The following is a 57671-nucleotide window of genomic DNA, read 5'->3' as shown; positions in this document are numbered from 1 at the left end:
TGGAAACGCCTTCAGGTTCTTCTCAAACACATAGCGCAATTGCCGCTCGTCGGTCGGATCGGCGCCGATGCCGATCGCGAGCGAGTAGAGGATGGCGTCCGTGTCCGCATAAGCACAGCGAACATCCTTGAACGACCAGGCCAGGAGTCTTTCGGGATCGAACATGAGCGAGCTCAAATCGGTTCCCAGCTGAAGACGTCGAGATGATTCTCCATCTTCACGAAGGAGCTCTTCATTGCAGGCAGCATTTGTTCCTCCAGGCTTTGCAGCGACCAGCCACCATCGCGATGCACCGAGCGGATCGGGCGAGGCTGGCTCATCAGGAAAATCTCGTTGCCACGCGCCTTGAAGATCTGTCCCGAAATTCCCGCTGCCGCGTCAGTCGCGAGGAACACGCACAACGGCGCGATCTTCTCCGGCGACATCGACTTTTCGAGACGTGCGAAACGCTCTTCTTCCTCCTTGTTGCGCGCGGTGAGCCCCGACAACAGGCGCGTCCACGCAGACGGTGCAACGCAGTTGGAGCGCACGTTGAATCGCGCCATGTCGAACGCAATGCCCGTCGACAAACCAACGACACCCATCTTGGCGGCCGCGTAATTCGATTGGCCCATCGCGCCAATCAGTCCAGCCGGCGACGTGAAATGAACGAACGAGCCGGAGTTCTGCGATTTGAAGTGAGGCGCAGCCGCGCGCGACACATTGAAGTAGCCATTCAGATGGACGTCGATCACGTCACGCCATTCCTCGGGCGTCATGTTGTGGAACATGCGGTCCCGAAGAATCCCGGCGTTGTTGATCACGCAATCGACGCGCCCGAAGACATCGAGCGCGGTCTGAATGATTCGTTCGCCGCCGCCTGCCGCGGCGATGTTGTCGCCGTTTGCAACAGCCTCACCACCGGTTGCGCGAATCTCTGCGGCCACCTGCTCGGCAGGCGCGGCATCCGCACCACTGCCGTTGGGCGTGCCGCCAAGGTCGTTCACGACCACACGAGCGCCTTCATTCGCTCCCAGCAGCGCAATGGCCCGGCCAATGCCACGCCCCGCGCCGGTGATGACGATGACTTTGTCCTTGACACCTAGACTCATGTTGCTACTCCTGTTCGATGGACGTGTATTGATTGCTCGCAAGCCGAGTACCGCGAGCGATGATTTGCGTGTTGCGCGCGGACGCTGCTAGCCGGCTTTGACCGCGACCTCGTACTCGAGCACCAGACGCGATACGAGTTGTTCACAGCTTTCGATCGCCGAGACGGCACCGATGCCGTGGCCGGCGGACCATGCCACGCTTCGCCCCCAGCCCGTGACGTCAAGCTGTCTGGAATTCCTGCCCGTCACGCCCATGCGTTGGAGCGAAACCTTCATCACGTTCGCCGGCAGGCCGCTCAAAGCATTGCTCAGGACAATGTCGCTGAGCGCGCTCGCGGCGACCGCTTCCTTGTAGGCTTGCCCGGCGTCGCTTTCGGCTGTCGCGATGAATGGAGTGCCGATGTACGCGAGATCGGCACCCAGCGACTGGAGCGCGCGAACCTGCGCACCATCGGTGATGCCGCCGGCGACGGCGATCACGCCTTTGAAGAATGTGCGCACTTCCTTGAGGAACGCAAACGGATTGATCCAGCCCGTGTTGCCGCCCGCGCCCGCGCAGATCAGCACCAGGCCATCGACACCAGCCTGCGCGGCTTTGCGCGCGTGTTCGATGTGAATTACATCGCTGAAGACTGCGCCACCGTATTCATGCACTGCCGCCACGATGTCGCGCGGTGAACCGACGCTGGAAACCACGAGCGGCGCCTTGTGCGCGACGACAACCGCCAAGTCTTCGTTGAATCGCTTGTTGGTAGCGTGGCCGATGAGGTTGACGCCCCAAGCGCGCGTTGCAGTGGACCGTGTTTCGGCCAGTGACTTGCGAATCTCACCGAGCCACGCATCGAGCTGCTGCGTCGATTCGGCGTTGAGCGCCGGGATGACCGCAGCAATGCCCACGCGGCACGACGCCGTGACGATCGCAGGCGATGTCACGAGAAACATCGGCGCTGCCACCACGGGCGCGCGCAGCGACTCAAGCCAGGCAACGCGAGAGTTCCCGCCGCCTGCTGATTCCTGCGCGGCACTCATGCGGTCTGACCTTCCTTTCGGAGGATATGCTTGAGCACTTTTCCAGCCGAGTTACGCGGCAGTTCGTCACGCCAGATGATTTCCTTGGGCGCCTTCACCGAACCGAGCGCCGAGCGGCAATGCTCGATCAGTGTCGCATCGTCCCGCGCCATGCCGGGACGGGCGACGACGAATGCCGCCACGCGCTCGCCCCACTTTTCATCGGGCAGACCGACCACCGCTGAATCGGCCACATCGGCATGCCGTGACAGCACGGTTTCCACCTCTGCGGGGTACACGTTGAAGCCGCCAGACACGATCATGTCCTTCTTCCGATCGACGATGTACACGAAGCCTTCTTCGTCCATCACGCCGATGTCGCCCGTATGGTGCCATCCACCTGATCGCAGTTCATGGACAGCGCCGGGACTGTTGAAGAAGCTCAACATGCCGGACAGCGAGCGTGTGCAGATCTCGCCGCGCTCGCCGACGGGCACGTGCTGCATCTGGTCGTCCAGGATGCCCACGATGCAAGTGCGCGTGGGCTTGCCTGCGCTTCGCAGCAGCTTCTCTTCACCTGTAGCAATGCGTGCGTGATCTGCTTTCGACAGCGAGGTGATCGGATAGAGCACCTCCGTCTGCGAATACACGTTCACCAGGATGTTTCCAAAGACCTCGATCGCCTGTTGAAGTCTCGCGGGCGAAATCGAGGAGCCTGCATAGATCAGCGTCTTCAGCGATGAGAGATCCCGCCGCGACGATGGGCTGGAGAGCTGCTCATCGAGCAGTGCATAGATCAGTGTCGGCGGCACGAACAGCATGTCGATGTGGTCGCGCTCGATACGGTCCAAGATGTCCGAGGCGCGTGTCGAATGGCTGATGTACTGCGTAGCGCCAAGCCCCGTTGTCGCGTACACGATGCCGCCTGCGACGTGCGTCATACCGCCGACCACTAAGTGGCGCACGCCCGCCGAAATGTCGAGGACATTCCGGTAGCCCATCGACATCGACGCGAGGCCGGCATGCGTATGCACGACGCCTTTCGGCAAGCCAGTCGTTCCGCTGGTAGCGAAGATCGCTGCCGGTTCTTCAGCGCTGAAGTAGCGATCGGGGAAATGCGCCTCCTGTTTCTCGAGCCACGCCGCGTAGGGCTGCAGGTCCGACCACGCATCAAACGGTACGATGAGCCCGAGTTCGGGCGCCGCCCTCGTCAGTTCCGCCAGACCCACGACGTCTGGTTGCGCCAAGAGAACCTTGCAGCCGAAACGGCGGATAAGGTCGACGTTTTCTTCCGCCGCGTTGCGCGCGTTCAGCGGCACGACGACCGCACCGCAGCGCCACGCGCCGTAGATTGCTTGCAACATGCGCATGTCGTTGCGTGACCAGATCGCGACGCGATCGCCTTCTGCAACGCCGGCGGCACGCAGGCCGCAGGCAACGCGATGGGTCAGCTGCGCGAACTCCATGTAGCTGACGGTCACACCGTCCTGAACGGTGTGCGGCGATGCGCCGTGCCGCACGACCTGCGAGTCGAGTTCTGTGACGAGCGCTTGCATGTCAGTCGAGCTTGATGTTGTTCGTTTTGACGATGGCGCCGTAGAACCTATAGTCGTCGCGCACGAACAGGTCGAACTCTTCGGGCGTCGTGATGAACGGCGCGAAAGCTACGGAGTCGAAGTACTGTGTCACCTCGGTGTTGCGCAAGGCTGCGTTCACATCCCGCGAGATCTTTTGCACGACGTCGTTGGGCGTGCGTGCCGGCGCGAAGAGCCCCAGCCAGCTCGGACGCGCGAGTCCGGTCACACCGGACTCGTCGAACGTCGCGATCGCCGGAAGCAACTTGAAACGTTCGCGACCCATGGTGCCGATGAGGCGAATCTTGTCGGCGCCACTCTGCGCGGTGTTATAGGGCAGCAAAGCCGAGTCGATGTCGCCGCGCCCGAGCGCGATGACGATTTCGTTTGTACCCTTGTATGGGATGCGGCGCAGTTGAACACCCGCCTGGCGCTCCAGTGCGACCATCGACATGTCACCAGACCAGCCGGGACCGAGCGTGCCGAACGACACGTCGCGCTGCTTCGCCACATCGAGGTACTGCTTCAGATTGGTTGCGGGCGAACTTGCAGGTACAGCCAAGAAGAAGGAAGCGGTAGAGATGCCGGTGACCGAGCGCAAGTGCGCGAACATGTCGTAGTTCGCGGTGCGGCGCAGCAGCGGATTGGTCAGCACCTGCGAGATGGTCAACAGGATGGTGTGACCGTCCGGCTTCGACCTGATGACGTCTTGCGTGCCGATCAGCGAATCCGCACCCGGCTTGTTGTCGACCAGCACCGGCTGCTTCCATGTGTCGCCCAGGACGCGCGCGACATGACGCGCTGCCATGTCGGGGCTCGATCCCGCTGGAAATGGAACCACGATCCGAACGGGATGATTGGGGAAATCGTTGTCTGCTGCATGAGTGCTGATGCCCAACGCGAGCGCGCCCAGTCCGAGCACGGCCGCACGACGGTCAATCTTCATGTCTTTCTCCAATGGCTTTTGTTGTCCGCTGCTCCATCTGAAGTGATGGGGCATTAAAGTAAATCACCATTTACTTTTCCGCGCCGCGACGCTGTCCGGATTCCGAACATGACTCTTATGGCAGAAACCCTGTGCTTCCGGGCCAGGAGCTGGCCGAGAACCTCAGGGCCCGGTCTTCCAGCCGTTCAGGTGATGCCGCTGCATACGGCGCTCGGCCAGCGCACAGCCGTCCTTGAGCAGCTCGGCGATCCTGCGGACGCGTTCGCCCGTCATGCGGTGCGAAAGGGCCGCAACGCTCAGCGCGCCAACGGGCTGGCCTAGCGCGTCATAAAAGGCGTGTCCCACTGCGCTCACACCGAGGCTCAGCGTGTCGTGAATGACCGACGTGCCGTTCTTGCTGGTGCGCACACAGGCATTCTCGAGATCTTCGACCGTCATGCCGCCGAAGGCGCCTAGCTTCGGCCCCACACGCTCGATGATCTCGTGTCGTTCTTCCTCGCCAATCGCAGCCAGCAATGCGAGACCGCCCGCGCCGACGCCGAGCGGCCGCCGCCCCCCGATATCCAGGATCAGCGCGCGAATCGGGAAAGCACCTTCATGCCGATGCATGCAGACCGCCTCGAACCCGCTTCGCACGACGAGATACGACGTGTCGCCTGTTTCCTCCGACAGCTTGTCCATCGCCTCAGAACAAAGCTCGCGAAGATCGCCGTACATCGTGGAACAGGCAATTCCCAGTTCGAAAGCAAGCGGGCCCAGCCGGTAGCGCTTGATGTCGTCATTGCGGGAGACGAGCCTGTCGTCGAGTAGCTGTTTCAACACCCGATGCGCACTGGGGTGAGGCAAGCCAGCCCTCGCCGCAATTTCGGACAGGGCCAGGCCACGCGCACCGACGGTGGCCAGCAACTTCAAAATCTGGACACCCCGCTTGAGCGAGCCGGCATCGGCAGTCGCGGAGGGTGCTTCGTCACGTTCGGGCGGTTTTCTCATGGGGCTACTGTGCACGAGCAAGACGCCGTTGCAGATGCCCCTTGCGAAAAGCAATGTCCGTTTAATGGAAATCCGCTTCCTTCCACGCCGCAGCCACTTCTACAGTGCGAGCTGGCGGCATGCAGTCGCGATGGAATTAGAAACATATGAAGTCTCAAGTGCTGGAGGGCAAGGTCGCCGTGGTGAGCGGCGGAAGCAGCGGCATCGGGGCAGCCTGCGCGCGGTTGTTGGCGAGCGAAGGCGCGCGCGTCGTCATTGGCTACAACGGTGGCCGCGAACGTGCAGAGGCGCTGCTGTCGGAGATCGCGGGCGATGGACACACCTTCGCTCACATACCGCTCGAGGATTTTCCGGCGCATGACACGCTTGCAGCGGATCTTGAGAAGCGTTTCGGCAGCATCGATGTCCTCGTGAATTCGGCTGGACGCACCCAACGCGTCCCACACCAGGATCTGGACCGCATGACGCCATCGCTCTTCAGCGACATCCTGCTGGCCAATGCGGGCGGCACATTCTCCTTGACGCGTGCACTGATTCCGTTGCTGCGCAAGGGACGCGACAGCGTCGTCGTGAATGTGTCTTCGGTCTCGGCGATGACCGGCTCGGGCAGCAACATCGCTTACTGCGCAGCAAAGGCTGCGACTGAGACCATGGCGCTGTCGTTCGCGCGCGTCTTCGGACCCAATGTTCGTTTCATAAACGTTGCGCCGGCTTCGGTCGACACCGCCTTCGTCGCCGGCCGCACGCGCGCCGAACTCGAGAAGAAAGCCGCGACCACGCCTCTCGGCCGCGTCGTCACTCCCGAAGACGTCGCACAAGCCGTCTTCGCGTGCATCGCACACCTGCGAACTGCGACTGGATCGCGCGTCGTGATTGACGGAGGCTTCACGCTATGACAACAACACTCAATCACACCCACGACGTCAAGGCCCGTAGCTGGCTTGAATCGGCCAATGCGCCTGGCAGCGACTTCCCCATCCAGAACCTGCCGTTCTGCGTGTTCCGTCGCCAGGGCGCGGGTGATGTTCCGCGATGCGGCATCGCGATTGGCGATCGGATCGTCGACGTTGCAAAGGCAGCCGCCTCGTTCACGCGACCAGCGCTCGAAGCGGCGATGGCTTGCGGCAACACGACGCTGAACGAGCTGATGGGACTTGCGCCATCGACGTTGTCGGCGTTGCGCTCGCAGCTCTTCAACCTGCTGTCGCGCGGCACGACCACTGGCCGCGACCTCATCGAAGCCGCGATGGTGCCGATCCCTTACGCGGACTTGCTCATGCCGGTTCGCGTCGGCGGATACACGGACTTTTTCGCCTCGATTCATCACGCGACGAATGCCGGCAGACTCTTTCGGCCCGACCAGCCGCTGCTGCCCAACTACAAGTACGTTCCGGTCGGCTACAACGGCCGCGCGGCCAGCATCCAGATCGGCAAGACCCCTGTCAATCGACCCTACGGGCAGCTTCGCAAACCCGGCACGGATGCGCCGGGTTTTATGCCGTGCGAAAAACTCGATCACGAAGTCGAACTGGGCATCTTCATCGGCAAGGGATCCGTTCAAGGCGAGCCCATCTCAGTCGATGATGCGTGGGATCACATCTTCGGTGTGTGCCTGCTCAACGACTGGTCGGCGCGCGATGTGCAGGCATGGGAGGCGCAGCCACTCGGGCCATTTCTCGCCAAGAGCTTCGCGACCGGGATTTCGCCGTGGATCATCACTGCTGAAGCGCTCGTACCGTATCGCGTGCAACCCGCCGCGCGCCCGGATGGCGATCCAGCTCCCCTTCCGCATCTGGTGGGTGAGGCTGACCAAGCCCTCGGCGCGATGCACATCTTGATCGACGCCCATCTCGCGAGCCAGCGCATGCGCGCAAACGCACAGCAGGCCGCGCGCCTCTCAAGGTCGGACAGCGCGACGCTTTACTGGACGCCGGGCCAAATGATCGCGCACCACACGAGCAACGGATCGTTCCTGCAAACCGGCGACCTCCTCGGTTCGGGCACCATCTCCGGTCCGGACGACACGTCACTCGGAAGTCTGTTGGAGATCACGCGCGGTGGTTCGCAACCTTTCAAACTTCCGTCAGGAGAAGAACGCGGATTCCTGGAAGACGGCGACGAATTGACGCTTTCTGGCTTCTGCGAACGGCCTGGTTTCGCTCGCATCGGATTCGGGGAATGCCGCTCGACAATTCTTCCTGCGCTGCCAGTTAACAAGAACTCCCCATCATGACAACAGAATCCTCCCCTGCCCTGCAATACCAAAGCGGCTTCGGTAACGAATTCGCGAGCGAAACGCGTGCGGGCGCGTTGCCGGTTGGACGCAACTCGCCCCAGAGTGCGCCCTTCGGCCTCTATGCCGAGTTGCTTTCCGGTACAGCGTTTACGGCGCCGCGGTCTCACAATCGCCGCACATGGATGTATCGCATGCGCCCATCAGCCATGCATTCAAAAGCGGTGGAAGTGAAGGTGCCATTCTGGAAGACGGGCGCGTTCGTCGATGCCGCGACGCCGGCCAATCGCATGCGCTGGAATCCGTGGGCCGGGCCGAAGGGCGATGCCGATTTCATCGACGGTATGTTCACAATCGCCGGCAACGGCGATGCGCACGCGCAGCTCGGCGTCGCAGCGCATGTCTATCACGCCGACCGCTCCATGACGGACCGCTACCTGCTCAATAGCGACGGCGAAATGCTGATCGTGCCGCAGCATGGCAACTTGCTGATTCACACGGAGCTGGGCCGTCTGCTCGTCGCACCGGGCGAGTTCGCTGTGATGCCGCGCGGCATGAAGTGGCGCGTGGAAATCCCCGATGGCGTCGCATGCGGATACGTGTGCGAGAACTACGGCGCTGCCTTCCGTTTGCCGGAGTTGGGCCCCATTGGATCGAACGGCCTGGCCAACGCGCGCGACTTCCTCACGCCCGTCGCCGCGTTCGAGCCACCGGCGTCACGGCCGTGCCGCGTGGTCAACAAGTACCTCGGGTATTTCTGGGAGTCGCGCCAGGACCATTCGCCGCTGGACGTCGTCGCGTGGCACGGCAATCTCGTGCCCTACAAGTACGACATGGCCAACTTTATGGCGATCGGCACGGTGAGCTTCGATCACCCCGATCCCTCCATCAACACGGTGCTGACCTCAGGCACCGACACGCCGGGCATTGCGAATTGTGATTTCGTGATCTTCCCACCGCGCTGGCTCGTGGCGGATGACACGTTCCGGCCGCCGTGGTTCCACCGGAACATCATGAGCGAGTTGATGGGGCTCGTGCGCGGCGTTTATGACGCAAAGGCAGAAGGCTTCGTTCCCGGCGGCGTCAGCCTTCACAACAGCATGCTGCCGCACGGTCCGGACGCAACGACTTTCGAGAAGGCGAGCAGCGCCGCTCTGGCGCCGCATCGGCTCGATAACACGCTCGCCTTTATGTTCGAGAGCCGCCTTGTCTTTCGGCCCACCGCCCAGGCGCTGCAGGCGGCGCACATGCAGCCGGACTACGACTCGGTATGGAGCGGATTCAACGCTGCATCGCAAACCTGAACACTATTTGTTCGGAAGTCAGGCAACGCGTGATTTCCAATAGACCAAGAGCGAATCCAGGTGGCTCATGATCGTGACGCCCGCCTGGTTAATCTGAAGTTCCCAGCACTTCGTAGTCACTGCAATGACGCCAAGTAGTTGTCGTCATTCGAGAATCCCCTGTATCAGGGGATTTTTTTGATGTCAATATGTAGTCACTAAATATGTTGACAATGCTGGCTTGGTCGACTATCTGTAGACAGAAATCATCCTTGCAAATTCAGGCAAGTGCTTGAATCACAAGGAAATCTCGTCTGATCCATCGTGGAACTTCAGGTTAATCAGCGAATAGCGCACCGTCACGATGCCGCGGTCGGGCTTGGAGTTCGACGGGCGAGATCCATTCCTGCTTGACGTAAACGCTGTCGCCGGCGCGCATCGGCGCGCGAAAGCGGATTTCGTCGTAGCCAAACGAAGCGATGACAGAACGTGGGATCGATTGATGAATCTATCGAAGCTTGGTGGCGAGCACAAAGAGTCCCGGTGCGGTGATGCTTCCAAAAGCCTTCTTGCCCGCTTCTTCATCGACGTGAAACGGAAGCGGATCCCATACGCGAGCGAACGCCACCATCTCTTCGCGATCGATGACTACGATCGGACTCGTGAGCGCCGCGCCGGGTTCGATGTCTTCGTAGAACATCGTCGGCGATTTCGACTCCTGCGAGTCAGCCATCAGGACGCCTTTCCAAGCCGGCGCGCAAAGAGTGACAGCAATCGCTCCCAATGCAACTCGGCGGCAGCTTCGTCATACACCTTCGGGCGTTGCGGAAACACAAAGCCGTGCTGCGTCCCCGGATACCACTCGATGGAACTCGGCGCTTCGCATTCGTCGAGCGCTGCGCCCAGTGCCGCGATCGTTTTCTTGTCGGCCCACTTATCGTTCTCCGCGCAGCCGAAGTACATCTCGGCCTTCACGCTTCGCGCGAGGCGGTGAGGCGAATCCTGGCTCTCGGTCACGAGGTTGGTTCCGTGAAACGACGCCGCCGCCTTGACGCGATCGGGGTAGGTCGCTGCAGCCGCGATGGCGAAGGGACCGCTCATGCAATAACCGACAACGCCGATCGTGTCGGACATTGCCAGCGGTTCGGCATTCACAAAGCGCATCAGCGATTCCGTGTCCTCGACGACCAGCTTGTTCGACAACGTTCCAATCATCCGCAACATTTCTTGGATGCCCGATTCGTCCCACTTCATGTGAAATTCGCGCGTCGTCCGATAATACAGATTGGGCAGAACCACGAAGTAGCCTGCAGCCGCCATGCGCCGCGCCATCACCGTCAGCTCGTCTCGCCGCCCGATTGCATCCATGTAGAACAGCACCACCGAAAACGGACCTTCCAAGCCAGGATGAACGACGAGCGTGTTCATCCAGCCGCCGGCCGTGCTGAGGTCAATTTCTCTTTCGATGAATGGTGCGTTTGTCATGCGATCACTTGTCGATCTCGATGCCGCCTTTGGTGATCACGACACCCCAGCGGTCGTAGTCGCGACTCAAGTCGCCGACCAGGGTCTCCGGCGCTTGCACCGGATTGAATCCCGCGGCGAGCATGGCCGCGTGCACGTCAGGCTGCTTCAGCGCCTGCGCCAGTCGTTGCCTCAACCATTGCACAACCGGTTGTGGTGTGCCCTTCGGCGCCATCATCGCGAACCACGCCATCGACTCGAAGTCGCGCAGACCGAGTTCCTGCAGCGTCGGCACTTGCGGCAGCGACTTTTCACGCGTGCGGGTGGTGACGGCAAGCGCGACAAGCCTTCCCGAGTTCACCATCGGCACCGCGCCGCTGGGTGAGTCCACCATGAAGTCGAGATTGCCGCCGATAAGCGAGGTGTACACCGGCGCCGAGCCGTTGAACGGCACGTGCGTCGCTTTCAATCCCAATTGATCCAGCATGAGCTCGATGGTCAGGTGCAATGCGCTGCCGGTTCCAGGCGAGCCGTAATTCATCTTGCCAGGGTCGGCCTTGGCCTTCGCGACGAATTGTTCGAATTGATCCATTCCCGACCCCGGACGCGTCATGAGGATGAACGAGGCCGTGGCAACTTTTCCGATTGGCTCAAACGAGGTTCGTGGGTCATAGCGCACCTTGTGCAAGTGCGGCGCGATCACCAGCGCGCTCGAGCTGCCGAGAAGAATGGTGTAACCGTCCGGCGGCGCATCGGCAACGCGCGCCGTGCCGATGGTCGCGCCCGCTCCTCCGACGTTTTCGATGACGAACGCCTGGCCGCCCGCCTTTTCCATCGCATGGCCGATCGTGCGTGCGAGCAGGTCGGTCGATCCGCCGGCCGCAAAGGGTACGACCATCTTTACCGGACGGGTAGGATAGTCCGCCGCCATTGCCGGCGATGCCGCCGTGAGAACGCCGCTGCAAACGGCCAGAAGCAGGCCAATATATCTGGACTTCATGTCTATTCGCTCTGTTCCATTCTTTCAAACCGGAACTTCATCGACGTTGTATTCGAATAGCCATTGATAGCGCTGTCGCACCTTCTCGGGCGACCACTGCTCGTCGATGTATTTTGCCGCACCGACAGCATCGGCGAGCGCGGGATTGTGGAATCGGGCGATGTTGTCGTTGGATCCGCGCACGATGGCCGACGTGCGCTGCACGCGTGCCGCCTCGTAGCCGGCCAGCGCATCGCTGACGCTGTCCTTGTGTGCTGCCAGTGCGCGCGCCAGCACGTAGCCGTCTTCCAACGCCATGGCCGCACCCTGCGCAAGAAATGGAAGCGTCGGATGCGCGGAATCCCCAAGCAGAGTCACCCTGCCCGACGACCACGCTTCCAGTGGCTCGCGCACCATGAACGCCCACTTGTAATGCGTATCGATGGCACGAATCATGGACTGCACCTCTTCGTGCCAGCCTTCGAAATCTTTCAGGCAATCTTCGACGGACCCCTTCTGCGTCCACGACTCGAGCTGCCATCCCTGGCCTTCGACAATGCCGACGAAGTTGGTCAATTCGCCGCGACGCAGCGGGTACTGCACGACATGGCGGCCGGGCCCGACCCAGTTCGCACCGACCGGCGCGCGCAGATGTTCGGGCAGGCGCTCGGTCGGAATGACGCCGCGCCATGCATACAGGCCGGAGAACTTGGCCTTGTCGGGGCCGGCGATGGGCGTGCGCACGCGCGAATGAACGCCATCTGCGCCGACCACGAGATCGCATTCGACGCGCTCACCCGTCTGCAGGATGACAGCGGGCCGCGCGCCCGATGAGTCAATCGATTCGCATCGGCTGTCGAGCCGGATTACGGACGGCCCCATGCGGCGCACACCGCGCTCGAGCGCCTTGTGCAGGTCGGCGCGATGAAAGCAGCAAAAGGGGTGGCCGTATTTTTCGCGGGAGTCGCCCGCGAGATCGGCGACCTCCCAGGTCTGCCCGGTGCCCCAGTGACGAATCACTTTGCCGACGGGCTCGGAACCGAATTCCTCGACTGCGTCGTCTAGCCCCAGAAGACTCAACACCCGCGTCGCGTTGGCGCTCAGTTGAACGCCCGCGCCGACTTCGCCGAGCGCAGGCGCCTGTTCCAGGACGGTGACTTCGAAGCCATGGCGCATCAGGGCGAGGGCGGCCGTGAGACCACCCAGTCCTGCGCCGACCACGACTACATGCTTGACTTGACCTTCATTACTCATCGCGGAACTCCAATGCGTTACTCAAGGCTGATGCCACGATCCTTGATGAACTTGTGCCAGCGCACGATCTCGGTCTGCTGATAGGCTTTCAACTCGGCCGGCGTGCTAGTTTCAGGATCGATGCTCTTTTCTTCGAACAGCTTGCGCGAAACCGGCGTGGCCATGGCAGCCTTCAGCGCGACGCCGAGCTTGGCCTTGACGTCTTCAGGCGTCCCCGCGGGCACCACAAGTGCCTGCCATCCACCGAAGCTCGAAAAACCCAGTTCGCCCAACGTCGGAACGTCCGGCAATTGCGGGTTGCGCCTGGCGGTTGCGCTCGCGATTGCGACTAGCTTTCCGGCCTTGATGTAAGGCATTGCGGTGGAAACGTCAGCGATCATCATCTGCACCTCGCCCGCAAGAATTGCCTGCACGGCAGGCGCCATGCCTCGGTAGGGAACGTGATTGATCGTCAGGCCCGCTTCATGTTTGATCAACTCCATGCCGATATGAAAAGGTGAGCCCGCCCCGACCGACGAGTAGTTGAATTTCGTCGGCGCTGCGGCGACCTGCTTCTTGAGCTCAGCGAAGTCCTTTATGCCCGTCGACGGGTTTACCAGCACCACGAACTGGAAACGGCCAATCATCGAAATGGGCGCGAAGTCGGCGACGGGGTCGTAACTGAGTTTCTTGTACAGCGCGCCATTCGCAACGAGTGTTCCGTTGTCGGCGATGAGGATGGTGTAGCCGTCCGGCTGCGCCTTCGCCACGAAGTCCGCTGCAATCATCGTATTCGCACCGGGCTTGTTTTCCACGACGATGGGTTGGCCGAGCGTCTGGCTCATTTGCTCGGCAAGCACGCGGGCAATCATGTCCGTGCCCCCACCTGGCGAATATCCGACGATCCAGCGAATGGGCTTGGATGGCCATGCCTGGCTTTGCGCGGACATCGCGCACGCCAGCAGCATGGCGAACAGTGCGAGCTTGCGAATTCGATTGAGCAATGCGGTCTCCTCATAGGTGGTCACTCGTGTCTGCATGATCGCAACCACTGCAGGGACTTCCCACCTGTCTGTTCAATACGCGGACAGCACCTAACAAGGGGTTTACCCTTGCGCCGGCTCCAGCCACTGCGGCGTGAAGAAAGGTGCGGGCTTGAGAATCCGACTGTCCTGCTTCTGCAGCAGCGGAAGCATCTTCACGACGTATGCCTTGAAACCAGGGTCTCCGAGCAGCTTGCCCCGCCGCTCCGCGCGCTCGTTGAGATCGGTATAGACCCACAGATGGACGATCTGGTTCAGCTCGCCGATTTCAGTCGTGTAGTAGCCCGCCATCCGGCCCAGGATGCGATGCTGGATCTCAAGTCCTTCAGCCTCGAAAAGCGCGAGGTAGTCGCGCCATTTGCCGGGGTAGGTTGTGTAGGTTCGCTCTTCGACAATCATGCTGTTCATTTGTTGTGAACAAGAATTGTCCCGTTTGGGCTGCCTGCGGTTTCGATCGCGTTCCGGATATCGAACACAATTTCAGCCAAGCCGGCGCATCGCTTGGCACTTCCGCTCGCGCGGCCTGCCTGCGGCGGCGCGCCCCAATCTGCTGATCCCGGTTCCAGGAACTCGATGCGCGCGCCACCCTCGGGCTACTTTCCGGCAGCCACACACCCATCGTCGCGCGTCGAAGTGGGCCCGAACAATCATGCTCGATCTCGCTCCCGGCGACCGCTTGCCGGGCATGCCCACTCCATACACTCACGGAAGGGCCAATCCTGCGCAGACACCGACACTGCGAGCTTTGAAGCCAACCGTTTTCGCCTGCGCGATGCGCTACTGGTGCGCCTATGCCGCGCGCTATGGCCAGGCCTTGACGCTGCCGGTGCCGGTGCCGGTGCCCGTGGTGATCCAGTTCATCGTCGACCACGCCGCGCGCAAAGCGGACGCGGCCGCAGACGGCAAGCGCGGCAACCCCGGGACCAGCGCGGCCGCGCAAAAGTCGGCGACTTCGAGATCCGCCGCGCATGCGAAAGCCCGCCTGGTGAGCGAATTGCCCCCCGAGGTCGACCAGGCGCTGGTGGCCAACGGGTACAAGGGGCGGCTCGGGGTGCCCGCGCTCAACACGCCGGTGCACCGCATTGCCGTGCTCTCGAAAGCGCACCAGCTCGCCAAGGAAGCCAATCCGTGCGCGGACGCGCTCGTACGCGAACTCCCGGGCAGGACCCCTCGCGCCTATGCGCAGCGCGGCGCGCGTCCACGCAAGCAGCGCGCGCTGACGAAAGATCCCTTGCAGCAGGTGCTGGCCACCTGCGACGAGACGCTGCGCGGGCAACGCGACCGCGCCCTGCTGCTGTTCCTGGGCCAGCGGCGGGCGGCGTCGTTCTGAGGTGGCCGGAGCCACGCTGGAAAACCTGCGGAGTGTCGACGCGAAGTCGTATGTCTACACGTTGGCGCATTCCAAGACCAACCAGGCCGGCGCCGAGCGGCCGGAGGACGTCAAGCCGCTCGTGGGCAGCGCCGCACTGGCGACGCAGGACTGGCTGGCCGCCAGCGGCATCAAGGAAGGCGCCCTCCTCCGCCGCATCCACAAGGGAGGGCACCTGGGCGAGGCGCTCGCCCCGGCGGCCGTGCGCGACATCGTGAAGGAACGCTGCGCGCTCGCGGGGGTCGAGGGCGAGTTCTCTGCGCCTCGCTGCGGGCGGGATTCGTGACGGAGGTGGGCAAACAGCCATGTCGCTGCCCGAGACCATGGCGATGACCGGGCATCACAGCGTGACCACCGTGATGGGCTACTTCCGTGCAGAGAGCGCACTCGACAGCAAGGCCAGCCGGATGCTCGACGAGGAGTAATTCGACCAGGCATTCGTTCGAAGACGGGCGCTGTCGGTCGGTTCGGGCGAAACCATGTCACGGGACATGCCACGGCGATGCGACATCCCATGCCACGTTGTGGACAACCCCTACATCCTTCTTCTTCGTTGAATCGCCAATTCGGCATGGGGAGTGTGCCTGACGAAGTGTCGCTTCACTCACAAGCAGAGCAAAGTTTGTACCAGCCAGTTCACAGAAGGCAACCTTCAGTTGTCCCCGCATCCGGTGCATGACTTTGTGGATAACTGCGATGGAGACGCGTCAAGGCCGCGCCGCATCTCGCATCCAACAGGATTGCCCACCGAATGCGCAAGTCGGTCTCGCCGGTGCCTGCCGTGCGAAGGTTTTTTTAGAGGTTTGGAACGCGACGCTCGCCCGGGGCACGGCCATGATCGCGAAGATGTTCGCATAGGCCAGCCATACGTCGAGGTGGTCGAAAAGCGCTATGCATTATTTCCCCTGTCAACGCTTCGCGTTGCACCTCGCGGTGCACCACGCATGACTCGGGGACGACATGATTCGCTACTTCTTTGTCATCAGGGACTTCACCCTTCTACTCCTTGCCGGTCTCCCGGCGCACCACTTCAGATTTGAGGCCGCCATGCTATTGGCCGAGCGCCTTGAGCCCGGACTCGACATTGCGTTGCGTGCCCAGGATGTGTTCCCTCAGCAATCCGCTCGCGATCTTCACCTCGCGCCTAAGCGTCGCTTCCATGAGCCGCTTGTGCTCGTTCGTCTTCCTGCGCGAGCCCTTGCGGTGCGTTGATGAGTAGCGCCGGTAGCGTTCTGCCTGGTCAAAGAGGCTCGCGCTCCACGCGCGCTGGCGCTCCGATGGCGATGCGGCGATCAAGGCCATGTGGAACTCCCGGTGCAGGCTGCTCCAGCCTTCATCCAGCACCGTCGGACCCTCGAGACGCGCCTCCACCTTCTCCAAGCGATAGAAGGCCGCGACAATCGCGGCTTCCCACGCGTCAGTGCCATGCTCGATCGCATCGGCCAGTGCCTGCACGTCGAGCATGAGACGCATCCGCGTGATGTCCGCCATGTCGACAAGGCTGATCGGCGCGACACGGAAGCCGCGCCGCTCGTCCGCGCGGACCAAGCCCTCCTGCGCAAGCCGACTGAGGGCCTCCCTCAGGGGACTGCTGGAAAACCCGTAGGCATCTTGCAGGTCTTCGATCTTAAGTCTGCAGCCGGCGGCAAGGGAGCCGATGAGCACGTCCCTGCGCAGGCGACTAAATGCTTGCTCGATGAGGGTCGGTGTGTCTGCCATGTGTGCCTGAAAGCGTGATGAGATAGTTTATGCACAGAACGCGGATCGGGCATTTCTCGTGTTCATCTATCGGAAATGGCTGGACGCTCGCCTGAAGTCCGCAAATAGCATCTGCTCATCAAAGAGCAAAGCAACTTGGAGCGCGCATGAAATTGATTTCCTTCCTGCACAACGGCCGTGAGTCCTGGGGCGCCGTGATAAACGACCGCGTAGTGGACCTTTCGGTTGCCAGCGGCTGTTCCACCCTTGCCGAATTCGTCGGCAGCGACGCCTATGACAAGCGCGATGCACTGCTTGCCTCCGCGAACCCGGGACCGGCGCTCTCGGAAGTGCAACTGCTGCCGGTGATTCCGCGCCCGGAAAAAATCTGGTGCGCGGTTCGCAACTACATGGACCACCACAACGAGGCGATCGCTTCCGGGCTGCAGCGCGAGCTATCGGAGTTTCCTCCGTTGTTCCTGCGCACCTGGCGTTCGCAGACCGCGCACAACGCGCCTATCGTGCGTCCGCGCGTCTCGGAGACGCTTGATTGGGAAGGCGAGCTGGCTGTGATCATCGGCAAAGGCGGCCGCGACATCGCGGAAGCCGACGCGCACGAGCATGTGGCCGGCTATGCCTGCTACAACGAAGGCAGCGTGCGGGAATGGCAGTTCCACGCCAAGCAGATAGCGACCGGCAAGAACTTCGAAGCCACCGGTGGCTTCGGCCCGTGGATGGTGACGGCCGACGAGATCGAGTTCGGTCGCGCACTCAAGCTGGAGGTCCGTCTCAACGGCGAGATCGTCCAGTCCAGCCACACGGGGAACATGATCTTCGACACCCGGCGTCTCATTTCCTATTGCTCGACGATCTCCACGCTGGCGCCCGGCGACGTGATCGTCACCGGCACGCCGGCCGGTGTCGGCTTCGCGCGCAAGCCTCCAAGCTACATGAAGGCGGGTGACGTGTGCGAAGTCGAGATCGAGGCCGTCGGCGTCCTGCGCAACCCCATCGTGCAGCAGGCCTGAATATGAAACTCGTCTCCCTGCGCAAGCGCAGCCTGATAGTTGAAACCATCCTGCATGAAGGTGGTCCTGCGCCCGAGAAGCCGCTTCGGATCGCCGCCGCGAGCGCGGTGATCAAAAATCCTTACGCCGGCCACTACGAACCTGACCTGATGCCCTTCATGGCCGAACTTCGCAGCCTCGGCACTCTGCTATCAGTGGAGGCAGTAGAGGCGCTCGGCGGAAAGGACACAGTCCAGGCGTACAGCAAGGCCGCCATCGTGGGCATCAATGGCGAACTTGAACATGGCGCCGTGTGGCATGAGGCCGGAGGCTGGGCGATGCGTCAAGTGCTCGGCGATCCCAAGGCGATGGTTCCCGCGGCGAAGTGCGTCGCGGTGCCGGGCTACCGCCTCATCGTGCCGCTGCACTACATCCACGCTTCGTACGTGCGCAGCCACTACAACTCGTTCGAGGTCGGAATCCAGGACGCGCCGCGCCCGGACGAGATCCTGTTCTCGGTGGTGATGGCCGACGGCGGCCGCATCCACTCGAGGCTGGGCGGCCTGGCCAAAGACAAGGTGTCCGTCCACGACGGCCAGCGCTGATCGTGAAGACAAGCTTCCGCCCCAACCTGTCCCACTTCGGCGTGTTCTGCCGGGACATCGAAAAGATGGTGTCCTTCTACCAGGACGTCTTCGGCATGGTCGAGACCGACCGCGGCGTGGGCAAGACCTTCAACATGAAGCTGGTCTTCCTGAGTGGCACGCCCGGCCAGCACCATCAGCTGGTGATGGCGAGCGGGCGCGGCCCCGATGCACCGAGCACGGTGATGCAGTTGTCGTTCAAGGTGGACGAGATCGAGCACCTGCGGGAGGCGCGTCGCCGAGCGCTCGAAGCGGGGGCGACGCAGATGCGCGGCCTCAACCACGGCAATGCGCTTTCCATCTACTTCAGCGACATCGAACAGAACACCGTGGAGGTGTACATCGACACGCCCTGGTACATCACGCAGCCGCACGGCGATCCGCTGGACCTCGGCAAGAGCGACGACGAAATCTGGGCCGAGACCGAGCGCGCGTGCCGCGCCGACCCCACGTTCATGCCCGCCGAGAAATGGTCCGAGCAGTTCGGCAAGTAGCAGCGCACTGGAGGAGACATGACAAGCAACACGCCCCTCATCGACAGGGAAGTGGAGATTCCGACCCAGCATGGCTCGATGAACACCTACGTCGTGCGCCCGGCGGCGGCGGGCCCCTACCCGGTGGTGTTCTTCTACATGGATGCAGCCGGCCGGCGCGACGAACTGAGCGAGATGGCGCGGCGCATCGCCCGCGCGGGCTACTTCGTCGTGCTACCGAACCTGTACTACCGCAGCGTGCGGGAGTTCCACATGCAATGGAACGAGGCGGGCATCCAAGAGATGCTGCGCATGATGCAGACGTTGGACATCAGCATGGTCGTGCGCGACACCGAAGCGCTCGTTCGCTTCGTTGACTCGGAGCCAGCCGCCCTGGCAAGCGCGATCAGCGCCGTCGGGTACTGCATGAGCGGCCCGTTCGCCGTTGCCGCTGCCGCGCGCTATCCGGAGCGCATCAAGGCGGCCGCCTCCTTCCACGGCACGCACCTTGTCACCGAGCGGGAAGATTCGCCCCACCGGATCGCCCGCAAGGTCAACGCCGAGTTGTACTTCGGATGCGCGGAGAACGACAAGTGGGCCGACAAGGAAACGGTTGCCACGCTCTGCGCAGCCCTGACCGACTGCGCGGCGCCGTCGCGGGTCGAATGGTACCCGGGGGCGCAGCACGGCTTCGTGTTTCCGCAACGCCCGAGTGTCTATGACGAAGCCAATGCCGAGCGCCATTGGGATCGCCTGCTGTCCCTGCTCGCGCGCCGCCTTCCCCAAGCTGCCTGAAAGATGTCCATGACCATCGAATACACATTGCCGGCGACGATGCGCGTCGCACGCCTACACGAAATCGGCGGGTCGCTGAAGATCGATACGCTCCCAGTCCCCAAGCCAGGCTCGGGCGACGTCATCGTGGCGATCAAGGCGTGCAACGTGGTGCCCAACCTGCGCAACATCCTCACATACTGGCCGCAGTGGCATCCGGAAATGCCCTTGCCGCCCTTGCCTGGATCGTTCGGCCTGGATGCGGCTGGCGCAATCGCTGCCGTGGGAGACAACGTCCGCGCGTTCAAGCCCGGCCAGCGTGTCTACGTCAATCCTGCCACCGGGTGCGGCGGCTGCCGCTTCTGCCGCAGCGGAGACATCCTGAACTGCGACAGCTTCACCTACCGCGGCTACTTCGGCCGCGGCGGCCCTGCGACGCTGGGAATCTTCGCGCAGTACCCGTTCGGCGGTTTGTCCGAATACGTGGTAGCGCCGCAATCGTGTCTCGTCACGCTCCCGGATAGCCTGCCGTTCGAGCAGGCGGCCCGCTTCGGCTATCTCGGCACCGGCTACGCCGCGCTGCGCAAGGGGGGCCTGCGCCCTGGAGACACCGTGCTGATCAATGGCATCGGCGGCACTCTTGGTGTCAACACCACGATGATGGCGCTGGCCATGGGTGCGACGAAGATCCTCGGCACCGGCCGCCGCCGCGAGCCACTGGAACGCGTCAGGGCGCTCGCGCCGCATCGAATTGAAGTGCATTCGGTCGATGAGTCTGGCGTCACCGTCGCCGAATGGGCGCGATCGTTGACCGAGGGCTACGGAGTCGACGTGGTCGTCGATTGCCTTCCGCCGAACAGCCCCGCGGAGTCGACGAGGGCGGCGATGCGTGCGATGCGCACCGGAGGCAGCACGGTGCTGCCGGGCGGCATGTCCGAGGCGCTCACCCTTGACCCGTTCTGGGGGCTCGGAAAGAACGCATCCCTCATCGGCTCACGCTGGTTCTCCGCAGCCGAAGGGCAGGACATGGCGGACATGGCGGGCGCGGGAACGCTCGACCTGTCGCCGCTGGAGCACAGACGCTTCAGTCTCGACGCGGTCAACGAGGCCGTCGCCACCGCAGCCGAATCGGGCAGCGGATTCACGAACGTGGTCGTGCTGCCGTCGGCCACCTGATTTCAAAGGAGACAAGTTCATGACACAGACCATCCGCTTCTTCGCCGCTGCATTGCTTATCGCACTCGGCGGCAACGCCAGCGCCCAGAAGAGCTACGGACCAGGAGTGACCGACACAGAGATCAAGATAGGCCAGACCAATCCGTACAGCGGCCCCGTATCGGCGGCTTCCGTAAACGGCAAGATGATGAACGCGTACTTCAAGATGGTGAACGCACGGGGCGGCATCAATGGACGCAAGATCAACTTCATCTCGCTCGACGACGAGCTCAGCCCGCCGCGGACGGTAGAGCACCATCGCAAGCTGGTCGAGGAAGAGAACGTGTTTGCCATCATCGGCACGCTCGGCACGCCAACCAACGCCGCGGTGCAGCGCTACCTCAACCAGCGCAAGGTGCCGAGCTTGCTGCTCATCAGCGGTGCGAAGCGCTTCCTGGACCCGAAGGACGCTCCGTACACCATGGGGTACTACCCCAGCTACGAGATCGAGGCGGTCAGCTACGCGAAGTACCTGCTCAAGAACAAGCCCGATGCCAAGGTCGGCGTCGTCTACCAGAACGACGACTTCGGCAAGGACTTCCTGCGCGCGTTCAAGGCGGAGCTCGGGGACAAGGCGGCGAAGATGATCGTGCGCGAAGCCTCTTACGAGATCTCGGCTCCCAGCATTGATTCCCAGATCATCGGGCTGAAGGGCGCGGGCGCCGACACGCTCCTGAATGTGACGACGCAGAAGTTCGGCGCCCAGGCGATCAGGAAGGTGCATGACCTGGGTTGGAAGCCCCTGCAGTTCATCAGCTTCATCTCGAGTTCCAAGGGCGCCGTGCTCAAGCCCGCCGGCCTAGACGTCGCGACCGGGCTGATCACCGCATCCGTGGTCAAGGATCCCGACAACATCGTGAAGGGCACTGACAGGGACATCGCGGAGTACCGCTCGTTCATGGCCAAGTGGTATCCCGAAGGCGACCCTTCCGACACGAACACGGTGTGGGCGTACACGGCCGCGCAGCTTGCAACCATCATCCTCGAACGCTGCAATGACAATTTGACGCGCGAGAACCTGATGAAGGTGGCGACTTCGCTGAAAGACGTGCGCCTGTCCATGCTCCTGGACGGCATCACGGTCAGCACGTCGCCGTCGGACTACCTTGCCGTGAAAGAGGCGCAATTGCAGCGGTTCGACGGCCGGGCCTGGGTGCCGTTTACCGAATCGGTCAAGTGAACGCCCATGTCCGAAGTCATGATTGCACTTGACGCGCCGGCGGCGGCACCCCAGCGTGCCCGCGCCGCCGCGGGGAAGATTGCCGGTGCTGGCGGGCCGCTGCTGTCCGTGCAGGGGATCACCCTGCGCTTTGGCGGTATCACCGCGCTCGACGGCGTGTCGTTCGACATGGAGCGTCAGTCGGTGCTGGGTCTGATCGGTCCAAACGGGGCGGGCAAGACCTCTCTCTTCAACTGCCTTTCGCGCCTGTACCTCTACAGCGAGGGGCGCATCGTGTTCGACGGACAGCCCCTCGAAGACCACCCGCAGTACCGGATGGCCCATCTTGGCATCGGCAGGACCTTCCAGAACCTCGCGCTTTTCAACAGCATGAGCGTCCTCGACAACATCAAGGTCGGCAGGCACTGCCGCACCAGGAAGGGCTTCCTGTCGCACGCCTTGCAGTTGCCCGGCGTGGCGGCTGAAGAACGGGAGTCGCACCGGCGGGCCGAGGAACTGGTCGACTTCCTGGACCTCGGCGCCGTTTCCTCCCGGCTGGTGGGAGAGCTCCCCTTCGGCACGCGCAAGCGTGTGGAGCTGGGGCGGGCGCTGGCCAGCGATCCGGGACTGCTCCTCCTGGATGAGCCGGCCGCGGGACTGAACCACGAGGAGGTACATGACCTCGACCGGTTGATCCAGCAGATCCGCTCCCAGCTGCGGATCGGCATCCTCCTCGTGGAACATCACATGAGTCTGGTCATGGGCGTCTCCGACAAGGTGGTCGCCCTCAACTTCGGCCAGAAGATCGCGGAAGGGTCACCTTCGGAAGTACAGCGGCATCCCGCCGTCGTCGAGGCCTACCTCGGGAGTGCCCCGGCATGACTCCCCTGCTACAAGTGAAAGGCCTGCGTGCCTCCTATCGCGGCAGCGAAGTGCTGCACGGCGTGGACCTGAGCGTGCCTCCTGCGTCCATCGTGACGCTCCTGGGTGCCAACGGTGCCGGCAAGACGACCACGCTGCGCGCCCTGTGCCGCATGATTGCCACGAGCGGACAGGTGCGCTTCGAGGACCGCGATGTGAGCGGGCTTTCTACCGAGCAGCTCGTCCGCCTGGGCATCGCCCACGTGCCTGACGGGCGCGGGACCTTCGCGGGCCTGACAGCGGAGGAGAACCTCCAGCTTGGCGGTTACGTGCGCAAGGACAAGCACCAGGTCGCCGAAGACCGCGAGCGCATCTACGGCTACTTCCCGCGATTGCGGGAGCGGCGCAAGCAGCAGGCAGGAACCTTGTCGGGCGGCGAGCAGCAAATGCTGGCCATCGGGCGCGCCCTCATGCTCCGGCCGAAGCTGCTGTTGCTGGACGAGCCTTCATTCGGCCTGGCCCCGCTCGTGGTTCGGGAGATCTTCTCGATCATGCGCGTGATCCGCGAAAGGGAAGGCGTGAGCATCCTGCTCGTCGAGCAGAACGCGTCGATCGCCCTCGGCGTGGCAGACCAGGCCTACCTGATCGAGACCGGACGCATCGTGCTTTCCGGCTCGGCCGCTGACATCAAGCAAAACGACGCGGTCCGCCGGTCTTATCTCGGGGAGTAGTGCCTCATGGAAACCTTCATCAACCAGGTCGTCTCCGGCCTCTCCAGCGGTGGCATCTACGCCACGCTGGCACTCGCCCTCGTCATGATCTTCAAGTCGACGAGCCGCATCAACTTTGCCCAAGGCGAGATGGCCATGTTCTCCACCTACCTCGCGTGGATGCTCATCACGGCGGGCGTTCCCTACTGGCTGGCGTTCCTCGGAACCGTGGCTCTCGCGTTCGCCATGGGCGCGATGATCGAGAGGGTCATCATCCGACCGCTCAGGGACGCGCCGGCCCTGTCCATGGTCGTGGTGTCCGTCGGCCTGCTCGTCATCCTCAACAGCCTGGCCGGCTGGATCTTCACGTACACGATCAAGACCTTCCCTAGTCCATTCCCGGCGAGCGCGCCCTTCGGGTTGACCTTTGTTTCGTGGCATGAACTCGGCAGCCTGGCCGTCACGCTGCTCGTGGTGGCCGCCTTGTTCGCCTTTTTCCGCTACACGTCCCTGGGCCTGGCCATGCGGGCCGCAGCACAGAACGCCGAATCGAGCCGTCTCGTGGGAATCAAGGTCGGTTGGATGCTGGCACTGGGCTGGGGCATCGCGGCCGCGATCGGCTCGACCGCCGGCATGCTCGTCGCGCCCAAGGTGTTCCTCGACCCATACATGATGTCCGGTGTCCTGATCTACGCCTTTGCCGCGGCTCTGATCGGCGGCATCGACAGCCCGGCCGGCGCGATCGTCGGCGGGTTCATCGTCGGCTTGCTGGAGAACCTGGCAGGCGCGTACATCATTGGCGACGAGCTGAAGCTGACGCTGGCCCTCGTCGTCATCGTGGGCGTCCTGCTGGTAAAGCCGGCAGGTCTGTTCGGACAAGTCCTCGTCAAACGGGTGTGAAATTGAACACGTTGCTTCACAAGGACGCCGAGCGCGGTCCGAAACTGGCGGTGGCCCTCGTGCTGCTGTTTGCCTGCAGCCTGCCCTTGTTCCTCACGGACTATCGCCTGTTCCAAGCCACCATGGTGCTGGTCTATGCGATCGCGATCCTCGGCCTCAACCTGCTTACGGGCTTTACAGGACAGATCTCGCTGGGCCACGGCGCTTTCTTTGCCATGGGCGCTTATGTCGCAGCGGTCCTGATGGACCAGTTCCAGGTACCGTACTGGGCGACGATCCCGATCGCGGCGGCGGTTTGCCTGGTGGTGGGATTCCTCTTCGGTCTCCCGATCCTCAAGCTGGAGGGGCACTACCTGGCGTTGGCTACGTTCTCGCTTGCCGTCGCACTGCCGCAGCTGCTCAAGCACAAGAGCCTGGAGGCCTGGACGGGCGGTGTCCAAGGCATCGTGCTATCCAAGGCTGCGCCACCGATCGAGTCCCTGCTCGGTATGCACCTGAGCCCGGACCGATGGCTGTACCTCGTGACGCTCGCCATTGCGGCAGGGCTCTTCCTGGCTGCGTGGCATCTTCTGCGTGGCAGGATCGGCCGCGCGCTGATCGCCATCCGTGACCAGCCCGTCGCGGCGTCGTCGATGGGCGTGAACATCGTGCTCTTCAAGAACCTTGCCTTTGCGGTCAGTGCGCTCTACACGGGCGTGGCGGGTGCCTTGAGTGCCATTGCAGTGGCGTTCGTGGCTCCAGACAGCTTCACGGTGTTCCTCTCGCTGTCGCTCATGGCTGGCGTGGTGATCGGCGGGCTAGCCTCCATTCCCGGGGCGCTCTTCGGCGCCCTGTTCCTGCAGTTCATCCCGAACCTGGCGGGCGGCATCTCGAAAGCCGCCCCCTGGGCCATCTACGGCTCGCTCCTGATACTGTGCATGTTCGTGGCCCCCGGGGGAGCTGCCGCTACTGGCCGCGCATTGGTGCGACGCATCCGGTCATGGAAGCGCCCTGCGTCCGTTGCTCGCATCACGGAGCAGTCGACATGAACCGGCACGACAACTTCATCGCCGGGAGCTGGAAAAACGGAGCCGGCTACACCCGAAACCTAAACCCCTCCAGACTGGACGACGTGGTCGGCGAATACACCCAAGGTGACAGCTCGCATGTCGATGAAGCTGTGGCTGCTGCGAGCAGTGCGTTTCCCGCGTGGGCGACGGGAAGCATCCAGGCAAGGAGCGATTCGCTGGACAGGATCGCCACAGAGATCCTTGGCAGGCGAGAAGAGCTTGGCAAGCTGCTGGCGCGCGAGGAAGGCAAGACGCTGGCCGAAGCCACCGGAGAAGTGACCCGCGCAGGGCATGTCTTCAGGTTCTTCGCGGGCGAGTGTCTCCGGCTCGCTGGCGAGACCATCCCGTCGGTTCGCCCCGGCGTCGGCATAGAGGTTACTCGCGAGCCTGTCGGCGTCGTTGGGCTCATCACGCCCTGGAATTTCCCCATTGCGATTCCGGCTTGGAAGATCGCGCCCGCGCTGGCCTTCGGCAACTGCGTGGTTCTCAAGCCCGCCGATCTGGTGCCCGGATCCGCGTGGGCACTCGCTGAAATCATCAGCCGCGCCGGGATCCCGCCTGGGGTCTTCAATTTGGTGATGGGACGCGGCAGCGTCATCGGCAATGCTCTGGTACGCCACCCGGGCGTCCACGCAATCAGCTTCACAGGTTCGGCCGGCGTAGGACGCAACATTGCCATGGAGTGCGCGACTTTGCAGAAGAAGGTACAGCTCGAAATGGGCGGCAAGAATCCCCAGGTGGTCCTGGACGACGCAGACCTGGCCCAGGCGGTGGAGCTGAGCGTGCAGAGCGCGTACTTCTCGACCGGCCAGCGCTGCACTGCGGCCAGCCGTTTCATCGTGACCGGGGGAATCTATCCGCGTTTCATCGCGGAGATGCAGGACCGGATGGCACGCCTCCAGGTGGGTGACGCACTGGCCGCGGGCACGGACATCGGTCCCGTGTCGAGCATGTCTCAACTGAAGCAGGACCTAGAATATGTCCGGCTCCCTCGCAAAAAACGAATCCGGGTCTTCCGCACCTATGGACTGGAGTCCATAGGTGCGGTTGGATAGGGGTAGGAAACGGCTCGCGCCGTCCCCTCCCTCCGAACCCGATGTGCAGTTTTCCCGCGACGGGCTCTCCAGTCAGTTGTTTCCGCACCGGGATTGGCGCGCCAATTGATGGGCTTCGGATAACGTGAACAGCCCAAGATTAGCGAAGAAGGAATTTGGCCATCGTTTGTGATCGTTAAGACATCGTCCCTGACCCGGTCGGTGTCTCTGTTTTCGCAACATCGCCCGCAGTCGAGTGAGCGTCCGGCGGTCCCACCTTGCGCCTGCCGCGGCCCGCTCAGAGGATAGCGTCCACCTATTTTTGGCGGACCCCTATGCATCCCAATAACTCCAATCGCCGGGTCCACAGCGCCGAGTTCAAGGCGCGGGTCTTGGCCGAGTGCCGGCAGCCCAGCGCGTCGGTCTCAGCCGTGGCCATCGCACATGGCTTGAATGCCAACGTCGTGCGCAAGTGGCTCACGGGCCGCGGCCTCAAGCGCATGAGCGTCGCTGCGCCGGCGGCCAGTGGCGCCGCGCCCGCTCTGCAGTTCGTCCCCGTGGAGTTGCCGCGGTCTGAGTCCGTGGGCGCCTCCCCAACATCCCAGCCCGAGATCCGCATCGAGCTCCAGCGCGGCGGCCTGCACGTGAAGCTTGAGTGCGCTGCCAGCGCAGGCGCGCTGTATGCCGCGCAACTGCGCGCCTTGGCCGATGCGCTGTGCGCCGCCCGAGGAGCCGGCCCGTTGATCCGCATCGATTCGTTGTGGCTGTGCACCCAGCCGCAGGACATGCGTGCCGGTGCCGACCGGTTGCTCAACATCGTCGTCAACACCGTCGGTTCGGCGCATGCGCACCACGGCTACCTGTTTGCCAACCTTCGAGCCACGCGCATCAAGCTGCTCGTGCACGACGGGTTCGGAGTGTGGTGCGCCACGCGCCGCCTGCACGCGGGTCGCTTCGTATGGTTGGAGCGTGCGCCAGGGCAGGCAGCAACACTGCAGCTGACCGCGCAGCAGTTCGAAGCCCTGGCGGTGGGGCTGCCCTGGCAACGCTTGGGCGAGCTCAGCGTCATCAGCCGATCCTGAGGGCCAAGCGCTGACAGCCCAGCGCTGCCGTTGACATCGCATCTGCGGATGCGCAGCACGTCCCGACGCGTGCAACATGCCGAGCATGCTCGGCGACACCGCTTCCCTCCGCATCGACATGGCGCAAGTGCCGCCGGAGGCGGCCGCGCTGATCACGCGGTTGCAACAGAAGGTGCAGGCCCAGGCGCGGGAGATCGCGTGGCGCGACGCCAAAATCGAGAAGGTCAACTTCGAGCTTGCCCGTCTCAAGCGCTGGAAGTTCGGTGCGAAGACCGAGGCCATGACGGCTCAACAGCGCGCCCTGTTCCAGGATGCGCTGGCAGAGGACGAGGCCAGCCTACAGGCGCAACTGGCCGAGTTGCAGCGAGGTCTACCCGAAGCGCCCAAGACGCCGAAGGCGCCGCCTCGTAAGCCGCGCCGCCAGGCGCTGCCCGAGCATCTGGAGCGCGTCGAGCATCGCCACGAGCCCCAGGACACGACCTGTCCGAACCTGGGGTGCGGCCGGCCTATGCACCGCATCGGCGAGGACGTCAGCGAGAAGCTGGACATCGTCCCGGCCAAGTTCTTCGTGCACCGGCACATCTACGGCAAGTGGGCCTGCAGGTGCTGCCAGCAGATCTGCCAGGAGCCGGCCGAGCCGGACGTGGTGGACGGCGGTATCCCCGCCAGCGGGCTGGTGGCGCACACGCTGATCAGCCGCTTCGTGGATCACCGGCCGTACTACCGGCAGGAGCCGATCAACGCGCGCTCGGGCGTGCACACCCCGCGCTCCACGCTGGCCGCCTGGGGCGGCGCCGGCGGCGCGAAGCTCGAGCCGCTTTACGAGGCGCACCGACGCTTCATCCTCAGTTGCCGAGTGCTACACGCCGATGAGACGCCGGTGCCGCTACTGGACCCCGGCTCAGGCAAGACGAAGAAGGCCTACGTCTGGGCTTGGGCGCGCAGTCACCATGACCCGCACCCTGGCGTGATCTACGAGTTCTGCCTGGGCCGAGGGGCGCAGTACCCGGTGGCCTTCCTCGGCGGCAAGCCACCGCCATATCTGGAGCCGCCGTGGCACGGCACCTTGATCACCGACCAGTACGCGGGCTACAACGCTGTGTTGGACGCGAAGGTCTACCCGCGGCGCAGGTCAGCGGTCTGCGCCGCGCATGCCAGGCGGTACTTCGAGGAACTTAGTCGCGGCGGCCACAGCGCCAGCACGGTGGCCACCGAGGCGCTGCAGCGCTGGGCACGGATCTACCATGCCGAAGGCGCTCTCGCGGAGATGGGTGACGCTCAACGCTGTCAGGCCCGGCAGCAGCTGACCAAGCCGCTATGGGACGAGTTCGAGGTATGGCTCAAGCTGCAGCGCACCCAGATACTCGACGGCAGCAAGATCGCCGCTGCAATCGACTACAGCCTCAACGCCTGGAAGGCGCTGACGCTGCACCTGGGCGACGGCGCGGTGGCGATGGACAACAACCTGATCGAGCGGCAGATCAAGCCGTGGAAGCTCGGCGCGAATAATGCGAATTGCGGTCTTATGCGAACTCGTCGTCGTTCATCTTGCGCACAACGAGGCGTGGCAAGGCTTGCGGCGATGTGAGCGAGGTCTGGACTTCTCATAAGAGTGGGCGTCTCCTGCTGTGGCCACCCCACTTCAGGAGACCTCCATGTTCGCGTTCGAGTCCATTCATCCGCTGCCGGCCGCTTGGCTTCGCGACAGCGATCTCGCGCCGTTCGCATCTGCTTACGTGCGTCGTTTGGTAGACCGCGGCTACGCAGCCAACACCGTGCGCCAGTACGTGTATGGCGTTGCGCACTTCGCGCGCTGGACACATCGCTGCCGCGTTGGCGTCCACGACTTTGCCGATGAGATCGTTCAGCGCTTTGTCGAAGAACATTTGCCACGCTGCACCTGCCCATCGCCGGTGCAGCGCTGCCGCCATCAGGTTCGAGCTGCTCTTCGCCAGCTGCTGATCATGCTGGACGATGCCGACGCTCGGATCGGCCATCGCCGCCCTGACCTGGTCGAGAACCAGCTTGAGCGCTTCGACACTCACATGCAGCAGGCAAGGGGCTTGGCGGAGACCACGCGAGTTCGACGGCTGAGCGTCGTCCGGTCTCTGCTGCGATTCTGCGCGGCCGGCGACGCCGACTCCAACGCGACGACCACACCGAGCGCCGATGAATTGCGTCGATTCATCGCGCGGGAACTCTCACGCGTCAGTCCCGCCAGCGGCGGCTCGCTTGCGGGCGCGCTGCGCGGCTATCTGCGCTTCATGGCGCTCAGCGGGGCTCGCGTCGATCATCTGCTGCCCGTCATCGCGTCGCCGGCCCATTGGAGGCTGGCGCCACTGCCACAGACGCTATCGCTGAGCGAGGTCACGCGACTGCTGGACGCCTTTCCGCCGGATCTGCCGTCGCACTTGCGCGGCTACGCCATGGTGCGCTGCCTGGTCGATCTCGGCCTACGCGAGCGCGAAGTCGTCAGCCTGGAACTCGACGACATCGACTGGGAAGCCGGCACGCTGCGCATCTGCAAGGGCAAGTCGCGCCGTGCGGACGTGATGCCTTTGCCGCAGACCACGGGGGGTGCCATCGCGGCATACCTGCGTTCGGGGCGACCCACAACCGTCAACCGGCGCGTGTTCGTTCGTCACGTGGCGCCGCTGGAGGAGCCGATCGGTCCAGATGTGGTTCGCAACACGGTGCGCCAGGCGTACCTGCGCTGCGGCCTGCCGTACACCCGCGTCCACATCTTGCGGCATACGCTGGCGCGTAGGCTGCTGGAGACCGGTGGCACGCTCAAGGAGGTGGCCGACATGCTGCGCCACCGTGCGCTCGACACCTCGATGATCTACGCCAAGGTCGACCTCGGGCGGCTGGCCGCAGTGGCGATGCCCTGGCCAGGGAGCGCGGCATGAACTCCGGTCACACGATGCAGACCGCCGTCCAGCGCTACCTTGAAGAACGGCGACGTCTGGGATTCGCGCTGAAGAGCACGAGCACCGAACTGATGCGATTCGCTCGCTTCGCAGACGCGAGGGGGCATCAAGGGCCTCTGACGCTTGAGCTGCAGTTGGACTGGGCTCGCGAACACGTTGTACGGACCAGCCTCGTCACGGCTGCGCGCCGGCTCGAGATCGTCCGACCCTTTGCGACCTATCACCGCCAGTTCGAGCCCACCACCGAGGTGCCACCGCCGTTCATCCTCGGCCGCGGACATCGTCGGCTGGCCCCTCACATCTACACCGATCAGGAGATGGGCGACCTACTGAATGCGTCCGGCCGCATGACGCCGCAAGGCGGCTTGCGGCCATTGACCTACAAGGCGCTGTTCGGGCTCATCGCCGCGACCGGGCTAAGAATCTCCGAGGCCTTGAAGTTGCAAGTCGCGGACATTGATCTGTCAGGCGCCACGGTCACGGTGCGTCAGACGAAGTTCCATAAGTCGCGCTGCTTGCCTCTGCATCCCAGTGCCGTACAGGCGTTGTCCGACTACCTTCGTGCGCGTCAGCGATTCGTCGGCGGCGCGAGTGACTCGCCGGTTTTCGCCGGCCCGACCGGCCGCGCGCTGTCGTTGAGCGGAGTCCACAACGTGTTTGCCCGGCTTCGCGATCAGCTCGGATGGCGCGCCCGAGGCGACCACGCCCGGCCGCGCATTCATGACATGCGCCACACCATGGTGGTCCGGCGCGTACAACGCTGGCATGAGGATGGTGTGTCGATCGACCACGCGATGTTCTGGCTGTGCACCTATCTGGGCCACGCCAAGATCTCCGACACGTATTGGTACCTCACCGGCACGCCGGAGTTGATGCAGTTGGTGGGGGCACGGTTCGAGCGCTTTGTTCTGCAGGGGGCTGGCCGTGGGTAAGCAGATCTCGCCTTCGTTCGCGTCGCTGGTGCAGGAATTCTTCACCGATTACATGACGCGGCAGCGGTCGCTCAGCCCGCAAACAGTCGCCTCCTACCGAGACAGCTTCCTGCTGCTGCTGCGCTTTGCGGAACAGGCCCTGGGCAAGCCAGCCGCTGCCGTGGAGTTGCAGGACCTCCGACCGAAGTTCATCGCGAGCTTCCTGGACCACTTGGAGCGTGACCGGGGCAACTCACCGCGCAGCCGCAACATCCGCTTGGCAGCGCTGCGTTCGTTCTTGAAGTTCGCCGCCCGGCGTGACATCGCCAACCTGAGCGTCATCGAACAGGCGCTGGCGGTGCCGATGAAGCGCTTCGATCGCAAGATGGTGGGATTCCTGACGCGCGAGCAGATGCTGGCGGTGATTGACGTTCCAACCGCGACCTGGCTGGGTCAACGCGATCACCTGCTGCTCATGCTGATGTTCAACACCGGCGCCAGGGTGTCGGAGTTGATAAGCATAAGGGTCGAAGACGTGATCCTCGGCTCCACCTCAAGCGTCCGCCTCAAGGGCAAGGGGCGTAAGCATCGTTCGCTGCCGTTGTGGAAGACAACCTCCCGTGAGGTGCGTGATTGGCTGCGTCTGAACCCGCATCTCGAGGTACGCTCTGCGCTGCTGCCGCGGCGTGATGGCGAACCGATGACGCGGGCAAACGTCGCGCAGCGGCTCAAGCGCGCCGTCGTCGCGGCCTCCGCCGAGCATCCGGAACTCGGCAAGCTGGCGGTATCGCCTCACCTGGTTCGACATTCGACCGCGATGGGATTGTTGCAGGCGGGAACCAATGCCACCGACATCGCTCTGTGGCTCGGGCACGAGAGTCCGTCAACGACCCATATGTACGTCGAGGCCGACCTCGCAATGAAGGAGCGAACTCTTGCTCGGTTGAAGCCGCCAGAAGCCAAGCTGCCTCGATACCGGCCGCCGAAGGGATTGATGCAGTTCCTGAAGTCGCTGTGATCATGCGAAGCGGCGGCAGCGTCGCCGCGACCGCTCGACGAGATAAGACTCGCATCGCTCCGGCGTCGAGTTCGCATAAGACCGCAGTTCGCATTATTTCTCTCATGCATAAATGATCATGACCGCAATAATGCGAATTGCGGTCTTATGCGAACTCGTCGTCGTTCATCTTGCGCACAACGAGGCGTGGCAAGGCTTGCGGCGATGTGAGCGAGGTCTGGACTTCTCATAAGAGTGGGCGTCTCCTGCTGTGGCCACCCCACTTCAGGAGACCTCCATGTTCGCGTTCGAGTCCATTCATCCGCTGCCGGCCGCTTGGCTTCGCGACAGCGATCTCGCGCCGTTCGCATCTGCTTACGTGCGTCGTTTGGTAGACCGCGGCTACGCAGCCAACACCGTGCGCCAGTACGTGTATGGCGTTGCGCACTTCGCGCGCTGGACACATCGCTGCCGCGTTGGCGTCCACGACTTTGCCGATGAGATCGTTCAGCGCTTTGTCGAAGAACATTTGCCACGCTGCACCTGCCCATCGCCGGTGCAGCGCTGCCGCCATCAGGTTCGAGCTGCTCTTCGCCAGCTGCTGATCATGCTGGACGATGCCGACGCTCGGATCGGCCATCGCCGCCCTGACCTGGTCGAGAACCAGCTTGAGCGCTTCGACACTCACATGCAGCAGGCAAGGGGCTTGGCGGAGACCACGCGAGTTCGACGGCTGAGCGTCGTCCGGTCTCTGCTGCGATTCTGCGCGGCCGGCGACGCCGACTCCAACGCGACGACCACACCGAGCGCCGATGAATTGCGTCGATTCATCGCGCGGGAACTCTCACGCGTCAGTCCCGCCAGCGGCGGCTCGCTTGCGGGCGCGCTGCGCGGCTATCTGCGCTTCATGGCGCTCAGCGGGGCTCGCGTCGATCATCTGCTGCCCGTCATCGCGTCGCCGGCCCATTGGAGGCTGGCGCCACTGCCACAGACGCTATCGCTGAGCGAGGTCACGCGACTGCTGGACGCCTTTCCGCCGGATCTGCCGTCGCACTTGCGCGGCTACGCCATGGTGCGCTGCCTGGTCGATCTCGGCCTACGCGAGCGCGAAGTCGTCAGCCTGGAACTCGACGACATCGACTGGGAAGCCGGCACGCTGCGCATCTGCAAGGGCAAGTCGCGCCGTGCGGACGTGATGCCTTTGCCGCAGACCACGGGGGGTGCCATCGCGGCATACCTGCGTTCGGGGCGACCCACAACCGTCAACCGGCGCGTGTTCGTTCGTCACGTGGCGCCGCTGGAGGAGCCGATCGGTCCAGATGTGGTTCGCAACACGGTGCGCCAGGCGTACCTGCGCTGCGGCCTGCCGTACACCCGCGTCCACATCTTGCGGCATACGCTGGCGCGTAGGCTGCTGGAGACCGGTGGCACGCTCAAGGAGGTGGCCGACATGCTGCGCCACCGTGCGCTCGACACCTCGATGATCTACGCCAAGGTCGACCTCGGGCGGCTGGCCGCAGTGGCGATGCCCTGGCCAGGGAGCGCGGCATGAACTCCGGTCACACGATGCAGACCGCCGTCCAGCGCTACCTTGAAGAACGGCGACGTCTGGGATTCGCGCTGAAGAGCACGAGCACCGAACTGATGCGATTCGCTCGCTTCGCAGACGCGAGGGGGCATCAAGGGCCTCTGACGCTTGAGCTGCAGTTGGACTGGGCTCGCGAACACGTTGTACGGACCAGCCTCGTCACGGCTGCGCGCCGGCTCGAGATCGTCCGACCCTTTGCGACCTATCACCGCCAGTTCGAGCCCACCACCGAGGTGCCACCGCCGTTCATCCTCGGCCGCGGACATCGTCGGCTGGCCCCTCACATCTACACCGATCAGGAGATGGGCGACCTACTGAATGCGTCCGGCCGCATGACGCCGCAAGGCGGCTTGCGGCCATTGACCTACAAGGCGCTGTTCGGGCTCATCGCCGCGACCGGGCTAAGAATCTCCGAGGCCTTGAAGTTGCAAGTCGCGGACATTGATCTGTCAGGCGCCACGGTCACGGTGCGTCAGACGAAGTTCCATAAGTCGCGCTGCTTGCCTCTGCATCCCAGTGCCGTACAGGCGTTGTCCGACTACCTTCGTGCGCGTCAGCGATTCGTCGGCGGCGCGAGTGACTCGCCGGTTTTCGCCGGCCCGACCGGCCGCGCGCTGTCGTTGAGCGGAGTCCACAACGTGTTTGCCCGGCTTCGCGATCAGCTCGGATGGCGCGCCCGAGGCGACCACGCCCGGCCGCGCATTCATGACATGCGCCACACCATGGTGGTCCGGCGCGTACAACGCTGGCATGAGGATGGTGTGTCGATCGACCACGCGATGTTCTGGCTGTGCACCTATCTGGGCCACGCCAAGATCTCCGACACGTATTGGTACCTCACCGGCACGCCGGAGTTGATGCAGTTGGTGGGGGCACGGTTCGAGCGCTTTGTTCTGCAGGGGGCTGGCCGTGGGTAAGCAGATCTCGCCTTCGTTCGCGTCGCTGGTGCAGGAATTCTTCACCGATTACATGACGCGGCAGCGGTCGCTCAGCCCGCAAACAGTCGCCTCCTACCGAGACAGCTTCCTGCTGCTGCTGCGCTTTGCGGAACAGGCCCTGGGCAAGCCAGCCGCTGCCGTGGAGTTGCAGGACCTCCGACCGAAGTTCATCGCGAGCTTCCTGGACCACTTGGAGCGTGACCGGGGCAACTCACCGCGCAGCCGCAACATCCGCTTGGCAGCGCTGCGTTCGTTCTTGAAGTTCGCCGCCCGGCGTGACATCGCCAACCTGAGCGTCATCGAACAGGCGCTGGCGGTGCCGATGAAGCGCTTCGATCGCAAGATGGTGGGATTCCTGACGCGCGAGCAGATGCTGGCGGTGATTGACGTTCCAACCGCGACCTGGCTGGGTCAACGCGATCACCTGCTGCTCATGCTGATGTTCAACACCGGCGCCAGGGTGTCGGAGTTGATAAGCATAAGGGTCGAAGACGTGATCCTCGGCTCCACCTCAAGCGTCCGCCTCAAGGGCAAGGGGCGTAAGCATCGTTCGCTGCCGTTGTGGAAGACAACCTCCCGTGAGGTGCGTGATTGGCTGCGTCTGAACCCGCATCTCGAGGTACGCTCTGCGCTGCTGCCGCGGCGTGATGGCGAACCGATGACGCGGGCAAACGTCGCGCAGCGGCTCAAGCGCGCCGTCGTCGCGGCCTCCGCCGAGCATCCGGAACTCGGCAAGCTGGCGGTATCGCCTCACCTGGTTCGACATTCGACCGCGATGGGATTGTTGCAGGCGGGAACCAATGCCACCGACATCGCTCTGTGGCTCGGGCACGAGAGTCCGTCAACGACCCATATGTACGTCGAGGCCGACCTCGCAATGAAGGAGCGAACTCTTGCTCGGTTGAAGCCGCCAGAAGCCAAGCTGCCTCGATACCGGCCGCCGAAGGGATTGATGCAGTTCCTGAAGTCGCTGTGATCATGCGAAGCGGCGGCAGCGTCGCCGCGACCGCTCGACGAGATAAGACTCGCATCGCTCCGGCGTCGAGTTCGCATAAGACCGCAGTTCGCATTATTGCGTTCATGCATAAATGATCATGACGCGAAGAACTGGTTGTTCGTGGGCAGCGAGTTGGCGGGCCAGCGCGCAGCGGTGGTGATGAGTCTGGTGCAGTCCGCCAAGCTCTGTGGTCAAGATCCGTGGGCGTACCTGCGCGACGTGCTGGAGCGCATCCACTCGCATCCGAGCCATCGGCTCGATGAACTGTTGCCCCATCGCTGGCGGCCGAGCTGACGAATGGGCGTGATCACGCAGGCCTTGATGGTCCAGGCGGCCATCGACGTCAACGGCATGGGCCAGGAACAGAAGGTGCGCCTGGCCGACGAGATCTTCGCTCAGCAGCCCAACATGCTCGCCTCGATCCTTGCGTTGCCTCGCATGGGAGTCGGCATGGTGGAACTGGAGGAAGATCGAGGACGACCGCGATCGGCAGGATCGAACCGGAGGGGTGCACGCCATCTCCCGTACCCCCAAGGAACAATGGCCACCATTTGTTCGCGCGATGGAGCAGGCAGCGCAGCATGTTGGACTGCCGTTCGTGTCCGACATCAACGAGCAACCTGGGGATGGTTTTTTCTCGATGCCAAATGCCATCGACAGAGAGGAGCGCGTCACCACTGCAAGTTGCTATCTGACGACGGAGGTCAGGGGGCGCGCGAATCTCGAGATCATGCCCAACACCCATGTCATCAGGCTTCGCATGAGCGGCGGTGCCGTGTCCGGTGTGGATGCGACACGAGGTGGTGCGGCCGTTCACTTGCTTGCGCGCAATGTGATTGTGTCCGCGGGCGGAATCTATTCACCGACACTCTTGCTGCGATCCGGCATTGGCCCGGCAGGCGAGTTGGCTTCTCTGGGGATCGAATCGGTCTTGGATCTGCCCGGTGTCGGCCGCAACCTGCAAAACCATCCGTACATGTTCTTCGCACTCACTCTGCCCCGTGCCAAGCGTGTCTCCGCAGATCTCCGACGCTTTGCTCTCGCCGGCTTGAGATCGTCCTCGGGAATGCCCGGTTCCCCATCAGGTGACCTATTCAGTTTTGTGATCGGTCGGGTGAGTGGCAAGTCCTATGGGCCCGATTTCGCGCTGATGGGAAGTGCCTTGTACGCCCCTCAATCGCGCGGATCGGTCAAACTCAAGAGCGCTGACCCGCTGAAGGATCCGGAGGTCAACTTCCGATTCTTGTCGGATTCTGCGGATCCCCCACGCATGGTGCTGGCTGCTCGGCTGGCCGAACGGTTGCTGCGGGATCCGCGCGTCGCCGCTCACTACCATGAAGCATTTCTGCTCCCGGGGGCACTTGCAGTGAAGCAGTTCAATCGACCCGGCTTGACCGGGAAAGTGCTCGCGATGGCCGCCGAAGCAGCTGCCAATTCGCCGGGCTTTATTCGCCGCGCGATATTCGGTCGGGCATTCAGGAGCGGAGCGCCTGCCGCATATCGGGGAGGCGGGTGCGAGATCTCGGACGACCGAATCCTGTCCTCGATCAGTCCGATGGGCCACCCAGTCGGCACCTGCGCAATGGGCAAAGCGGGCGATCCGATGGCGGTTGTCGATGAAGGATTTCGCTTGCACGGCAGTCAGAACCTTTTCGTGGTCGATGCCTCAGTGATGCCTGCCATCCCCAGCGCCAATACCAACCTTCCGACATTGATGCTCGCCGAACTCGCGGCCGAACGGATCGAGGCTCAAGCACGCGATAGGGTCCATACCGGGACCAGGCAGCCAGTCGATCGGGCAGGCCAATTTGCGTAGGAGGCTCGTCGGCAAGGAAGCTCTATGGACCACGTCTTCTGGCACGTAGCGCTCGCCCTGATTTGCGGCGGTGTCGCAACAATCTATCTTTGGGTGTTCTGGGAGCCTGCTCCCAGAGGTGACGACAACTGGTTGGCCTTGTTGCTGGGTTGCCCTGACGGGTGGACGCCTCACGAGGGCTCCAAGACATTGATGACTTCTGGGAAGCGGAACTGACAAAGCCGGGATTACCGCCTGCTGGTGCAAATAGCTTGGTGCAGGCTCGGCGACGCCGTCGCAAGCATCTCCGTCATCAGCAGCGGGAGCAGGAACTTCGCGACTCAGAACACTGCCGCGAGCACATTTCTTCCATCAGCGCATCCGAAGGCGCCGCACCACCATTCGGTCGGCGCCGGCCAAACAGTCTGGTGTCTTCCCAGGCAAGCTCGAGGCGATCGCGTTCCTCGATCCAGTCGTAGACCACTGTCCGCGCCGCGATGCGCCACTCGAACCCAAGGTGCGGCTGCACATTGGCCGCCATGGGGGTGTCGATCGGCCGGCCGGTGCTCGCCGGGTCGATGCCGGTGGCCCAGTTGACCGTGCGCGCGAGCTGCTTGGCCGACAGCATCTTTCCGTTGGTGCGGTCGAGTACGTAGAAGAAGCCGTTGCGGTTGGCCTGCATCAGCACCTTGCCGCTGCCGGTGCCCGGCAAGTCGGCCAGCACCAGCTCGTTGGTGCCGTCGTAGTCGTAGGGGTCGCCGGGACTGAACTGGAAGTGCCATACGCCCTCGCCGGTAGCTGGCCGCAGGGGAGAACCGAGCCGACATAAAGCGTGTCCTTGCCGCGCATGGCCGCATTCCACGGCGAGCCATTGCCCACGCCCCAGTACACCAGGTCGAGGTCCGGATCGTAGTTGCCGGTCAGCCAGGTCGGGCCGCCGCCGGGCTCGGCCATGCCGGGCTTCCAGATGTCGGCGCTGGGCTCGTTGCCCGTGGCCGTGGTCCGCCGGTGCCACTTGCGCTCGCCCGTCTTCAGGTCCCACGTCGAGGAAGCCGCGCGTACCGTATTCGCCTACGGAGATACCGACGATCAGCACGCCGCCAGCGATCAGTGGGGCGTGCGTCGTGCTGTAGCCCTGCTTGTAGTCGGCGGCCTTAAGCAGCGCGCGGCGGCGCCACGGAATCGTCCGTCTTCCTCCGAACAAATGCATCTTCGCGCCCGTCTCCTCGCAGCGCAGGCGCGCGAATTGTCGCGTGCGACGGGACGCTTCGCCAATGGGCAGCGAGCGCGCGGGTGCAATCCGAGAGTCGCCGGCGCCGACACCGGGACACTTGTTCCCGAGCGGTCCCTCACGAGCAGGTACCTGATGGAAGAGACCGCCCAAGGCAGCCATCCCCTGCAAGCGATCGCCCCGCGACGTTCCCAATATCTATGCGATCGTCGATTTCTACTGGCGTCTCTCATGCAGCAAGTGTCGCAAGCCCACCGCCTTGCGACAGGTCAGTGTCGCGCCGCCCATGTCTTGCGACACCATGCTGAGTCGTAAGTCGTTGATTCTTCAAGGGAAGCAAGGCTGGCACAGCAATGGCATTGTCTACGACCACACGCCACATCGGCGCAACCGCAAATGAGGCCAAACCAAGTGTCGACAACCATGAGCGCGAGACCGGTAGTTCAAGACGAACAGCTGAACCTGTCCACTTGCTTGGCGGACGCCATGCGGCGTCTGGCAAGCTCGGTTGCCATCATCACCAGCCGTGATGGAGAAGGTCAGCCACATGGCATGGCGGCCACCGCCGTCATTCCAGTGTCGATGGACCCCTCCTTCGATGCTCGTGGCGATCAACCGCGGGACCGGTTTGCATCCGGTGTTGCAAGGCTCGGGTGGCTTTTGCATGAACCTGCTTGCGGACGAGCAACATCCTCAACTGACACACTTCTCGCAGTCTGCCCTGCGCGATCAGCGCTTCCGGTCGGACGACTGACGCGACGCCTGGTCATCTGTAGACGGATGGCTACCCTGGCTCGAAGGCGCCACTGCCGCCATCGAGTGCGAGGTCGTCGAGACCGTGCATTACGGAACCCACACGATTACCAACAGCAAGCAGATTTGGAAGGCCACTCGCAAGCCAGTCGCGCACATGCCCTTCGTGGTCAATCACGGCGCGACATATTTCCGATGGAATGATCATCCGAAGGGCACGCAATACGTCGCCATAACCACCGGCAACATCTCGCGGCTGACCTTCGGCGGGGACGGCAATCCGAGCCTGGTCGTGTTCGGACTGGCGGCGCCATGATGCCGCGCAACCTGCTCGCGGCGGCGCTTGCTGCTAGCCTTGGCATACTCCCTCAGGCCGAGGCCCAGCCGGCTACCGGCGGCAAGCGAGCCGGCGGCAGCGTCCGGGGAACCGGCCCTGGCCAAGGGCAAGAAGGCCTACCAGCGCTATTGCAGCGTGGTCCTGCCCTGCAAGGGATCTCGAAGCGAATGACGCCGGGAGACATCACGCGTCAATTGATGGAACCGCGAGGCTCCATGCCCAAGATGTATCCGACGCCGATCGACGACAAGATCTGTGCCGACCTCCGAAGCTACCTCATGCAGCTGCCCTAGTACGTCAAGCCCGGCGCTGCCCCGCCGCTTGCTTCGCTGCGCATTGCGCCGGTGCGAGTGAACCTCGCACGCACTTCACGGAACAACGATGTCACTGGACCCAGGAACCTTCGCCCTGCTCAGCCCGCAATCCATTGCCGCGGTCTTGAGGTCGACCCGCAATGGATTGCATCGCGAAGGCAGCGGCATGCATTGAGCGTTCGAAGATCCGGTGCACCAGTCATCCAAACAACACCCAGCCAGTCTTTGAGGAATCCCTCAATTCAAATATCTGGGCGCGGGTACAGGGACGCCGTTGCGAGGCGCCTCGATACAGGCAAAGCTGGTCGCCTTTGAGGCGTCGCCGCCCAGATATTTCGGGATCGCTGGATAGGTGCAGATGGGGCGCTCCATGGCGATCGCACTCCCCGCTGGATCCGAGTACCGCGTGGCAATCACGCTGTCCGGAGCGCTGTTGTTCTCGACCCAGTCGACGAGCTTCAGGATCACGTCGTGATCCTTGTCCTTGGGGACGAACGATGAGTAAGCTTGACCAAAATCTCCCAGACCGGCCCCTCCCGTGATGCTGCTGCAATGTCCCATGCCAGGGACTTGGTAGAAACGGAAAAAGCCTTTGGTATCGGCCAGCGAGCCTCCTTGGGCTTGCACCACGCGCTCGTAGTATTCGATGGGGCTGGAGAAAGGACCAGGATCGGCTGTCCCGTTGTACATCATCAACTTGCCTCCCGCTGACTTGAAGCGCGACAGGTTCGCGTCGTTGGCATTCAGGATGGGGGCTAGGACGGAGTCGACCTTATCCATGTCCTTGTCGAAGTCGAAGTTAGTGTATTGCCAGTCGGCTCCCAGCGCCCACTTGAACATGTAGAGCTGTTGCAGTGGCCATGACACGGTGTCGCCCTGGAACGCAAGTCCAAAGACTGCGCTTTCCGAGCCGAGAACGAGGCCCGAGAAGATCCGTTCGTTGGTATGAGGATTGACCGGGCCATTCCACGCACCCTTCAGGGCCGTGAGTTGCGGTGCGGTGAGACACGCGTCCGTCTCGGTGTCGCTGCACTTCGGCAGCTTTTCCGGATCGAAGGTGCAACCCCGCGGATCCGTGAGGAATTTGTCTGTCGGCGCGCCGCCGTCCGTTCCAACGCACGCGGCGAGGACCTTGCTCGTGATCATGTCGAGCTTTGCCTGCGAGAGCTTCGCACCGGGGGCGTTCAGCGTTTGCAGATTACTCAGGAACATCGTGTGAAGATGCGTGCGGTTGTTCGCGGGCGCGCCGGCCAGTATTCCGTTGTAGTCCTCGGGGTAGCGCTGGGCTATCGTCAGCGCCTGTTGACCGCCCGTTGAGCATCCCGAAAAGTAGGAGGTCTTGGGTGGCGATTGATAGTAGGCGGTGGTCAGTGCCTTGCCGGCGAGGGTCATCTCGTGGTTGGCGCGGTACCCGAAGTCGCGCCAACGCTCGGGATGATCGACGAGCTGGTTCGGGTCTGGTGCAGTGCCGAGATCCGTGTTGGCGGCCGCGAAGCCGCGCTTCAGGCCCTCAGCAATTCCGGCGTTGTAGGCGATGGATCCCGCTCCGCCGCCGTTGCCCGTGCCAAGGAAGCGGCCGTTCCAGTTCTGGCGGGGTAACCACAGCTCTACATTGATGTTCGAGTCAGCGCTGGGTTGCATCGTCATGACGACTCTGCAAAAGGCTGGTAGCCCGGCCACTGGCGCCGGCTGACCAGGTGGGGTGTAGTCCCCGGCAGGAATGGCAACAGCAGACTTGATCACTCCGCCGGCAAGCTTGGTGCTCATGAGACTCTCGCATGAGACCTTCTCACTGGTTGATGTAGGCAGCGTTCCGCCATTGATGAAACCTCCTCCACCATTGCTATGCCCACCGCCGCAGGAAGCGGCCATGAGAGCCGCAGCTGCCGCGGCGAGCGTGGATGCCCGCCGAAGACCGAGGCCCTCGGCGGGATGTTCGACGACTCGACACGCAGGATGTACTTGGGTCATTCTTGTCTCAGCTGAAGATGTTGAAGAAGCGGTACATCTCGCCATCGCCAGACGCACGCGCATGGAGCGGCGTTGGTCGGGCGGGTTCCTGTAGGCGGAGGGCCGCCTACCACAGCTGGTGCACCCCGGCAGGAGCGCAGGCCGCACGACTGTTTCGTTGCCCTCGGCATCAGCGAGAGCTGCTGCAACCGGGCCAGTGCCTTGGCGAGATGGCCCGGTCGGAGCACGGTCGCTAGATCGGGTACTGCTGTACCGAGGGCTCAATCGTGATCCATTTCAACTCGGTGAATTCATCGATCACGGCTCGGCCATCGAAGCGGCCGTATCCGCTGTTCTTCGTCCCACCGTACGGCGCCTGCGCCTCGTTCTGAACGGTGGATCCGTTCACGTGGCATGCCCCAGTGTCAATCTGGAGGGCGACGTCAAGGGCCCGCATCACGTCCTTGCAGAACACTCCCGCGGAGAGCCCGTACGCCGTATCGTTCGCCACGCTGACGGCTTCATGGTCGCCATTGACCCTGACCACCGTGGTGATGGGACCAAAGGTCTCTTCGTCGTAGATGGCCATGTCGCTCGTGACATGGTCGACGATCGTCGCGGGCATGGACGCGCCATCGGCATGACCACCGCAGGCGAGCTTGGCGCCTTTGGAGAGCGCATCGTCGATCAACGCATTGAGCCGAGGTCCCGATTGTTTCGACACCATCGGACCGATCACGCATTGCGGGTTCTTCATCGGGTCGCCGGCAACGAGCTCCCTCGCACGCGCGGCAAACTTGGAAACGAACTCGTTGGCAATCGCTTCGTCGACGATGATGCGCTCGGTCGACATGCAGATCTGTCCCTGGTAGAGGAACGAGCCGAAGACGGCGGCCTTGACTGCCTCGTCCACGTTGGCGTCCTTGAGCACCACCAAGGGAGATTTCCCGCCCAGTTCGAGCAGGCACCTCTTCAGGTGTACCGCCGCATTCTGCGCGATGATCCGTCCCACGCGAGTGGAGCCAGTGAAGTTGATGCGTCGGACGGCCTTGTGAGCAATCAGTGCGTCGATCACCTCGGGGGCATCCTTCGGGTCGTTGGTCAGGAAGTTGAGCACGCCGGCCGGCAGCCCTGCATCCATCAAGGCCTCCGCGACGAGCATGTGGGTCCGCGGGCTGGCTTCAGACGCGCGAAACACGACTGTATTGCCGCACATCAGCGGGTACGCAATCGCTCGGGCGGCCAACACCACAGGGCCGTTCCAGGGCACGATGCTCAGCACGACGCCGACCGGTTGGCGCACCGTCATGGACATTGCCCCCGGCTTGTCGGTGGGGATGGTCTCGCCCTGGATCTGTGTGGTCAGCGATGCGGCTTCGCGAAACAGATTTGCCGCAAGGACGACATTGAAGCCGGCCCAGAGAGCGGGCGAACCGACCTCGGCCGCCATCGTTTCAATGAAGTCTTGCGTGCGGGCTTCCAGCGCATCCGCGGCCTTGAGGAGAATGCGACGCCGCTCGGAAGGCGGCGAGTGACGCCACGTCTTGAAGGCGATACTTGCCGACTCGGCGGCTCGGATGGCATCGTCGACGCTGCCGGCAGCAGCTCGCGTCACGACGTCTCCACTGGTGGGGTGGTGACGCTCGAAGGTGGCGCCGCCTTCGGCTTCGCTTTTCACGTTGTCGATGAGAAGTTCGGATTCCATGATGTGCGTTCCAAGTCTGGATTTCGGAGAAATGAAGTGCGGGAGGGCGAGCAATGTGTCCGACGAGTTCACGCGCTCTTGTTCAGGATCTCTGCCATGCGCTCGCCGATGAGCGCGCAGGTCGCCATCGTCGCGACACCGGGGATGCGCGGCATGATGGAACTGTCGGCAATGCGCAGGTTGTGCACGCCGTTGACCCGCAGCCTGGCGTCGACGACAGCCTTCGCATCCTTGCCCATCCGGCACGTACCGACCTGGTGGAAATAGGTCGTTGCGCCGTCCCGCACAAAGTCGTCCATCGCCTGACCTGTGAGCTTTTTTCCGGGAGCAACTTCGCGCTTGACGAAGTTGCGCATCGCCGGCGAATTGCCGATCTCGCGGCAAACCTCGATCCCGTATGCAAGAGCCTTGACGTCGTCAGGGTGGCTCAGGAATCGCGCGTCCACGATCGGCCGATCGGCGGGATTGCCGGAGCGAAGCCTGACTTCGCCACGGCTCTTGGGCGCTGTCAGCCCCGCACACAGTGCCCAGCTCGTGGACGGCGGTGAATACTGCTTTGCCACAACCTCGCTCGCGTAGGGCAATTCGATCTGCACCAGGTTCAGGTCCGGGGTCTGCAGATCCTTCTGGCTCTTGATGAAACCAGAGGCGTTCGCGGCGCTGTTGCGGTGCGGCACGTGCTCGTTCGGCTCCCAGATGCACCCGCCGTGCAGTATGTGGTCCTGGAAGTTTTGCCCCACCTCCGGCGCATGAACGAGCGTCTTGATGCTATGCGTGCGCAGTTGCACCTCATCGCCGATTCCACTGAGCATCAGCAGCTTGGGAGTGTTGATACCGCCCGAACTGAGGATGACCTCGGACTTCGCCTGGATGCGAATGGGCGCCCCGTCGCCGCGGCGGAGCTCGACACCTGTGACACGCATGCCGGAGAAGAGCAGTCGGTCTACCTGCGACTTCACCAGCACCGTGACATTCTTGCGGGCGAGAACCGGATAAAGATAAGACCGCGCCATGCTTTGGCGCCGGCCGTCGCGAATGATCTGATTCATCAATGCGAAGCCGCCGTCGCCTACCTCGCGTGCCCCATTCAGGTCGTCAAGCACCGGCATTCCCAACGAGCGGCAGGCCGCGAGCATGGCCACCGCGGCGGGGTGCGGATCGTGTGCAGGCTGGCACCACACCGGGCCGCCCTTGCCGCGGTAATGCGCATCAGGCTTGCCTTGCCAGTTCTCCATGCCCCGGTAGATGGAGAGACCGTGCTCATAGCCCCAGGCTGCGTCCCCACTCTGTTCGGCCCAGTATGCGAGATCGTTCTTGAAGGGGCGCGCCCAGATGGTGGCATTGATGCTGCTGCCGCCGCCCACCACCTTGCCCATGTGTTCGGGGATCGCCCGATTGTTCGTGCTGGGCGCCGGGAGCGCCACGTCTTGCCAGTCGCGCTCCGTGTCCAGGTTCGTGAACCAGAGGCCTGGATCCATCACCGATGGCGCCGTGTCCCAGTCACCAGCTTCGATCATCAGGATGCTGGCGCTTGTCTTCGCCGCCAATCGGCCAACCAGCGCTGAACCCGCACTGCCCGTTCCAACCACGATGTAATCGTAGGCTTGCTGCAACGAAGCCGATCGCTTGGCTTGGTTCTCGCGCACGGCGTCCAGTTCATCGGCCACCGCTGCCAGCCCCGTTGTCGCCAGACCGGCCGCAGCGGCCGCACGGATGAAGCCTCGCCGGTCGAGCTTGCCTGCGATCAGGGCGCGTTCTAGCCGGTCCAGTTGCGCATCGTCTGTCATTTTTTGAGAGACGTAGGGAAAGGGTCGCATGCGTGTCTACCTTCGGTTTCATGGTGAGAAGTTCATTCCTTGAAGCCGCCACGCTGGAGCGACTCACAGGAAGGTCACGAAGGTATGTGACGCGGCACCTCGCCAGAAATATCGGGTAAACCCGCCTCGCCGAATCTGTTCCATTTCGGAACAGAAACGAAGTCACCAACCCAACGGTTCGCGCTACTTGCGACTGCCGAGTCGCCGATAGATCAAACCGCGCGAGACGCCCAGCGTCCTGGCTGCCTTGGCGAGGTTTCCGCCACATCGGTCCAGCGCCTGTTCAATAAGATGCTTGCTGCAATCACGCAGATCCACATTTGGACTCTCGTCGCCGGTCTGACGCGACTTGCGCCTGGGCTTCGGTCGGGTCAGCCCCACGGTCTCACCTCCGGGTAACTGCTCGCTCGCCGCATCGCCTGACTTCGCTGGTGCAAGCACTTGGACATCGCGCGGCACGACCGTAAGCGCCGCGTCGTGCCAGCCCTGTACAAGGTGCCGGTGTCCATCGGCCGCTCTCATCTCGGCGCGTGCCCACACCATGAGTCCATTCGCGAGCAGGAGGAAGGTGGAATCCGTTTCCGGCAGTGAAGCAAGCTGCGAGAAGCTCGCGCCCATTACGGCCTCAGCTGATATTCGCTCATGTGCACCCGGCGTCGAAGGCAAACCCAAGAGCCGGGCCGCAGTGCCATTCATCCACGCAAGCTCGCCTTCCCGGTCTATGCCGACAAGCGCCGCAAAGTGTGAATCCAGTAGTTTCGAATCGACTTGGAAGCGAATGACGAGATGGTCGGCGGACTGCGAGATCAGCAAGCGGTTCTCGATGCCAGCCGCGTATAGACTGACCACGATGGAAGCTTCAAAGCGAAAAGGTATTGCCTCGCTCGAGATGTCCAGTACGCCTGCAACCCTGCCTTGGGTGTCGCGTATGGGCGCCGCTGCGCAGTGCATTTCCTTGACCGAGTCGAAGAAGTGCTCGCCGGCGAAGACAGACACCGCTTGCCCGGTGCGCGCCACCACCCCTGGCGCAGTGGTCCCCACCGCTTCCTCGCAGAGGTTGACGCCCGTGCGTGTCGCAATGGGCATCAGCATCTCATGGGCTCGCCCTACACACGTGGCGCCGATCAGGACGCCGGTCGGGTCCGTCAGCATCGCAGCGCAGGATGTGGTTCCGAGCACGGCTTGCAACTGGGGCAGCGCGTCCAGCCATGCGCCCATCAGGTCGCGATGCTTCTGCAGTGCGAGATGCGTCCGGCTGGTCGATACCGGCTCGAACTCAACTTTCTCTGCCGGATTTGCGTGGAACCGCTGGCAGCGGGCCCACGACTCGTAGACGGCAGCGCTCACGATGCCTGAGGGCAATTCGCCCTCTTCGAAATAGCGCTGGCGGGCCAGGGCGATGCGCTCGCTCCTGGTATTGAAGAACAGCGATGGCCCGGGTGCCGTCATGTGCGTTAAACGCCTACGCCGGGTCGCCCACCTGCGAGCGATGTGCGTGCAGCGCCTCGAAGATGGGCGAGTCGCTGAACCGGAACAGATCAAGCGTCGAATCGCTCGCTGCATCGCAGCGCGCCGCGAAAGGCGCCCAGGAGGGAACAACGAACATGTCGCCACGCCGCACGGTCCATTGCTTGTCGCCCACGGTGACGCTTCCGGTCCCTTCGAACACCTGATAGACGGAAGACCCGACCTCGCGGTGCGTCAGCGTGGAGGCACCTTTCCTGACGCGGTGCATCTCGGTGCGGATGGTCGGCAGCACGTCGCGCCCGTTGCTGGGGTTCGTGAATCGCACGGCCGCATGTCCCGGACTCAGCGTCGCGGCATGGCCCTCCTCTTCCAGCGCCAATTGGTCGGTCAGCGCACGGTCGGTGTCGACCCAGCGATAGGCCAGCAACGGCGTGGCAGACGGCGCCTCCGGTTGCGAAAGCGGACGCAGGCCCGGGTGGCCCCACAGGCGTTCGGAGCGGGAGAACTCCGGCGTCGTCATCTCGACCGTACCAACGCGCTCGCGCCCGAACTCGAAGAACTGCGATTCCGTGTAGTACGAGAAGGGAATATCCAGTCCATCGATCCACGCCATGGGTGCGCTTGCCGCGTTGTGATGGGCATGCCAGTTCCAGCCGGCTTGCGGCAGGAAGTCACCTCGGGACATCCGCACCGGATCGCCATTGACGACGGTCCAAACGCCCTCCCCCTCGACAACGAAGCGGAACGCATGTTGCGTGTGCCGGTGCTCAGGCGCGTTCTCGCCTGGCATGAGGTACTGGATGGCTGCCCATAGCGTGGGCGTGGCGAAAGGCCGTCCGCCCAAGCCCGGATTGGCCAGGGCAATGGCACGCCGTTCGCCGCCGCGGCCCACAGGCACGATGCGGCCCGCCTCGCTGGCCAGTTCCACGAGACGGTCCCAGCGCCAGAGGTGCGGCATGGCCTTGCTGCGCGGGTTCTGTGGCATCAGGTCGCCGATCTCGGTCCAAAGCGGCACGAGCAGCTCGCTCTCGAAACCACGGTAGAGCTGTTCCAGCGCAGGACTGGGATCGGGCTGGCCTTTGGCGGCAACCGCCTTCAGGCGCACGGGGGACGGCATGGTTTCGACGGTCATTGGTGTACTCCTGCGCTTATTCGGCCGCGCCGATGTCGAGCGTGATCTCGCCCACGCCAGCGACGCTGCCTTCGATGCGGTCGCCCGGTTGCAGCGGACCGACGCCTTCCGGCGTGCCTGTGAAGATCAGGTCGCCAGGTTGCAGATGATAGAAAAGCGAAAGATCCGCAATGATCTCGCGGATGTTCCAGATGAGCTTGTCGAGGTCGGATTTCTGGCGCTGCTGGCCGTTCACCGTCATCTCTAGCGCCCCCTGCTCGAGCACCGTGCCTTCCATGGGCGCGACCTCGGAGACGACCGAGGACTCCTCGACGTCCTTGCCCAAGTCCCAGGGGCGCCCCTTGTCACGCGCCACCAGTTGCAGGTCGCGACGTGTCATGTCCAAGCCGCAGGCATAGCCGTAGACCAGCTTGTGCGCGTCTTCCTGCGACACGCGGAAGCCCGGCGCGCCAATGACCAGCACCAGTTCCATCTCGTGGTGATAGTTCTTCGTCTCCGGCGGATAGGCCACGGTCGCGCCCGACTCGACCAGCGTCTGCGGCGACTTGGTGAAGTAGAACGGCCGCTCGGCGCTCTTGTCGACTGGCTTTCCCATCTCGACCGCATGGGCGTGGTAGTTGCGGCCGACGAAGAACAGTCGGTTGATGGGCAGGCGTTCGGACTTGCCACGCACGGGCAGCGACTTGACGGCAGGAGGAGTCCAGAGATAGGTGGTATCGGTCATGGGGTGTTCTTTGTGGTTGGTGTAGGTTGGTGATCAAGCGTGGGTGTGTGCATTGCGAGCGGCCGACGCGGTCGCTTCCGAGGCCATAACCAGCCTCGCGGCGTGCTGCACCGATGCAGACTTGCGGTGGTCGATCAGCAGCACGGCCAGCATGCCGATGGCGCCCGGTATCGCAATGGCGAAGAAGTTCTGCTGCAGCGGCAGTTTCAGGCTGACCAGCAGGCCGATCACGATGGGCGCCAGGATCGCACCGCCGCGACCGATGCCCAATGCAAAGCCCAAGCCGGTGGAGCGGATCGCCATCGGATAGAACTGCCCGGTGTAGGCGTTGGCCACGATCTGCGTGCCGATGGTCGAGGCGCCTGCAAGCGCCACCACGATGAATAGAAGCTCCTGCGGCATGGCAAACCCCAGCAGGCTGATTGACACGGCTGCCAGTGCGTACATGGACGCCAGCACGGCTTTGATGTGGAACCGGTCGGCCAACCAGCCGCCGCCGACTGAGCCAACGATGGCCCCGGCGTTGAGCACCAGCACGAATGTCAATGCCGAGCCCAGGCTGTAGCCGGCGCCGGCCATCAGCTTGGTCAGCCAGGAGCTGAGTGCATAGACCATGAACAGGCACATGAAGAATGAGGTCCAGAACATGAGGGTGCTGAATCCACGGCCCTCTGCGAACAATTGTCGTGTCGGGGCGCCATGTGTCTCGTCCCTTGCAGGCACGGTGAGTTGGTCGCCGGCTTGCGGTTGGTAGCTCGGCTCGACCCGCGCCGCGATGCGCTTGAGTTCCTCGTGCCGCCCCTTCGCCAGCAGGAAAGGCATTGATTCCGGCAATGACCGCAAGATGAAAGGGATCAGCAGCACGGGCGCGCCAGCCGCGAAGAACACCGACTGCCAGCCATAGCTCTCGATCAGCCCCTTGCCCAGCAACGCCGCCAGAATGCCGCCCACCGCGTAACCGCTGAACATCAAGGTGACCAGCGTGGCGCGCACCTTCTTGGGCGCGTACTCGGTCATGTGGGCAACCACATTGGGCATGACGCCGCCGATGCCCAGGCCCGCCACGAAGCGCGAGGCGGCAAACAGCAGCGGATCCCTTGTGAGCGCGGCGGCTGCCGTGAACACGCTGAACAAGGTGATGCACATGACGATGGACCAGCGCCGGCCGATGCGGTCCGCCAGGGTGCCCAGGAAGATGGCACCGAACGCCATGCCGAACAGGGCCGAGCTCACCATGAACCCCGCTTGCGTGGGGTCCACGCCCAGGTCTTTCATGATGGAGGGCAGCGCGATGCCCACGACGGCGAGGTCGTAGCCATCGAAGATGATGATCAGGGCGCACCAGAACAGCACGAGGCCGTGGAAGCGGTTGAAGCGGGCATCGTCCGCGAGTTGGTGGACATCGATTTGGCGCATAGTGTTTGTCTCGTTGGGATTTTTCAAAAGGGGACTGTCGTCAGCGCCTGGTCACTGCTTCGACATCGGCGTGGCCAGGTCGGCCAGGCGCTCAACATCCACGGGTTTGCGCTGCTCGATCAGGCGGCGCGCAAAGCGCAGATCGCGCGCTGCGTTGTGCCCGATGGCGGCCTGCACCACGTCGCCAGCCAGATAGAACAGCACGAAATTGCCGCTCGCCTCGTCGCCACGCCGCACCACGCGGTGCGCGGCGGCCGGCATGCCGTAGATCTGCAGGTTCATGCCGTACTGGTCGGACCAGAACCAGGGCAGCGGCTGGTAGTCCACCGTGTGGCCGAGGGCGGAGCGCGCAGCGGCAATGCCTTGCTCCTGCGCGTTTTGCCATGACTCCAGCCGCAGCCGCCGCCCGGCCCAGGCGTTGGGTGCCACGGCAACGTCGCCAGCGGCCAGGATGTCGGGGTCCGAGGTGTGGCAACGGGCATCGACGAGCACGCCGCCTTCGCATTCCAGACCGGCCTCGCGCGCCAGTTCGTCGTTGGGCACCAAGCCGATGCCCAACACGATCGTGTCGCAGCGCAAGGCACTGCCGTCCGCGAGCAGAACTTCGGAGCGGCCATCCGCGGCCCGCGCGAAGCCGCTGACACCCGCGCCCAGCAGCACCCGTGTACCTTGCGCGCGGTGCAATGCCAGCAGGTGTTCGGAAATCTCAGCAGGCACGGTCCGTTCGCACAACCGACTCTGGGTTTCGACGACGACCACCTCGGCGCCCTGCTGGCGCGCCGTGGCGGCGACCTCCAGGCCGATCCAGCCGCCGCCCACCACCACCAGGCTGCGGCCAGCGTCCAGCGCCGGGGCCAGCGCCTGCGCATCTTCGATGGTACGCAGGGTGTGCAACGACACCTGGTCGGCGCCAGGCAGCGTGAGCTGGCGGGCGCGACCGCCGGTGCAAAGAATCAGCTTGTCGTACGCGACGGCATCGCCATCGGCCAGCATCACCTGCTTGGTGGCGCGATCGATGCGGTGCACCCGGGCGCCAGGCCGCCAGTCCAGCCCCAGAGCCACGAAGGCTTCGGGCTTCATCAAGCGGGTGGATTCGGGCAGCGCCGCGCCCGACAAAACGGCCTTGGACAGGGGTGGTCGTTCGTGTGGCGGATGCGGTTCGTCACCGATCAGCACCAGCCGGCCCGTGAAGCCCTCGGCGCGCAGGGTCTGGGCCGCCCAGCCGCCGGCCTGTCCCGCGCCGATGATCACAATGTTCTGGATCTCGCTGGCGTCCGCGCATGCGGCGGCCGCGACCTCAGGTCGCTCTGCAGTCATGGGGTTCTCCTTGGAAACGATGCGTCAGTCGAGGGCGAGCCAGACGCGGCCGCCTTCGATCTTGACCGGATAAGACCGGATCGCTTCGGTCACCGGCGCGCAAGTGGGCTTGCCGTTGCGCACATCGAACTTGCCCTGGTGCAGCGGGCATTCAATTTCATGGCCTTCGAGAAAGCCCTCGCACAGGCGCGCATGGCCGTGCGTGCAGATGTTGTCGGTGGCGAAGACTTCGCCTTCGACGCTGTACAAGGCGAGATCCTTGCCCGCGACGATCATGCCGATGACATCGTCGGTGGGCACGTCGTCGACAGTTGCTGCGTCGGTCCAGTTCAGTACGGTCATGTCGTGCCTCAGATCGGATAGATGATGGAGTTGGGGATCATTTCGCTGTCATAGATGACCTGACGCGAAGAGAACCTGAGCCCTGCTTCAGTACGCACGACGACATCGATATAGCGGCCGACGTTGAACACCGACGAAAGCTCCGAGAGCTTGGTGCGAAACACCGCGTAGTTGGCTTCGCATTCGAAGCGATCGGCCTCGGCCTTCTTCACCACCGGTGCGCCGACGACGTGCCGCTGGTAGTACGGGTCGTGGAACAGGGTTTCACGAATGCCGTAGACGCGGTCCTTGAGCATGCCCTTGCTTTCGAACGAGAGCGTGGCCAGCGGAAATCCGCGCTCGAAATTCTCGCGCGGCTGCAGACGGTAGCTGCATTCGTCAGTGAAGAACTCCGGCCATGCATCCCAATCACCGGCGCTCAAGGCGCTGGCGTAGTTTGCATAGAGCTGCCCCAGTTCAAAGTGGTCCTGGAAGTCCATGATTCAAGCCTCCATGACCTTGCGCCAGTATTCGTACATACCGCGTATCAGGGTTTCGGTCACCATGTGGTCGGTGTCTCCAACCTCGCGGCCGCCCAGTTCGGCGAGCGTGCGGTGGAAGGGCTTCTGCTCGAACCCTTTTTGCGAGAGCTCGATCACCTCGCCGTCGTCCGCCGACACGAAGCCTGCGGGGCCGAAGAGGTTGGCCTGGCGCAGGCGCCGCTGCGTCATGGCCTCGTCGTCGTCCTCGAATCCGAAATGGGTCCAGACGAAATCGAAGGCGCCGGGGCCGCTCGGCTGGATATGCCGCGTCGAGACACTGTTGACTTGCTGCTGGAAGATCACGCTCGGAAACAGCGTCATCATCACCGCCGTCGGGCCGCCCCACCAGGGCTCGGGCACGATGTCGAGGAAGCGGTCGTCGTTGAGCTGCATGCTCTCCTTGAAGCTCGATACCTGGGTCACCTGGTCGGCCTTGCCGCTGGTGCCGCGCGTCGAGATCATCGCGGCGTGGCGATGGTGGTCGTCCATCTTCAACTGCGACTTGTTGTCCGCACGCCAGAGGCCGAACGTGACGAACCAGGTGTGCAGCAGGCCAGGGTGATACGGGTCCTTGATGTTTTCCTGCATCAGCTTCCAGTTGCCCGGGATGCGTTGGCGGTTGTAGCCGAGGATCTTGAGCTTGCGGCCGTTGAAGAGACGATCGAAATAGCCCAGGATCGTCGGGCCCATGAAGTCTTCGAGCGATTCGATGTCCGGATCGAAGGACGCGAAGACGACGCCCCCGCGCACTGCTACCTTGAGCTTGTTGAGGCCATGTTCTGCGGGCTTGAAGTCGGCGGGCATTCCGCCGTTGATCTTGCCGTCCTGCTTGACGCCGCGGCGGAACGGGACGCCTTGCAGGTCACCGCCGAGCGAATAGTTCCACTGGTGATAGGGGCAGGTGAACCCTTCCGCCTTCTTGTTGCCATGGCGTTCGCGGCAGAACTGCATGCCGCGATGGGCGCACACGTTCTCGACCACGTTGATCCCGCCTTCGGCATCGCGGATCATGATCACCGAGCGCTCGCCGACCACCGTGCGCTTGAAGTCGCCGGCTTCGGGGATCTCGGCTTCCAGGCCAACGTAGCACCAGTGGCTCTTGTAGAACAGACGCTCGAGTTCGCGTCGATGCTGGTCGGCCTCGGTGTAGGCCATGAAGGGTATGCGGCTCGTACCCTGGTCTGCCCAGTGGATCTGCTGGGGAAAGACCGCTGTTGCGTCATCCATGTTTGTCTCCTGTGTCGTGTTGTCTCACGACCGGCGTTGTGGGGTGCACGAATGATCCTCGCTGCGGGCCCATCGTTCAATAGAATACCGGCAATACACAGAATTGATTTGGCGAATGCGAGGACACGATGGAACTCAATGAAATCGACCTCAACCTGCTGGTTGTGTTCCAGCAATTGCTGATCGACCGGCGCGTCTCGAAGGTGGCGACCAGCCTTGGGCTTTCACAGCCGGGGGTCAGCAATGCGCTGGCGCGACTTCGCAAGCTCACCGATGACCCCCTGTTCCTGCGAACGCCCAAGGGCATGGAGCCGACACCCTTTGCCGAACAACTCGCCGAGCCGACGGCCCGCGCCCTTCAGGTCATCCATGCGGCCCTCAACCAGCGTGCGACCTTCGACCCGGCAACGTCGAAGCGCGCCTTCACCGTGGGCATGACGGACATCGGCGAGATCTACTTCCTGCCCAAGCTGATGAAGGAACTGGCGCGCGTTGCGCCGGGCGTTTCGCTCAGCACGGTGCGCAACACCTCCGTCAACCTGCAGGACGAGATGGAGGCGGGTCACGTCGACCTCGCAATGGGCCTGCTGCCGCAATTGAAGGGCGGATACTTCCAGCGCCGGCTTTTCAAGCAGCGCTACGTTTGCATGTTCCGGCTTGGCCACCCACTCGACAAAGGCAAGATTTCCTTGAGCGACTTCTCTGCGGCCGAGCATGTCGTGGTGATTTCGGAAGGCACCGGCCACGGGCAGGCCGATGAACTCCTGCGACGCCAGAAGGTTGCCCGCAAGGTCGTCCTGACCGTGCCTCACTATGTCGCGGTGGGGCACATCCTGCACGACTCCGACCTGGTCGCCACCGTGCCAGAGCGACTCGCACGGGCGCTAGTCACACCGTTCGGGTTGTCATACGCCAACCACCCGGCGAAGCTCCCCGAGATCACGATCAACTTGTTCTGGCATGAACGCTACAACAAGGATCCTGCGAATGTCTGGTTGCGGGCTCTGGTCACCCAGTTGCACGGAGAAAGTGCTGGCAAGCAGTAGCCGGCCGCGACCCCGTATCAGCGTCCCGCTGCAACGGCGAGTGTCGGTTTGGGGACAGACCCCAGCAGGTTGAGACGGCTGACCGCCGTCGTCATCTGCGAGTGTCGCCGCCACATTGCCGAAATCTATGCGCTGTATTCAGCACATGCGATTGATCCATGTTCCCTTTGGGGCAATGATCGCTTGTTTCTTTCTCGGCGGCGCGTGTCGGCGAATGATCCGTCGCGCGGCGCCGCGCAGCACAGCACTTCTTGCCCGTGCTGAGCAACGCAGACCCAACATCACCCGACGCCATCCGATGAAGCTCTACACCTTTTTCCGTAGCGGAACCTCCCACAGGCTCCGCATCGCCCTCAACCTCAAGGGCCTGGCCTACGACCAAGTCGCGGTCGATCTGCGGCGGGAGAGCACCTCGGCGACGCATATCGATCCATCAATCCGCAGCAACTCGTCCCGACTCTGGATTTCGATGGCATGACGATGACGCAGACGCCCGCGATCATCGAATGGCTGGAGGAGCGTTATCCGCAAGCGCCACTGCTGCCGCAAGATCCGATCGGCCGCGCGCATGTGCGGGCGCTCGCCGCGATCATTGGATGCGACGTGCATCCTGTCAACAATCGCCGCATTCTGGAGACGCTGCGGCATCGCTTCGGGGCTGACCAGGCGGCGATCGACGAATGGTGCGGCACATGGATCAGCAGTGGATTCAGCGCGTACGAAGCCTTGCTGGCAGCCCGCGGTTCGGACCACGGCTTCTCCTTCGGCGATGCGCCGACGCTCGCCGACGTCTATCTCATCCCCCAGATCGAAAGCGCGCGCCGCTTCAAGGTGGATCTGGCGCAGTGGCCGCGCCTGCTCGCGATCGATGAATCGTGCGGGAAACTCGACGCCTTTCAGCGCGCTGCACCGGCGGCGCAGCCTGACGCGTCCTGATCGGGGCCTGCGCATTCGTCAGACTCTATTGGCTTGTGTCGCCTGCAGTCCCATCATTGCTGACCAATCCCAGTCCTCACGAACATGACCGAGTGGACCTTTTCCAGTTGCGAGCGATACACCATCTGCTCGGCTGAGGCCATCGAACGAAACGCCTCGGGCTCACCACTCCTTCAGTTGCCCGCTCGATGGGCCGGGCTCCCGGTGGGTGCGTGCCCAAGCTCGAGAGCGGCGCGGCGTGCGTGAGCGCACCGATGTTGCTAATGGCCACGCGCGGACGCGGCCGGCGATGGTACCGATTTGAGCATCGCACGGTGGAACTCGCTACCGCCCCGGGCATGCTTGAGCTCTACGGGCGCGGCTTCCAGCGTAGCGGCGCGCGTTGGGAGGGTGAATTGGGAATGACAGTCGGAGTATTTCTCACGCCTGAGCGGGTACGCCGTCTGGCTCCTGAACTGCCCGAATTCGACTTGAAGACGATGCACGAAGTCTTCGATCCCAAGTTGCAGTGGCTGATGCAGGAGCTGGCGGATGAAGCGCTGCGGGGAGCGCCTGGCGGTGCGCTCTATGCGCAGGGTCTGTCGTGCGCCCTGATCGGCCGACTGGGAGAGCACTACGGCGCCCCCGTCGGCGCCGCCCCTGCGGGCCAACTCCGCAAAAACAGTCGCCAGCGCGTGCTTGACCTCATCGAGACCAACCTCGCGACGGACCTGAGTGTCGAAACGCTCGCGCGCGAAGCTGGCTTGAGTCCGCATCATTTTGCGAAATGCTTCAGGGCGAGCATGGGGTGCACCCCGCATCGATACGTGCTGCAACGGCGTCTGGATCGCGCTCGAATACTGCTGAGGGACACGGCCATGCCAATCGCGGAGATCGCGGTCACGCTCGGTTTCGCTGGTCAATCGCACTTTACGCAAGCGTTCCGCGAAGCCTTCGGCGTTACGCCTGCGACCGCGCGAAAGTCCTAATCCCGCACCGGTGGTCTTCGACAATGCACCACTGTTTTTCGAAAGACCGCTGCAGCACTCACTCCTAACCTCGGTATTCATTCCATTCACCGAGGAGATACTGTGACCTTCAGATTTCGCACGCGCCGGCTTGCCGGGCTGTTCGGAGCCGCTGCGCTCGCGGCGCGCGTCAAGGTACTTGTCGCCTCTTTCATGCAGCCAATGGCTGAATATTTTCGCGGCGCGAGGCCGCAGCGACGATGGAGTCGCGTTCCGGGTTGAGCGAGACGGTCGCGATGTGCGACCAGTCGCGCGTGTTGCCTGACCAACGCGCCGGGTTGCGCTCGCGAGCCTGGAGGTAGACCTCGTGCCGGGCCGTGAGGATCGCGACATCCTCGCCGGCGTGGCGCTGCGCGGGGCTGACGTAGCGGATGCCGCTGTGGCGATGGTCGTGGTTGTACCAATGCACGAACTCACGCGCCCATTCGCGAGCTGCCCGCAGATCCGCGAAGCC

At 63.3% G+C, this 57671-nt stretch carries 52 protein-coding genes and 6 pseudogenes (1 of these 58 running past the window's edge); 32 read left to right on the top strand and 26 right to left on the bottom strand.

Translation table 11 applies throughout. The annotated features are described in order from the left end of the window. From WKW80_RS21050 to WKW80_RS21025, 6 genes are all read right to left on the bottom strand, one after another. A protein-coding gene (locus WKW80_RS21050; RefSeq protein ID WP_340365519.1) for a MaoC/PaaZ C-terminal domain-containing protein crosses the window boundary here: on the bottom strand, positions 1-165 show its start. It extends 708 nt beyond the left edge of the window; only the first 165 of its 873 coding nucleotides appear in the window; the start codon lies at positions 163-165; its stop codon lies off the left edge, out of view. Positions 166-173: 8 nt separating this feature from the next. Next, a complete protein-coding gene (locus tag WKW80_RS21045; RefSeq protein WP_340365518.1) occupies positions 174-1091 on the bottom strand; it encodes an SDR family NAD(P)-dependent oxidoreductase in 918 nt (305 codons plus the stop codon). Positions 1092-1178: 87 nt separating this feature from the next. Beyond that, entirely contained in the window at positions 1179-2120 is a 942-nt protein-coding gene (locus WKW80_RS21040; protein ID WP_340365517.1) for an NAD(P)H-dependent flavin oxidoreductase, read from the bottom strand. Further along, on the bottom strand, positions 2117-3619 hold the full coding sequence (locus WKW80_RS21035) for an AMP-binding protein (RefSeq protein ID WP_340365516.1): 1503 nt from the start codon (positions 3617-3619) through the stop codon (positions 2117-2119). The genes WKW80_RS21040 and WKW80_RS21035 overlap by 4 nt, the downstream gene beginning before the upstream one ends. A 37-nt stretch (positions 3620-3656) precedes the next feature. Beyond that, complete coding sequence (locus WKW80_RS21030; protein WP_340365515.1) at positions 3657-4619, bottom strand: Bug family tripartite tricarboxylate transporter substrate binding protein; 963 nt, start codon at positions 4617-4619, stop codon at positions 3657-3659. Between the two features lie 162 nt (positions 4620-4781). Beyond that, positions 4782-5609 carry an IclR family transcriptional regulator gene (locus tag WKW80_RS21025; protein WP_340365514.1) on the bottom strand — a complete coding sequence of 276 codons (828 nt, stop codon included), beginning with the start codon at positions 5607-5609 and terminating at the stop codon, positions 4782-4784. Between the two features lie 146 nt (positions 5610-5755). On the opposite strand from WKW80_RS21025, the gene WKW80_RS21020 reads away from it, so the two are divergent. The 3 genes from WKW80_RS21020 to hmgA are packed head-to-tail and all read left to right on the top strand — an operon-like array spanning position 5756 to position 9146. Then, positions 5756-6505, top strand: coding sequence for an SDR family NAD(P)-dependent oxidoreductase (locus tag WKW80_RS21020; protein WP_340365513.1), 750 nt, complete (start codon positions 5756-5758; stop codon positions 6503-6505). After that, positions 6502-7842 carry a fumarylacetoacetase gene (fahA, locus tag WKW80_RS21015; protein WP_340365512.1) on the top strand — a complete coding sequence of 447 codons (1341 nt, stop codon included), beginning with the start codon at positions 6502-6504 and terminating at the stop codon, positions 7840-7842. The genes WKW80_RS21020 and fahA overlap by 4 nt, the downstream gene beginning before the upstream one ends. Next, positions 7839-9146 (top strand): homogentisate 1,2-dioxygenase, encoded by a 1308-nt coding sequence (hmgA, locus tag WKW80_RS21010; RefSeq protein ID WP_340365511.1) that lies wholly within the window; start codon positions 7839-7841, stop codon positions 9144-9146. Before fahA ends, hmgA begins: the two co-directional genes overlap by 4 nt. A gap of 487 nt (positions 9147-9633) precedes the next feature. Here hmgA and WKW80_RS21005 read toward each other — a convergent pair whose 3' ends face one another. Genes WKW80_RS21005 through WKW80_RS20980 form a run of 6 tightly spaced genes read right to left on the bottom strand, consistent with a single transcriptional unit; the run spans position 9634 to position 14252 of the window. Continuing rightward, positions 9634-9825 carry a hotdog family protein gene (locus WKW80_RS21005; protein ID WP_340365510.1) on the bottom strand — a complete coding sequence of 64 codons (192 nt, stop codon included), beginning with the start codon at positions 9823-9825 and terminating at the stop codon, positions 9634-9636. Positions 9826-9857: 32 nt separating this feature from the next. Beyond that, positions 9858-10610 (bottom strand): dienelactone hydrolase family protein, encoded by a 753-nt coding sequence (locus WKW80_RS21000; protein ID WP_340365509.1) that lies wholly within the window; start codon positions 10608-10610, stop codon positions 9858-9860. A gap of 4 nt (positions 10611-10614) precedes the next feature. Next, complete coding sequence (locus WKW80_RS20995; protein WP_340365508.1) at positions 10615-11589, bottom strand: Bug family tripartite tricarboxylate transporter substrate binding protein; 975 nt, start codon at positions 11587-11589, stop codon at positions 10615-10617. 24 nt (positions 11590-11613) lie between these two features. Continuing rightward, positions 11614-12822, bottom strand: a complete 1209-nt coding sequence (locus WKW80_RS20990; RefSeq protein WP_340365507.1) for an FAD-dependent monooxygenase — start codon at positions 12820-12822, stop codon at positions 11614-11616. Between the two features lie 17 nt (positions 12823-12839). Continuing rightward, positions 12840-13853: a Bug family tripartite tricarboxylate transporter substrate binding protein gene (locus WKW80_RS20985; RefSeq protein ID WP_340365506.1), complete on the bottom strand. Its 1014-nt coding sequence runs from the start codon at positions 13851-13853 to the stop codon at positions 12840-12842. A gap of 54 nt (positions 13854-13907) precedes the next feature. After that, positions 13908-14252: an NIPSNAP family protein gene (locus tag WKW80_RS20980; protein WP_340365505.1), complete on the bottom strand. Its 345-nt coding sequence runs from the start codon at positions 14250-14252 to the stop codon at positions 13908-13910. Between the two features lie 241 nt (positions 14253-14493). On the opposite strand from WKW80_RS20980, the pseudogene WKW80_RS20975 reads away from it, so the two are divergent. After that, positions 14494-15638: pseudogene (locus tag WKW80_RS20975) on the top strand (site-specific integrase). Between the two features lie 625 nt (positions 15639-16263). Here WKW80_RS20975 and WKW80_RS20970 read toward each other — a convergent pair. Then, positions 16264-16932, bottom strand: a complete 669-nt coding sequence (locus WKW80_RS20970; RefSeq protein WP_340365504.1) for a GntR family transcriptional regulator — start codon at positions 16930-16932, stop codon at positions 16264-16266. Between the two features lie 146 nt (positions 16933-17078). Between WKW80_RS20970 and WKW80_RS20965 the strand changes: the two genes are divergently transcribed. The 21 genes and pseudogenes from WKW80_RS20965 to WKW80_RS20865 all read left to right on the top strand — a co-directional run bounded on the left by WKW80_RS20965 (position 17079) and on the right by WKW80_RS20865 (position 37996). Then, on the top strand, positions 17079-17939 hold the full coding sequence (locus tag WKW80_RS20965; protein ID WP_340365503.1) for a fumarylacetoacetate hydrolase family protein: 861 nt from the start codon (positions 17079-17081) through the stop codon (positions 17937-17939). Between the two features lie 2 nt (positions 17940-17941). Next, entirely contained in the window at positions 17942-18523 is a 582-nt protein-coding gene (locus WKW80_RS20960; RefSeq protein WP_340365502.1) for an amino acid synthesis family protein, read from the top strand. Between the two features lie 2 nt (positions 18524-18525). Continuing rightward, positions 18526-19056 (top strand): VOC family protein, encoded by a 531-nt coding sequence (locus WKW80_RS20955; protein WP_340365501.1) that lies wholly within the window; start codon positions 18526-18528, stop codon positions 19054-19056. Between the two features lie 18 nt (positions 19057-19074). Further along, positions 19075-19830: a dienelactone hydrolase family protein gene (locus WKW80_RS20950; protein ID WP_340365500.1), complete on the top strand. Its 756-nt coding sequence runs from the start codon at positions 19075-19077 to the stop codon at positions 19828-19830. 9 nt (positions 19831-19839) lie between these two features. Then, positions 19840-20985, top strand: a complete 1146-nt coding sequence (locus WKW80_RS20945) for an alcohol dehydrogenase catalytic domain-containing protein (protein ID WP_340365499.1) — start codon at positions 19840-19842, stop codon at positions 20983-20985. 19 nt (positions 20986-21004) lie between these two features. Then, on the top strand, positions 21005-22204 hold the full coding sequence (locus WKW80_RS20940; protein WP_340365498.1) for an ABC transporter substrate-binding protein: 1200 nt from the start codon (positions 21005-21007) through the stop codon (positions 22202-22204). Between the two features lie 6 nt (positions 22205-22210). Beyond that, the gene (locus WKW80_RS20935) at positions 22211-23065 is read left to right on the top strand and encodes an ABC transporter ATP-binding protein (protein WP_340365497.1); all 855 of its coding nucleotides are present in this window, start codon (positions 22211-22213) and stop codon (positions 23063-23065) included. Next, positions 23062-23775 (top strand): ABC transporter ATP-binding protein, encoded by a 714-nt coding sequence (locus WKW80_RS20930; protein WP_340365496.1) that lies wholly within the window; start codon positions 23062-23064, stop codon positions 23773-23775. The genes WKW80_RS20935 and WKW80_RS20930 overlap by 4 nt, the downstream gene beginning before the upstream one ends. A gap of 6 nt (positions 23776-23781) precedes the next feature. Then, positions 23782-24654, top strand: coding sequence for a branched-chain amino acid ABC transporter permease (locus WKW80_RS20925; RefSeq protein ID WP_340365495.1), 873 nt, complete (start codon positions 23782-23784; stop codon positions 24652-24654). A 2-nt stretch (positions 24655-24656) separates the two neighbouring features. Further along, positions 24657-25682: a branched-chain amino acid ABC transporter permease gene (locus WKW80_RS20920; protein WP_422822935.1), complete on the top strand. Its 1026-nt coding sequence runs from the start codon at positions 24657-24659 to the stop codon at positions 25680-25682. After that, positions 25679-26704, top strand: a pseudogene (locus tag WKW80_RS20915) (aldehyde dehydrogenase family protein); the annotation flags it as partial. The gene WKW80_RS20920 and the pseudogene WKW80_RS20915, both read left to right, overlap by 4 nt. A 368-nt stretch (positions 26705-27072) precedes the next feature. Beyond that, positions 27073-27819, top strand: a complete 747-nt coding sequence (tnpA, locus tag WKW80_RS20910) for an IS66-like element accessory protein TnpA (RefSeq protein WP_340365493.1) — start codon at positions 27073-27075, stop codon at positions 27817-27819. 76 nt (positions 27820-27895) lie between these two features. Further along, entirely contained in the window at positions 27896-29407 is a 1512-nt protein-coding gene (gene tnpC / locus WKW80_RS20905) for an IS66 family transposase (RefSeq protein ID WP_340365492.1), read from the top strand. A gap of 67 nt (positions 29408-29474) precedes the next feature. After that, positions 29475-30728 carry a tyrosine-type recombinase/integrase gene (locus WKW80_RS20900; protein WP_340365491.1) on the top strand — a complete coding sequence of 418 codons (1254 nt, stop codon included), beginning with the start codon at positions 29475-29477 and terminating at the stop codon, positions 30726-30728. Then, positions 30725-31681, top strand: a complete 957-nt coding sequence (locus tag WKW80_RS20895) for a tyrosine-type recombinase/integrase (RefSeq protein ID WP_340365490.1) — start codon at positions 30725-30727, stop codon at positions 31679-31681. Before WKW80_RS20900 ends, WKW80_RS20895 begins: the two co-directional genes overlap by 4 nt. Continuing rightward, the gene (locus tag WKW80_RS20890) at positions 31674-32678 is read left to right on the top strand and encodes a tyrosine-type recombinase/integrase (protein WP_340365489.1); all 1005 of its coding nucleotides are present in this window, start codon (positions 31674-31676) and stop codon (positions 32676-32678) included. Before WKW80_RS20895 ends, WKW80_RS20890 begins: the two co-directional genes overlap by 8 nt. A 277-nt stretch (positions 32679-32955) precedes the next feature. Beyond that, complete coding sequence (locus tag WKW80_RS20885; protein WP_340365491.1) at positions 32956-34209, top strand: tyrosine-type recombinase/integrase; 1254 nt, start codon at positions 32956-32958, stop codon at positions 34207-34209. Further along, on the top strand, positions 34206-35162 hold the full coding sequence (locus WKW80_RS20880) for a tyrosine-type recombinase/integrase (RefSeq protein ID WP_340365490.1): 957 nt from the start codon (positions 34206-34208) through the stop codon (positions 35160-35162). The genes WKW80_RS20885 and WKW80_RS20880 overlap by 4 nt, the downstream gene beginning before the upstream one ends. After that, positions 35155-36159 (top strand): tyrosine-type recombinase/integrase, encoded by a 1005-nt coding sequence (locus tag WKW80_RS20875; RefSeq protein ID WP_340365489.1) that lies wholly within the window; start codon positions 35155-35157, stop codon positions 36157-36159. The genes WKW80_RS20880 and WKW80_RS20875 overlap by 8 nt, the downstream gene beginning before the upstream one ends. Positions 36160-36285: 126 nt before the next feature. Further along, positions 36286-36474: pseudogene (locus WKW80_RS20870) on the top strand (transposase domain-containing protein); the annotation flags it as partial. A 214-nt stretch (positions 36475-36688) separates the two neighbouring features. After that, a complete protein-coding gene (locus tag WKW80_RS20865; RefSeq protein ID WP_340365488.1) occupies positions 36689-37996 on the top strand; it encodes a GMC family oxidoreductase in 1308 nt (435 codons plus the stop codon). Between the two features lie 292 nt (positions 37997-38288). Here the strand turns inward: WKW80_RS20865 and WKW80_RS20860 are convergent, their stop codons facing one another. Then, the gene (locus WKW80_RS20860) at positions 38289-39185 is read right to left on the bottom strand and encodes a PQQ-binding-like beta-propeller repeat protein (protein ID WP_340365487.1); all 897 of its coding nucleotides are present in this window, start codon (positions 39183-39185) and stop codon (positions 38289-38291) included. Positions 39186-39602: 417 nt separating this feature from the next. Between WKW80_RS20860 and WKW80_RS37350 the strand changes: the two are divergent. From WKW80_RS37350 to WKW80_RS20845, 4 genes and pseudogenes are all read left to right on the top strand, one after another. Further along, positions 39603-39785 (top strand): annotated as a pseudogene (locus tag WKW80_RS37350) (flavin reductase family protein); the annotation flags it as partial. Positions 39786-39804: 19 nt separating this feature from the next. Then, complete coding sequence (locus WKW80_RS20855) at positions 39805-39960, top strand: flavin reductase family protein (RefSeq protein WP_422822934.1); 156 nt, start codon at positions 39805-39807, stop codon at positions 39958-39960. Positions 39961-40044: 84 nt separating this feature from the next. After that, positions 40045-40275 carry a hypothetical protein gene (locus tag WKW80_RS20850; protein ID WP_340365485.1) on the top strand — a complete coding sequence of 77 codons (231 nt, stop codon included), beginning with the start codon at positions 40045-40047 and terminating at the stop codon, positions 40273-40275. Next, positions 40272-40589, top strand: a complete 318-nt coding sequence (locus WKW80_RS20845) for a hypothetical protein (protein WP_340365484.1) — start codon at positions 40272-40274, stop codon at positions 40587-40589. Before WKW80_RS20850 ends, WKW80_RS20845 begins: the two co-directional genes overlap by 4 nt. A 258-nt stretch (positions 40590-40847) precedes the next feature. Here WKW80_RS20845 and WKW80_RS20840 read toward each other — a convergent pair whose 3' ends face one another. The 11 genes from WKW80_RS20840 to WKW80_RS20790 form a co-directional block, all read right to left on the bottom strand. Then, positions 40848-42377 carry a tannase/feruloyl esterase family alpha/beta hydrolase gene (locus WKW80_RS20840; protein ID WP_340365483.1) on the bottom strand — a complete coding sequence of 510 codons (1530 nt, stop codon included), beginning with the start codon at positions 42375-42377 and terminating at the stop codon, positions 40848-40850. A gap of 436 nt (positions 42378-42813) precedes the next feature. Next, entirely contained in the window at positions 42814-44265 is a 1452-nt protein-coding gene (locus WKW80_RS20835; RefSeq protein WP_340365482.1) for an aldehyde dehydrogenase, read from the bottom strand. 68 nt (positions 44266-44333) lie between these two features. Next, positions 44334-46052, bottom strand: coding sequence for a GMC family oxidoreductase (locus WKW80_RS20830; protein ID WP_340365596.1), 1719 nt, complete (start codon positions 46050-46052; stop codon positions 44334-44336). A gap of 213 nt (positions 46053-46265) precedes the next feature. Next, a complete protein-coding gene (locus tag WKW80_RS20825; RefSeq protein WP_340365481.1) occupies positions 46266-47531 on the bottom strand; it encodes a helix-turn-helix domain-containing protein in 1266 nt (421 codons plus the stop codon). A gap of 13 nt (positions 47532-47544) precedes the next feature. Continuing rightward, positions 47545-48681 (bottom strand): cupin domain-containing protein, encoded by a 1137-nt coding sequence (locus WKW80_RS20820; protein WP_340365480.1) that lies wholly within the window; start codon positions 48679-48681, stop codon positions 47545-47547. 16 nt (positions 48682-48697) lie between these two features. Continuing rightward, complete coding sequence (locus tag WKW80_RS20815) at positions 48698-49405, bottom strand: fumarylacetoacetate hydrolase family protein (RefSeq protein ID WP_340365479.1); 708 nt, start codon at positions 49403-49405, stop codon at positions 48698-48700. A 33-nt stretch (positions 49406-49438) separates the two neighbouring features. After that, positions 49439-50821 (bottom strand): MFS transporter, encoded by a 1383-nt coding sequence (locus WKW80_RS20810; protein WP_340365478.1) that lies wholly within the window; start codon positions 50819-50821, stop codon positions 49439-49441. A gap of 51 nt (positions 50822-50872) precedes the next feature. Further along, positions 50873-52138 carry an NAD(P)/FAD-dependent oxidoreductase gene (locus WKW80_RS20805; protein WP_340365477.1) on the bottom strand — a complete coding sequence of 422 codons (1266 nt, stop codon included), beginning with the start codon at positions 52136-52138 and terminating at the stop codon, positions 50873-50875. Between the two features lie 24 nt (positions 52139-52162). Continuing rightward, positions 52163-52480, bottom strand: a complete 318-nt coding sequence (locus WKW80_RS20800; RefSeq protein ID WP_340365476.1) for a non-heme iron oxygenase ferredoxin subunit — start codon at positions 52478-52480, stop codon at positions 52163-52165. Positions 52481-52488: 8 nt separating this feature from the next. Beyond that, entirely contained in the window at positions 52489-52959 is a 471-nt protein-coding gene (locus WKW80_RS20795; protein ID WP_340365475.1) for an aromatic-ring-hydroxylating dioxygenase subunit beta, read from the bottom strand. A 3-nt stretch (positions 52960-52962) separates the two neighbouring features. Continuing rightward, on the bottom strand, positions 52963-54228 hold the full coding sequence (locus WKW80_RS20790) for an aromatic ring-hydroxylating dioxygenase subunit alpha (protein WP_340365474.1): 1266 nt from the start codon (positions 54226-54228) through the stop codon (positions 52963-52965). Positions 54229-54356: 128 nt separating this feature from the next. On the opposite strand from WKW80_RS20790, the gene WKW80_RS20785 reads away from it, so the two are divergent. The 3 genes and pseudogenes from WKW80_RS20785 to WKW80_RS20775 all read left to right on the top strand — a co-directional run bounded on the left by WKW80_RS20785 (position 54357) and on the right by WKW80_RS20775 (position 57178). Then, positions 54357-55274, top strand: coding sequence for a LysR family transcriptional regulator (locus WKW80_RS20785; protein ID WP_340365473.1), 918 nt, complete (start codon positions 54357-54359; stop codon positions 55272-55274). 298 nt (positions 55275-55572) lie between these two features. Next, positions 55573-56210, top strand: a pseudogene (gene maiA / locus WKW80_RS20780) (maleylacetoacetate isomerase). A gap of 338 nt (positions 56211-56548) precedes the next feature. Then, positions 56549-57178, top strand: a complete 630-nt coding sequence (locus WKW80_RS20775; RefSeq protein WP_340365472.1) for a helix-turn-helix domain-containing protein — start codon at positions 56549-56551, stop codon at positions 57176-57178. Positions 57179-57368: 190 nt separating this feature from the next. Here WKW80_RS20775 and WKW80_RS20770 read toward each other — a convergent pair. After that, positions 57369-57671: pseudogene (locus WKW80_RS20770) on the bottom strand (IS3-like element ISAzo10 family transposase); the annotation flags it as partial.

This window comes from Variovorax humicola, assembly GCF_037889915.1.
Lineage (GTDB): Bacteria > Pseudomonadota > Gammaproteobacteria > Burkholderiales > Burkholderiaceae_C > Variovorax > Variovorax humicola.
The sequence above is the reverse complement of the archived record's forward strand: the minus strand, read 5'-3'. Positions and strand labels throughout refer to the sequence as shown.

Bases quoted from the DNA above. Each gene is read 5' to 3' on its own strand.
- WKW80_RS21045 (WP_340365518.1), bottom strand. From the start codon at position 1,091: ATGAGTCTAGGTGTCAAGGACAAAGTCATCGTCATCACCGGCGCGGGG.
- WKW80_RS21040 (WP_340365517.1), bottom strand. From the start codon at position 2,120: ATGAGTGCCGCGCAGGAATCAGCAGGCGGCGGGAACTCTCGCGTTGCC.
- WKW80_RS21030 (WP_340365515.1), bottom strand. From the start codon at position 4,619: ATGAAGATTGACCGTCGTGCGGCCGTGCTCGGACTGGGCGCGCTCGCG.
- WKW80_RS21025 (WP_340365514.1), bottom strand. From the start codon at position 5,609: ATGAGAAAACCGCCCGAACGTGACGAAGCACCCTCCGCGACTGCCGAT.
- WKW80_RS21020 (WP_340365513.1), top strand. From the start codon at position 5,756: ATGAAGTCTCAAGTGCTGGAGGGCAAGGTCGCCGTGGTGAGCGGCGGA.
- fahA (WP_340365512.1), top strand. From the start codon at position 6,502: ATGACAACAACACTCAATCACACCCACGACGTCAAGGCCCGTAGCTGG.
- hmgA (WP_340365511.1), top strand. From the start codon at position 7,839: ATGACAACAGAATCCTCCCCTGCCCTGCAATACCAAAGCGGCTTCGGT.
- WKW80_RS21005 (WP_340365510.1), bottom strand. From the start codon at position 9,825: ATGTTCTACGAAGACATCGAACCCGGCGCGGCGCTCACGAGTCCGATC.
- WKW80_RS21000 (WP_340365509.1), bottom strand. From the start codon at position 10,610: ATGACAAACGCACCATTCATCGAAAGAGAAATTGACCTCAGCACGGCC.
- WKW80_RS20995 (WP_340365508.1), bottom strand. From the start codon at position 11,589: ATGAAGTCCAGATATATTGGCCTGCTTCTGGCCGTTTGCAGCGGCGTT.
- WKW80_RS20990 (WP_340365507.1), bottom strand. From the start codon at position 12,822: ATGAGTAATGAAGGTCAAGTCAAGCATGTAGTCGTGGTCGGCGCAGGA.
- WKW80_RS20980 (WP_340365505.1), bottom strand. From the start codon at position 14,252: ATGAACAGCATGATTGTCGAAGAGCGAACCTACACAACCTACCCCGGC.
- WKW80_RS20970 (WP_340365504.1), bottom strand. From the start codon at position 16,932: ATGGCAGACACACCGACCCTCATCGAGCAAGCATTTAGTCGCCTGCGC.
- WKW80_RS20965 (WP_340365503.1), top strand. From the start codon at position 17,079: ATGAAATTGATTTCCTTCCTGCACAACGGCCGTGAGTCCTGGGGCGCC.
- WKW80_RS20960 (WP_340365502.1), top strand. From the start codon at position 17,942: ATGAAACTCGTCTCCCTGCGCAAGCGCAGCCTGATAGTTGAAACCATC.
- WKW80_RS20950 (WP_340365500.1), top strand. From the start codon at position 19,075: ATGACAAGCAACACGCCCCTCATCGACAGGGAAGTGGAGATTCCGACC.
- WKW80_RS20945 (WP_340365499.1), top strand. From the start codon at position 19,840: ATGACCATCGAATACACATTGCCGGCGACGATGCGCGTCGCACGCCTA.
- WKW80_RS20940 (WP_340365498.1), top strand. From the start codon at position 21,005: ATGACACAGACCATCCGCTTCTTCGCCGCTGCATTGCTTATCGCACTC.
- WKW80_RS20935 (WP_340365497.1), top strand. From the start codon at position 22,211: ATGTCCGAAGTCATGATTGCACTTGACGCGCCGGCGGCGGCACCCCAG.
- WKW80_RS20930 (WP_340365496.1), top strand. From the start codon at position 23,062: ATGACTCCCCTGCTACAAGTGAAAGGCCTGCGTGCCTCCTATCGCGGC.
- WKW80_RS20925 (WP_340365495.1), top strand. From the start codon at position 23,782: ATGGAAACCTTCATCAACCAGGTCGTCTCCGGCCTCTCCAGCGGTGGC.
- tnpA (WP_340365493.1), top strand. From the start codon at position 27,073: ATGCATCCCAATAACTCCAATCGCCGGGTCCACAGCGCCGAGTTCAAG.
- tnpC (WP_340365492.1), top strand. From the start codon at position 27,896: ATGCCGAGCATGCTCGGCGACACCGCTTCCCTCCGCATCGACATGGCG.
- WKW80_RS20900 (WP_340365491.1), top strand. From the start codon at position 29,475: ATGTTCGCGTTCGAGTCCATTCATCCGCTGCCGGCCGCTTGGCTTCGC.
- WKW80_RS20895 (WP_340365490.1), top strand. From the start codon at position 30,725: ATGAACTCCGGTCACACGATGCAGACCGCCGTCCAGCGCTACCTTGAA.
- WKW80_RS20885 (WP_340365491.1), top strand. From the start codon at position 32,956: ATGTTCGCGTTCGAGTCCATTCATCCGCTGCCGGCCGCTTGGCTTCGC.
- WKW80_RS20880 (WP_340365490.1), top strand. From the start codon at position 34,206: ATGAACTCCGGTCACACGATGCAGACCGCCGTCCAGCGCTACCTTGAA.
- WKW80_RS20860 (WP_340365487.1), bottom strand. From the start codon at position 39,185: ATGCATTTGTTCGGAGGAAGACGGACGATTCCGTGGCGCCGCCGCGCG.
- WKW80_RS20855 (WP_422822934.1), top strand. From the start codon at position 39,805: ATGCTCGTGGCGATCAACCGCGGGACCGGTTTGCATCCGGTGTTGCAA.
- WKW80_RS20845 (WP_340365484.1), top strand. From the start codon at position 40,272: ATGATGCCGCGCAACCTGCTCGCGGCGGCGCTTGCTGCTAGCCTTGGC.
- WKW80_RS20840 (WP_340365483.1), bottom strand. From the start codon at position 42,377: ATGAGCACCAAGCTTGCCGGCGGAGTGATCAAGTCTGCTGTTGCCATT.
- WKW80_RS20835 (WP_340365482.1), bottom strand. From the start codon at position 44,265: ATGGAATCCGAACTTCTCATCGACAACGTGAAAAGCGAAGCCGAAGGC.
- WKW80_RS20830 (WP_340365596.1), bottom strand. From the start codon at position 46,052: ATGACAGACGATGCGCAACTGGACCGGCTAGAACGCGCCCTGATCGCA.
- WKW80_RS20825 (WP_340365481.1), bottom strand. From the start codon at position 47,531: ATGACGGCACCCGGGCCATCGCTGTTCTTCAATACCAGGAGCGAGCGC.
- WKW80_RS20820 (WP_340365480.1), bottom strand. From the start codon at position 48,681: ATGACCGTCGAAACCATGCCGTCCCCCGTGCGCCTGAAGGCGGTTGCC.
- WKW80_RS20815 (WP_340365479.1), bottom strand. From the start codon at position 49,405: ATGACCGATACCACCTATCTCTGGACTCCTCCTGCCGTCAAGTCGCTG.
- WKW80_RS20810 (WP_340365478.1), bottom strand. From the start codon at position 50,821: ATGCGCCAAATCGATGTCCACCAACTCGCGGACGATGCCCGCTTCAAC.
- WKW80_RS20805 (WP_340365477.1), bottom strand. From the start codon at position 52,138: ATGACTGCAGAGCGACCTGAGGTCGCGGCCGCCGCATGCGCGGACGCC.
- WKW80_RS20800 (WP_340365476.1), bottom strand. From the start codon at position 52,480: ATGACCGTACTGAACTGGACCGACGCAGCAACTGTCGACGACGTGCCC.
- WKW80_RS20795 (WP_340365475.1), bottom strand. From the start codon at position 52,959: ATGGACTTCCAGGACCACTTTGAACTGGGGCAGCTCTATGCAAACTAC.
- WKW80_RS20790 (WP_340365474.1), bottom strand. From the start codon at position 54,228: ATGGATGACGCAACAGCGGTCTTTCCCCAGCAGATCCACTGGGCAGAC.
- WKW80_RS20785 (WP_340365473.1), top strand. From the start codon at position 54,357: ATGGAACTCAATGAAATCGACCTCAACCTGCTGGTTGTGTTCCAGCAA.
- WKW80_RS20775 (WP_340365472.1), top strand. From the start codon at position 56,549: ATGCTTGAGCTCTACGGGCGCGGCTTCCAGCGTAGCGGCGCGCGTTGG.